The organism is Streptomyces chilikensis, assembly GCF_001642695.1.
In the GTDB taxonomy this organism is placed as follows: domain Bacteria; phylum Actinomycetota; class Actinomycetes; order Streptomycetales; family Streptomycetaceae; genus Streptomyces; species Streptomyces chilikensis.
On record NZ_LWCC02000122.1, the window covers coordinates 1 to 54,107 of the forward strand.

The following is a 54,107-nucleotide window of genomic DNA, read 5'->3' on the forward strand; positions in this document are numbered from 1 at the left end:
GTCCGCCGTCGGCGGAGATCAGGGTGGAGAGGATCTTGACCGTGGTGGTCTTGCCGGCGCCGTTCGGCCCGAGCAGCGCGAACACGGAACCGGCGGGGATGCGCAGGTCGACGCCGTCCAGGACGGTCCGGTCGCCGTAGGACTTGCGCAGTCCCACCGCGGACACGGCGACGGGGAACGGGTCGCCGCCCGCATTCTTGGATGTGGGCATGACAAATGAAGGCATGGAGCCCTCCGTTTCGCAGGGTCGGGATGGCGGAATGGGTGGCGGACGCGTGGAGGGGGAGGCGGCGCGGGACCTCAGGCGCGGGCGCGGCGGATGTCGATGTTGCCGTACCGGGTGCGGGCGCGGACGTCGACGGTGTCCTCCGCCTCCTCCGGCGCGTCGGACGAGGTGAGGGTGTTGCGGACCTGGCCGGAGGTGGAGCTGACGTCCAGCCAGGCGGCGGTGCCCTCGCGGACGCCGACCTCGATGGCGCCGAAGGAGGTCTCCAGCTGGACCGTCCCGCGGGCCACTTCACCCACGCGCAGGGTGCCGTGCGCGGTGACCGCGGTGACCGAGTCCTCGACGCGCCGGATGTCGATGTCGCCGTTGGCGCCGCGGACCCGCAGCTCGCCGGTCGCTGCCTCGACGGTCGTGCTGCCGTGCGAGTTCTTCAGGACCGCGGGTCCGTCGACGACGCCGACGCGCAGGCTGCCGGAGCTGGTGGTGATCTCCGCCGGGCCCTCGACGCGGTCCACGGTGATGGAACCGTGCGAGGCGGTCAGCTTCAGCGGGCCGGTGGTGTCGAACCGCGCGTCACCCGCGGAGGTCTTGGCCCGCACCTCGCCGAGCCGGCCCTCTCCGAGCACCTGGGTCCAGGAACCGGTGACGTCCAGGTGTGAGCCCGTGGGCAGTTCGACCGTCACGTCGACGACGCCGGTGCGGCCGAACAGGCGGCCGGACCTGGGCGTCCGGACCGTCAGCGCGCCGTTCGCGTAACGGACCTCGGTCTGGTCGGCGGCCCGCACGTCCAGGTCCCGTCCGGGGTCGCGGGGCCGCACCTCGACGACGGTGTCGGGGCGGTCGCTCGCGGTGACCTGGAGGGAACCGGCCTCCACGGTCGCCGTGACCGAGATGGGCGCGGGGGTGTCGAAAGAAGGCATGGCTGTCCCGTCCTCTTGGGTCTTCGTGGCGTCCCCGCTGGTGGGACGTGGTGTGGGTGGAATTGCTGAGGATGAGGTGGTGCGGGCTGGGGGCGGTCAGCGCACCCAGCCGGTGAAGCTCTGGCCGATGTTTCGGGTCCGCTCCGCGGTGCGCGGTCGGCCGCCGCCCTCGACCGCGGCCGAGACGGCCCGCACCAGCCAGGCGTTGACCGACAGGCCCTCCTGGCTCGCGGCCTCCTCGGCGCGCGCCTTCAGGTGTGCCGGCAGGCGCAGGTTGACGCGGGCGGTGCCTCCCTCGTCGCCCTCGACGGGCGCCGGGGCCCTGAGGGGTTCACCGGGCCCGGGCGTCTGCATGGGCGCCCCGCCGTCGGCGGGCGGCGGCGTCACCACGAAGTCGGGGTCCAGTCCCCGCAGCCGCACGTCGACCGAGCCCGGGGCGAGTTCACGGGTGACCTCGCTCATCGCGGCGGAGAGCACGTTGAGCATGGCCAGGCGGGTCGCCGACTCCAGGGGAGCGGTGAGCCTCTCGGCCAGTTCGCGGGCTTCCTCGCCGCCGGCTTCGGCGGCCACCGCGAGTTCGCGGCGCAGTGTGTCGACATACGGGGTGAGGTCCATGACGCCATCATGGCATCACTTTGGCGTCAACGGCAACCATCTGAGGGAACTCTTCGGCCGATCGCCTCACGAAAGACCTCTGACCTGCACGGATGTCGTGAGACTTTCGTGTGTCGTGATGGTGTCGAGTGGCATCGCATGGCGTCATGTGGCGCTGAATGGCACCGCATGGTGTCACGCGGCGCCATGCGTGTGCCGTGTCCGGCGCGCGCGAGCACGGACCGGCGGCTCCGGTCACCGCCCCTCCGGGCCGGCCGCCGGCGGGGCGAACGCCGCGCGGTAGGCGGTGGGCGATGTCCCGAGGGTGCGCCGGAAGTGCAGCCGCAGGTTCGACGGGCTGCCCAGTCCGCAGCGCTCGGCGATGTGGTCCACGGTGAGTCCGGTGGTCTCCAGCAGTTCCCGGGCGCGGTCGAGCCGGGCGGCGAGCAGCCACCGCAGGGGCGTCGTGCCCGTTTCGGCGACGAACCGGCGGGCGAACGTCCGCGGCGCCATGTACGCGTGCGCGGCGAGCAGGGGGACCGTCAGCGGCTCGTGCAGACGGGCCAGGGCCCACGCCCGGGTGGCCGCGAGGGTGACGCCGGGCGTCTCGGCGGGCAGCGGCCGTTCGATGTACTGCGCCTGCCCGCCGTCGCGGTGGGGCGCCGACACCAGGGTGCGCGCCACCTGGTTCGCCGTCCGCGCGCCCAGGTCCCGTCGCACCAGGTGCAGGCACAGGTCGATGCCGGCGGCGACGCCCGCGGAGGTCAGCACCCGCCCCTCGTCCACGTAGAGCACGCGCGGGTCCACCGTCACCCCCGGATACCGTCCGGCCAGGTCGCCGGCGTACTTCCAGTGGGTGGTCGCCGTGCGGCCGTCCAGGACGCCGGCCGCCGCCAGCGCGAAGGCCCCCGTGCAGATGGACACCAGCCGCCGGCCCCGGTCGTGGGCCCCGGCCAGTGCGGCGAGGACGTCCTGCGGCAGCTCGCGCAGGTGCGACACGTACCCCGGGACGACCACGGTGTCCGCCTCGCCCACGGCCTCCAGACCGGCCGTCACCGTCACGGCGAACCCCGCCGCGGTCCGGACCGGCCCCGCGGTCCGCCCGCACAGGGTCAGCTCGTAGGGGCCACCGGGCACGGTGATGAAGACCTGGGCCGGGATGCCCAGGTCCAGGGGCAGGACGTCGTCCATGACCAGAACCGCCACCCGGTGCGGTGCGGCCGGGGTGGCAGTTTCCTCACGCATGGAGGCAAGTCTGCCACTGTCACCGGCAGTTGGCGGCCCCGATCATCGACGTCATGAAGGAAGAGATCACCACCGGCGTCCCGCCGCTCCCCGACACCCCCCTCGCCCGCCGCGCGCTGGCCCTGGTGCGCGGGACGGAGTCCACCGCGACCGCCCACCACAGCGTCCGCAGCGCGCTGTTCGCCCGCCTCCGCGCCGACCACCAGGGCGCCGAGCCGGGACGCGACTACGATCCGGAACTGCTGTTCCTGGCCTGCGTCCTGCACGACATCGGCCTGACCGAGGCGGGCGACCGGCACCAGCGGTTCGAGGTGGACGGCGCGGACACGGCCGCGGAGTTCCTCACCGCGCAGGGAGTGCCCGCCGCCGACGTCGACACCGTCTGGGAGGCCATCGCCCTGCACACGACGCCGGGCGTCGCCGAACGGCGCGGCGCCCTGTGCGCGTTGACGCACCAGGGGATCGGCATGGACTTCGGCTGGGGCACGGAGTGCGTCGACGACGCCACCGGGGCCGCGATCCACGCCGCCTACCCGCGGCTGTCCATGGCCACCACCCTCACCGACGAGATCGTCGGGCAGGCGCGGCGCCGCCCGGAGAAGGCGCCGCCCTTCTCCCTCCCCGCCCAGCTGGTGCGGGAGAGGTCCGTGCCGCCGCACAGGACGCGGATGGAGGCCATGGCCGACGCCGCGCGCTGGGGGAACTGAGCATGACGACGTACGGCATCCTGCTGTTCGACTCGGCGCAGGAACTCGACGTCGTGGGTCCGTGGGAGGTGTTCACCACCTCCTCCGGCCTGCGCGACGGAGCGGACGACGTCCTGCTCCTCGCCGAGCGCTCCGCACCGGTCCGGTGCTCCCAGGGCATGCGGATCCTGCCGGACCGCACCCTCGGCGACCACCCGCCGCTGGACGTGGTCCTCGTCCCGGGCGGTCACGGCGCCCGGGAGTCCGAGACCCGCAACGAGCGGGTCGGCGGCTGGCTCACCGGCGCCGCCGCACGCGCGACGTGGGTGGTCGGCGTCTGCACCGGGACCTTCCTGCTGCACGCCGCCGGCCCGGCCCGGGGCCGCCGGGTCGCCACGCACCGGGAGTACGAGGACGCCCTCGAAGCACGCGGTGACGTCACCGTCGTACGGGACGCCCGCTACGTCGTCGACGGCCGTCTGCTCACCAGCCAGGGCGTCTCCGCCGGCATCGACAGCACCCTGTGGCTCGTCGGCCGCCTGCACGGGCGCGAGCACGCCCGCGCCGTGCGCCGCGCCCTCCAGTACGACCCGGCGCCTCCGTACCTGGCGGACGAGCCCCTGCCCGCACCCGCGACCGACCCGGAAACGGAGCACCGACCGCGATGAACCGCCGTACCCTCCTGCACGCCACCACCGCGCTCGGCGCCGCGACACTGACGGCCGGCGCCGCCGCCCGGGCCGCCGCGGCGCCCTCCGGGACCTCCGGGACCTTCGGACACGACCGGCCCCTACGCGTCCACGTGGTCATGTTCGACGGTGTGGAGGAGCTCGACTTCTCCGCCCCGTACGAGCTGTTCTCCGCCTCCGGTCACTTCGCGGAGCGCGAGGTGGAGACCCGCTGCGTGACGATCGACGGTCCGCGCACCGTCAGGGCCGCCTACGGCACCCGCCTGCGCGTCGACCACGGGTGGGCCCCCGGGGAGGCGGACCTCCTCGTCGTCCCCGGCGGCGGGTACGCGCGCCGCGAGGACCCCGGCGTGTGGGCCGAGATCCGGCGCGGCGCCCTGCCCCGGGCCCTGGCCGCCGCGACCCGTCCCGGCCTGACCGTCGCCGCGCTGTGCACGGGCGTGATGCTGCTCTCCGCGGCCGGACTGACCACGGGACGCCCCTGCACCACCCACCACCGGGCGCGCGCCGACCTGGAACGGCAGGGGGGCGTGCTGAAGAACGCCCGCGTGGTGGACGACGACGACCTGGTCACCGCCGGCGGGGTGACCTCCGGACTGGACCTCGCCCTGTGGCTGGTGCGCCGGGAACTCGGCGCGGACGCCGCGGTCGGGCTGGAGGAGATGCTCGAGTACGAGGCCCGCGGCACGGTGTGGACGGCGCGGAGCCGCCGGTGAGCGGCTCCCGGCGGCCCTCCGGGCCGACCCGCGGCGTCCTCGCGGCGGGTCGTGCCCGGGCGGCCGGCCGCGCTTGACCCTGACACGGTGACAAGGTCTTCACTGCTTCCCCAGGAGGTGGTCACGATGACCATGGCAGGGCAGGACACGGACGCGGCGCGAGCGCTCCAGGGGCTGGAGGACAGCCGTTCGTCCGTGCGGCTGCGGGCCGCTCTGGCGATCGGGACGGCGCCCGACCCGTGCTTCGTCGGCAAGCTCGTCGAACGGTGCGCGATCGAGCCCGAGTTCTTCGTCCGCGACATGCTGACCTGGGCGCTCACCCGCCACCCGGTGGCCCTGACGCTCCCCGAGCTGCTCCGCGAGCTCCGGTCGGAGCGTGCGCAGGCACGCAGCCAGGCACTGCACACGCTGTCCAAGATCGGGGACGGGCGGGCGTGGCCGGCGATCACCCGGGCGTTGCTGTGCGACGCCGACGACGAGGTGGCGAGGAGCGCCTGGCGGACCGCGGTCGTGCTCGTGCCGGAGGGCGAGGAGTCCGCGCTGGCCACGGTGCTGGCCACGCAGCTCGGGCGCGGTGGGCGCGAGACGCGGCTGAGCCTCAGCCAGGCGCTGGTCGCGCTGGGAGAGGTGATCGTGCCGGTGCTGGAAGCCGCGGCGGCGGCTCCCGCCGGGCACGTGCGCACGCACGCGCTCGCCACACGGGAGCTGCTGCGCGACCCGGACGCCGGATTCGAGTCGGCCGTCGAGGAGGCCCGGCGCATCACGGCCCTCACCGGGGCTCCCCTGACGGATGATGAGAACCGTGCTGATCGGTGAGGTGTCGAGACGGTCCGGGGTCAGTGCCCGCATGCTCCGGCACTACGAGTCGCTCGGCCTGGTGCGGCCCTCGGACCGCACGGGCTCCGGCTACCGGGAGTACTCCGCGGAGGACATCCGGCGGATCTTCCACATCGAGAGCCTGCGGTCGCTGGGGCTGTCGCTGCGCGAGATCGGGCGGGCGCTCGACGACCCCGGTTTCACGCCCGCGGCACTCGTCGGCGACCTCGTCCGTCAGACGCGCGAACGCATCGCGGCCGAGACCGAACTGCTGACGCGGCTGCGCCGGATCGACGCCGCGGACCCCGCCGACTGGCAGGACGTCCTCCAGGTCGTCGCGCTCCTGCAGGCACTGGGATCGCAGAGCGCCGCGGCCCGGCAGCGCGCGGCCCTCTCCTCGGTCGACGTGGTCCCGGCACCGGTGGAGGCCCTCGTCGAGGCCGCGCTGGGCGAGACGGACCCGCACGTCGCCGGCGCCCTCCGGTGGGCGCTGGCGCGATCGGGCGACAGCGGTCCGGCACTGCTGGCGGAGGGCCTGGCCTCACCGGTGGCCGCCGTGCGCGCACGTGCCGTGCAGTGCCTCGCCGTGATGCCCGGCGGTGAGGCGACCACCCACCTGCGGGAGGCGCTCACGGATCCCGACGCCGGGGTCCGCGGCCACGCGGCACTGGCGCTCGGGACACGCGGAGTGGCCGAAGCGGTCCCGGTGCTCGTCGACATGATCGTTGCGGGAAGGAACGACACCGACGCGGCCGACGCGCTGAGCACGCTGGCGAACGGCACCGCCACGGCCGACCGGATCGCGGCCGGGCTCGTCGACCGCCTCCCGCACACCACCGCCGACGCGCCCGCACGGGGACGGCTGACCCAGGCACTGGCGGGCATCCCGGGCACGACGGCGGCCCGTGCCCTCGTGGAGCTGTCGCACGACGAGGACCGTGCCGTCGCGCTGACCGCGGCGTACCTCCTCGAGCTGCGCGCCGGGCGGTGACGGCTCCTCCCGGCCCGCCCCGCACGAGGCCGGCGCCGAGTGAATCTTCATTTATCATTCAAGGCGCCGCAGGGCGGCGGCATGTCGTCGTGGGCGGCAACTGCGGAAACAGCCGGTCCGGCCGGCGGGCGGGCGCGAAGTGCGCCGGGGCCCGTCCGGCGGGGACGACAGGACGCTGATCACGGGGATCTCGGGGACTCGAGGGTCCGCCGGAACGTGTCTGAGTGGTGCGGGAGGCCCAACTCGCCCATCCGCGAACGGAACATCCCCGGGGAGAAGTGAGGTATGCCAGTGATCTGCGTCGGAGGCATGATCGGAACCGGCAAGACGAGCGTGGCCGAGGTGCTCGCCAAGGGCCTGGGAAGCCAGGTCTTCTACGAGAGCGTGGAGGACAACCCGATCCTTCCGCTCTTCTACACGGCGAGCCCGGAGGAGATCCTGGCGAAGCGCTACCCCTTCCTGCTCCAGCTCTACTTCCTGCAGACGCGGTTCGCCTCGATCAAGGAGGCGTACCGGCAGGACGACAACGTCCTCGACCGCTCCATCTACGAGGACTGGTACTTCGCCAAGGTCAATCACGACCTGGGCCGGATCAGCTCCCTCGAGATGCAGGTGTACGAGGGGCTGCTCGACGAGATGATGCGCGAGATCGACGGCCTGCCGTACCGCAAGGCGCCCGACCTCATGGTCTACCTCAAGGCGGACTTCGGGACGGTCCTGCACCGCATCGGGCTGCGGGGCCGTGACTTCGAGCAGGACGAGGGCCTCGTCGAGTACTACAGGACGCTGTGGTCCGGCTACGACGACTGGGTGCACAAGCACTACTCGGCCAGCGAGGTCCTCGTCGTCGACATGGACCGCACGGACGTGGTGAACAACCCCGAGGACGCGGCCCGCGTGCTCCGGGAGGTGGAGGAGGCCCTCGCGGCGGTCAGGGAGCGGGGCGAGAGCCGCACCGTGCTGGTGCCTTCGCAGACCGCCGCCGAGCGGGTCGCCCGGACGGTGTGACCCCCGCGCCGTTCCCCGGCCGGCTCAGGGGAGCAGGCGCCGCTCCTTGGCCGCGGCGACGGCGCCTGCCCGGTTGTCGACGCCGAGCTTGTCGTAGATGCGGCTGAGGTGGGTCTTCACGGTCGCCTCGCTGATGAACAGCGCGCGGGCGATCTCCCGGTTGGCCAGGCCCTGGGCGAGCTGGGCCAGGATGTCGAGCTCCCGGGCGGTGAGGGCCGGACGGGGAGCGCGCATCGCCGCGACCACGCGGCCGGCGATCGGCGCGGAGAGGGCGGTGCGGCCCTCCGCCGCGGCGCGGATCGCGGCGAACAGCTCCTCCGGCCGCTCCGCCTTCAGGAGATAGCCGGTGGCGCCGGCCTCCAGCGCACGGGTGACGTCGGCGTCCGTGTCGTAGGTGGTGAGGACCAGGACGCGCGGGGCGTCCGGCCGGGCGGTGATGCGGCGGGTGGCCTCGATGCCGTCCGTGCCGGGCCCGAGCTGGAGATCCATCAGCACGACGTGGGGCGCCAGCCGGCCCGCCAGGGCGACTGCCTCGTCACCGCCCGCGGCCTCGCCGACGACCTCGATGCCGGCGGCGCTGGAGAGCAGCGCGCGCAGCCCGGCCCGCACGACGGCGTGGTCGTCGCAGACCAGCACGCGTGCGAGGGGGCCGGCGGGGGAGGGGCCGGGGGAGTTCGTCCCGGGAGGGGTCATCGTGGCTCCGGAGCGGTGAGAGGGATCGAAGCGGTCAGCACGGTGCCCTCGCCGGGCGCGGACTCGACGGTGAGCGTGCCGCCGAACTGCGCGACGCGGGCGCGCATGGCGGGCAGCCCGTGCCCGCCCTCACGGCCGGGGGCCGGCAGGGCGCCCGGATCGAAGCCGCGGCCGTCGTCCGCGACGTCCAGGACCACCTGGTCGTCGAGGTAGCTGAGGGTGACGGCGGCACGTCCCGCCCCGGCGTGCCGCCGGACGTTCGCCAGCGCTCCCTGCGCGATGCGCAGCAGCGCGGCCTCGCCGCGGTCGGGCAGGGGGAGGGGAACGCCCTCCACGTGATGGCGCACGGTGAGGCCGTCCGCCGTCTCGCGCTCGGCGAGACGGCGCAGCGCGGCGGACAGCGAACCGCCGTCCGCCAGATCGGCCGGGGCCAGGTCGTGCACGAAACGGCGGGCCTCGGCCAGGTCGCGGCCGACGGCCCGGGCGGCCTCCCGGACGTGCTCGCGCGCCGCCGCGGGGTCGGTCGTCCACACCCGCTCGGCGGCCTGGAGCAGCATCTTCTGACTGGACAGTCCCTGCGCGAGGGTGTCGTGGATCTCCATCGACAACCGCTCGCGCTCGGCCAGCGCGCCCTCACGGCGTTCGGTGGCGGCGAGATCGCGCCGGGTGCGCACCAGGTCCTCGATCAGGGCCCGCCGCCGGTCCGCCTGCCGTTCCATGTGCAGGAAGACGCCGGTCATCAGGGCGGCCACGGCGGGCGGGGTGACCAGGACCGCGGGGTCGAGGCCGTCGCTCAGCCGTTGCAGCGACACCACGACGAGCACGGTGAGCAGGCACGCCAGCGGAACGGCCGCGGCGGCCGGAAGGGAGCGCAGCGCCAGGATGAGCAACGGCGCCGCGCACCAGGCGAAGCTGGGCGCCAGCAGCGTCAGGACCGACCAGGCCGCCACCACGGCCACCAGCCAGGTGAGCGGCCGGGAGGCGGACCGGTCGCGCCCGCGCGCCGGACCGGCCACCGGGCCGAGGGCGTACAGCAGGGCCAGCAGCGCCGCCGCCACGATCACCCCGGTCTCGCCGGGACCCAGGGGGTGGCGCATCAGGTAACGGGCGAGCGAGCCGCCCAGAAGGGCGTAGAAGGCGAGGTGCACCACCGGTCCGAGCCAGCGCGCGTCGGGATCCCCCGCCGGTTCCGGAGAGCCGGAGGGCCGGTGCCGTGTGTGCCGCATGGGTGTTCCTCGCGTCCGCCTCCGGCCTCGCGGCCCTCGGCCTTCCTCGGGCTCGCGCCCGTGCTGCTGCCGCGTCACGGCCGGCTCCCCGGCGGATGGCCGTGGCCGCCGACGGGACGCCGGCCGAGCGGTCCGGCCGGGCCGGCGACCGCCGCCCCCTCCAGGTAAACCCGTGCGCGCGGCCGGCGCATCAGCCGTTCGGATGACTTCTCCGTCGGCCGTCGGACCCGTCGTGACCAGCCGGAACGCCGACGCCCCCAGGCCCTCGGCGCTCCGAGGATGGAGACCGAGAGACCGGGGGCGAAGGCACCCCGGGCGACTGCCGAGGAGCTGTCCACCATGACGAAGACGACCCTGCGCACCCGTGTCCTGCTCGGCACGGTCGCCGCCGCGGCCCTGGGCGCCGGAACGTTCGGCGCCGTGACCGCGAACGCCGCCGGCCCGGCGGCCGTCGCCGCGGCCGACGCGACGCAGAGCCGGAACACCACGCAGTCCACCCACCTCACGGCCGACGCCGCCGTCCGGGCCGCGCAGGCCGCGCTGGACGCGGCACAGGACGCGAACCACAAGGTGACGGTCGCCGTCGTGGACCGCAACGGCAACACCGTCGTGACCCTGCGGGGCGACGGCGCCGGCCCCCAGTCCTACGAATCGGCGGTGCGCAAGGCGTACACGGCCGTCTCCTGGAACGCCCCCACGTCGGAGCTCGCCGGACGACTGGCCCAGGCTCCGCACCTGAAGGACATCCCGAACACCCTCTTCCTCGCGGGCGGCGTCCCCGTCACCGCCAAGGGCGCGCCGATCGCGGGCATCGGCGTCGCCGGCGCACCCTCCGGCGACCTGGACGAGAAGTTCGCGCAGGCGGGCGTGGCCGCCCTCGCCAGGTGAACCGCCGCGGCGGCGCACCGGCCCGCTCCGGTGCGCCACCGCCCCGTTCGGCACCCGTCCGGGCGGCCCGCCGGCCACCGCACCGGCGCGCCTCCCGGCGGACCGGGCGCACCGCCGATATGCGCTTGCGTGTCCGCGTCATTCGCGCCAACGTCGCCCGGAACCGGACGAAGGAAGAGAAGATGACCCCGCGGACCCACCCCGTCGACCACGAACTGATCCAGGCCGCGGCCGACGTCGCGCGCACCCGGTGCCGGGGCGACAACCACACCATGGCAGCCGCGGCCCGCGCCCGGGACGGCCGCGTCATCACCGCCGTGAACGCCTACCACTTCACCGGCGGACCCTGCGCGGAACTGGTCCTCATCGGGGCGGCGGCCGCCCAGGGCGCCTACGAGCTGCACACGATCGTCGCGGTGGGCGACCGCGACCGCGGGATCGTCCCCCCGTGCGGCCGGTGCCGCCAGGTCCTCCTCGACTACTTCCCGGCCCTCGGGGTCATCGTCGGCGACGGCGACCGCGTCCGGACCGTCCCCGTCGCCGACCTGCTGCCCGAGAGCTACGTCTGGGCCGACCACCAGCTCGACGCCGGATGAACCGCGCCCCTCGGGGCGGACCGGCGCCTCAGCGCCACGCGTCCACCGTCGCGGCCGCCCAGGCCTTGACGCGGTCCGTGAAATCCGGGGAGGGGAACGTCCCGTCCACGGCGACGTCGTGGACGGTGACGGAGAAACGGGATCGCGGCGCGTCCCGGTGCGGCAGGGCCGGGTCCCGGACGCCGGGCGAAGGCCTGCCCCTCACACGGTGGGAATTGCCGCGGCGAGCCCGGCCGACGAGCCGGTTCACCTCGTCGAGGCCGCCCTCGAGGTACGCGTGCAGGATCTCCCGGGCCGCCGCGCCGTCGTCGGGGAGCCGGCTGGGGTGCTGGAGCAGGAAGCAGGAGACCGAGACGCCGTGCAGCGGACCCCACGGCGCCCGGCGCGAATGGTCCAGCGCGAGCAGGACGTCGAACAGTTCGCCACAGGACCGCGGGCCCGCCGGGGCGCCGCACTCCGCGCAGGATTCCATGCCTTCCCTCTGTTCCCCGCACCGTGTTCCCCGCACCACCGCGCAGCCACCGCTCCGGCCGTGGCCCGGGTCGCCGGCGGACCCGCCGCGCACGTCCCGCGTTCCTCCGCGGGATGTCACCCTTCGCCCGCCTGCCGCCCCTGCGCCAGGTCCCGTACCGCCCGCTCCAGCCGCGTCCGCCGGGTCCTTGGCGTCGCGGCCCGGAGCAGCGGGAGCACCACGAGGTAGCGGGCGGTCCGGTCGAGCGCGTCGAACGCCGCACGCGCCGCCGGGTCCGCGGCGAGGGCCGCGGCGAGGTCGTCCGGGACGGCAGCCGTCGCCTGCGACGCGTACGCGCGGTCCCAGCGGCCGTCCTCCCGGGCCCGCCGGACCTCGGCGAGGCCGGGCTCCCGCATCCGGCCCGCCGCCGCCAGCGCCGCGACCTTCTCGACGTTCACCCGCGACCACAGGCTCCTCGGTCGCCGCGGCCCGTACTTCTGCAGGTAGTACCGCTCGTCCAGCCCCCGGCGCCGCCCGGAGATCCAGCCCCAGCACAGCCCGACGTCGACCAGCTCGTCACCCGTGACCGACGCGATTCCCGACGCCTTCCTCGCCACCCTGACCCACACGCCCTCGCGGCGGGTGTGGTGCTCGGCCAGCCAGTCGTCGAAGGCCGCCGCGTCCGGGAACGCGAGGACCTCCGCCCCGTCGAGTTCGTCCATGCCGGCCAGGCTAGCCCGGCCACCCCTGGCGGACCTCACCGTCAGCCGTCGTAGCGGGCACGGGCCCTCGCCGCCGGAATCGCCCGGCGGCTGTGTCCCACCCCGGGTGTGACGCGCGAAGTGCGGCACGTCGTGACGCGTGAACGACTCGCGTGAGACATTCATGTCTCATTCGGTTTACCCTTGACTCATGACTGTGGACCGCGATCATCTGCTGCGCGCCGCCGCCGACCTGCTGGCGCACCGCTCCACCGCGACCATGGGGGAGGTCGCCCGGAGCGCGGGGGTCAGTCGCGCCACGCTGAACCGGCACTTCGCCGGGCGCGACGCCCTGGTGCGGGCCTTGGAGGAACTGGGCATCGCCGAGTGCGAGGCCGCGCTGGACGCGGCGCGCCCCGAGGAGGGGCCGGCCGCCGACGCGCTGCGCCGCCTGGTCCGTGCGATCGAGCCCTGCGCGGGCCTGCTGTCCTTCCTCTACTCCGAGAACCAGCTCTTCGAGGGCGAGGAGCAGAACGCGGGCTGGTCCCGCATCGACGAGCGCCTGATGGCCTTGTTCCGCCGGGGGCAGGAGAGCGGGGAGTTCCGCGTCGAGCTGAGCGCGGTGTGGCTCACCGAGGCCCTCTACGGCCTGGTGGCCGCCGGCAGCTGGACCGTCGCGGGCGGCCGGGTGGCCCGCAACGACTTCACCCCCATGGTCACCGAGCTGCTGCTCGGCGGCGTGCTGCGCAAGGAGACGCCGTGACCGGCACCCTGCACACGACCGGGCGGGAGGACGTGCGCAAGGGCCCGGGCCGCTGGATGGCCCTGGGCGTGCTGGTCCTCGCCGTGCTGCTGGTGGCGGTGGACGCCACCGTCCTGGGGCTGGCCACGCCCTACCTCGGCGAGGACCTGCAGCCGTCGGGCACCCAGTTGCTGTGGATCGGCGACGCCTACTCGTTCGTCCTCGCGGGTCTGCTCGTCTCCATGGGCAGCCTCGGTGACCGGATCGGCCGCAAGCGTCTGCTGCTGACGGGCGCGACGGCCTTCGGCCTGATCTCGGTGCTCAACGCCTACGCGCAGACGCCCGGGACGATGATCGTGGCCCGCGCCCTGCTGGGGGTCGCCGGCGCGACACTGATGCCGTCGACGCTCGCCCTGATCCGCAACCTGTTCCACGACCCGCGGGAACGCAGTCTCGCCATCGGCATCTGGAGCGCCGCGGCCTCCGCGGGCATGGCGATCGGCCCGATCGCCGGCGGCGCGCTGCTGGAGCACTTCTGGTGGGGATCGGTGTTCCTGATCAACCTGCCGGTGATGGCCCTGCTGGTCGTGGTGGGTATGAAGACGCTGCCGGAGTCCCGCAACCCCTCGCCGGGGCCGTGGGACCTGCCGAGCGTCCTGCTGTCGATGGCGGGCATGATCGGTGTCGTCTACGCGGTCAAGGAGGCCGCCGCCGCGGGGTTCTCCTGGCCGGTGCCGGCGGCGGCCGTCGCGGGCGCGGCGGCGCTCCGGGCGTTCGTCCGCCGCCAGCGCAGCTTGCCGGTTCCGGTGGTGGACGTGCGGCTGTTCCGCAGCCGCGGTTTCAGCGGCGCCGTCCTGTCGGACCTGCTGACCGTCCTCGGCCTGTCCGGGCTGCTGTTCTTCCTGTCCCAGTACCTGCAGCTGGTGCAGGAGCGGCGGCCCATCGAGGCGGGCCTCGCCGAACTGCCGGCCGCGGTCGGCGCGGTGGCGGCCGGCCTGGTCGCCGGTGCCGCGGCACGGCGCTTCTCGGTGCGTGTGGTCGTCGCCGGCGGGCTGGCCATGATCGGCCTGGCGCTGGCCGTGCTGACCACGCTCGGCCGGACCACCGGCTACCCGTTGATCGGCGTCGTCCTGCTGGTCGTCGGATTCGGCGCGGGCGTGGCGTTCACCGTCACCTCGGACGTCATCCTCACCGCCGTCCCCAAGGAGCAGGCCGGGGCCGCCGCCGCCGTCTCGGAGACGGCGTACGAGCTGGGCACCGCACTGGGCATCGCCCTGCTGGGCTCCGTCGTCACCAACGTCTACCAGGGCTTCACCGGCCCGGCCGGAACCCCGGAGGCGGCGCACGATTCCCTCGCCGGCGCGGTCGTCGCCGCCGAGCACCTGCCCGGCGAGACGGCCGGCGAACTGCTCCACGCCGCCCGGGAGGCCTTCGTCGACGGCGTCGCCCTCGCCGCCGGGTTCGGCGCGGCTCTCCTGCTGCTCGCCTCGGCAGCCGCGTTCTTCCTCCTCCGCGGCCAGAAGCTGGCCGACGGCCCGGTGCGGCACTGAGGAACGGGACGACCGCGGCCGCTCGGGTCCGCCCGCCGGGGGGCCGCGTGCGGCGCGGCTCGTCCCGGCGCGCACCCGCACGCGGATAAATCGGTTCCCCCAGGTCACCGCCGGCACGACACTTGCCTGAACCGCGGCGCCCGCGCCGGGCGGGCCCCCCGGCCCTGCCCGCGCGCCCGCCGACGGACGTCCGTCCCGCGACCCGACCTGGAGCCACCCGCCGTGACCGCACCCGGCCTCGCCGCCCTCAACAGCGCGACGAAGTACCCGAGCATCCCCACCTACCACCGCCTCGACCCCGGGAACGGCAGCCTCCTCGAGGAGCACACCCCCTTCACGGGCGACGTCCTCCTCACCGAGAAGGTCGACGGCACCAACGGGCGGATCGTCCTGCTCCCCGACGGCGACTACCTCATCGGCTCGCGCGAGGAACTCCTCCACGCGAAGGGCGACCGCGTCCACAACCCCGCCCTCGGCATCGTCGACGAGCTGAGGCCGCTCGCCGACCGGCTCGGGCCCCGCGACGCGGACGGCCGCATCGCCGTGTTCTTCCTCGAGGTGTACGGCCGCAGGATCGGCGGCGCGGCCAAGCAGTACACCGGCGGGAACGGCGTCGGCCACCGGCTCTTCGACGTCGCGTTCGTCCGGCCCGACGTCCTCGACCGGAGTCCCGGACAGATAGCGTCCTGGCGTGACGACGGCGGCCAGGACTTCGGCGACGAGGCCGCCCTCCAGCGGATCGCCGCCACCGACGGCATCCCCCTCGTCCCACGCCTCGCGACGATCCCCGGCGGCCGGCTCCCCGCAACCGTCGACGGCATGGCGGCCCTCCTCGCCGAGCGCCTGCCCGCCACCCGGGTCGCCCTGGACGACGGCGCCGGCGGCACCCCGGAAGGCATCGTGCTGCGCACCCCCGACCGGTCCGTCATCGCCAAGGCCCGCTTCCAGGACTACGCCCGGACCGCGAAGCGCCGCGCACGCCGCTGAACCGCCGGGTGCGGAGCCCGCCGCGGCGCCGGCGGACCCGCGCCCGGTCCGGCACTCCGTCGCCCGGCGGCTGGGGGCGGCGCGGCCTTCGTGGGCCGAACGGACGTTTCTCGTGTCCATGCTCCACCGCCGTGGCACCCCTCAGAGGGTGAGCGCCGACGACTTCCCCGGAAACGCCTTCCGTCCGGACCCGGCGCGGACGCCTGCGTCCGACCTGCTCCGAGGCGTCGCCCGGCATGGCTGAGGGCCGCCCGCGACCACGACGCCGGAACCCGTGACCGAGCCGGCCCCCTGCCCGGCCGGCGCCGGTCAGCAGGGTTTCGCCGTCTGCCCGCTCCTGCTCGGCGCCGTCCTCAGCGCCCTCACGTCCGGACGGATCAGCGACCGCATCGGCCGCCGCCCCGCGGACAGCGGCGTGGGGCTCCGGTTTCGGGGCCGACCGGGGGGAAACCCCGGCAGGGAAGTGAGGCGGAACGGACGGCGCCGCCGTCGAGGCCGCACCGCGGGGTCGGCGGCGGGGCGCCGGCACGCACGGACGGAGGGACCGCATGAAGGCTGTCGTGTGGCACGGGCTGGGTGACATCCGCCTGGACGACGTGCCGGAGCCGAAGATCAAGGATCCCCACGACGCGATCGTACGGATCACGACCTCCGCGATCTGCGGGACGGACCTGCACTTCGTCCGCGGCACCATGCCCGGCATGCGGGAGGGCCGGATCCTCGGTCACGAGGCCGTCGGCGTCGTGGAGGAGACGGGCTCCGGCGTGCGCAACCTCAGGCGCGGTGACCGGGTGGTGGTGCCGTCCACGGTGGCCTGCGGGACGTGCGCCTACTGCCGGGCCGGCTACCACGCGCAGTGCGACAACGCCAATCCGGGCGGTCCGCGGGCGGGCACGGTCTTCTTCGGCGGCCCACAGGCCGCCGGCGGCCTGGACGGGCTGCAGGCGGAGTACGCCCGGATCCCCTACGCCCACGTCGGGCTGGTCCCGCTGCCGGACACCGTCGACGACGCGCAGGCCGTCCTGCTCTCCGACATCTATCCCACGGCCTGGTTCGGAGCGCGGCTGGCCGAGATCGGTGACGGCGACACGGTGGCGATCGTGGGGGCCGGACCGGTCGGGCAGGCTGCCGTCGCCTGCGCCCGGCTGCGGGGAGCCGGACGGATCATCGTCGTCGACGGTGTGGCCGACCGGCTGGGGCTGGCGCGCGACCAGCACGCCGAGACGGTCGACTTCAACGCCGAGGACCCGGTCGAAGCCGTCCTGGAGCTGACCGGCGGGATCGGCGCGGACCGGGTGATCGACGCCGTGGGCGTGGACGCCCAGCGCCCCTCCCACGGGCCGGCGGCCGACGCGCTCCGGGACCTGGATGAGCAGTTCGACCACGAACGGGACGAGGCGGCCCCCGAACGGAACCCGGACGGGAGGACGTGGGTGCCCGGGGACGCGCCGTCACTGGCGGCACGCTGGGCGGTGCGGATGACGGCGAAGGCGGGCACGATCGGCACGGTGGGGGTGTATCCGCCGCAGGTGGGGCACTACCCGTTCGGCGAGGCGTTCATGAAGAACCTCACCCTCAGGATGGGCAACTGCCACCACCGCCGCTACCTGCCCGAGCTGGTGTCGATGGTGGCCGCGGGCCGGCTCGACCCGACCCCGCTGATCACCCGCTGGGTCGGGACCGAGGACGCGATCGACGCCTACCGCACCTTCGACCGGCGCGAGGCGGGCTGGACGAAGGTGGTGCTCGGCGTGGCCGGCGACGGCTCGGTCGCATCCGGCCTCGGCGAGGCGGCCGGGACCGGAGCCGCCACCACCGCGGGCACGCGAGGGCCGGTGGCGACGGGCCGGGGGAGCGGGGGCGGTCGGCCGTGACCGCCGACCCGGCCCCGCCGCTGCCGCCGGAACCGTTCACCGCGCAGCCGACGGCCGGCGCTCCGGCCCCGGCCGGCCCACGGCCCGCCGTCCGGCACGACCATGCCGTGCCGGACGGCGGGCCGTCGGCGGCGCCCGGAACCCCGGCCGCGCGAGACGTGCGTGTCCCGCGCAGAGGGAGGGGGCGGTCAGCGGCCGAGGGCCTTGGCGAGCTGGTCCTTGTTCATCGAGGACCGGCCGTCGATGCCCTTCTTCTTCGCCTCCTCGTAGAGCTGCTCCCGGGTGGGGCCCGAACCTCCGCTGCCGGACCTGCCCGACCTCTCCCCGCCGCGCTGCGACGGTGACTTGCCCTTCGTCGAGCTGCTGCTCGACGACCTGGCCTCGCCGGACCGGGCACGCTGCTTGTTCACCGTACGCGCGGCCATCTCCTTGGCCCGCCCCTCGGACGCGCCGCGTTCCTCGGCGCTGTCCTTGATGTGCTCGTACTGGCGCTCCCTCTTGGAGCTGGAACCTGCGGGCATGATCGGTCTCCTTCGGGTGTCGGCGTGCTGATTCGTGCGGGAAGCCCGCCGGCCTGACGGGTGCGGAAAGGGTTTCCTTCCGCGACCGGCTGAAACGGCCGCCGAGGGCGACCGCGCGGGCCCCCGGCCCGGCACGGGCGGTGAGCCGGAGGCATGACCGTGCTTCCGTCGGACCGGTGGTCCCTCCCTCCCCGCGGGTTGCCGTGACCGGCGGACGGGTACCTGTGGGCCGCCGTGGAAACCCGCCGATTGGAAGAGGGCGCCCGTGAAGGACCGGATCGCGGACATCTGGGGCACCCGTACCCCGCACGCGAGGGACACCCCCTGGCCGGTGCGCGTCGACACCCACCTCGACTCCTCGGTGTCCGAGGAGGACGTGGACCGGTGGGTGCAGTCGGCGTGCGTGCTGTGCAGCAACGGATGCGGCTGCGACATCGCGGTGAAGGACGGCCGCATGGTGGGCGTCCGGGGCCGTGCGACCGACACCGTCAACCACGGCCGGCTGGGACCCAAGGGGCTGTACGGATCGTGGCAGTGGAGCCGCACCGACCGGCTCACCCGGCCGCTGGTCCGCGACGGGAGCGGCGAGCTGGTCGAGAGCGACTGGGACACGGCGATGGACCGCATCGTCGAACGCTCGCGGCGGTTGCTGGCGACCGACGCCGGAGCGCTCAGCCACGGCTTCTACACCTCCGGGCAGCTCTTCCTGGAGGAGTACTACACCCTGGGCGTGATCGGGAAGGCCGGGCTGGGGACGCCGCACATGGACGGCAACACCCGGCTGTGCACGGCGACCGCGGCCGCTGCGCTGAAGGAGAGCTTCGGCTCGGACGGGCAGCCGGGCAGCTACAGCGACATCGAGGCCACCGACGCCGTGTTCCTGTTCGGGCACAACATGGCCGAGACCCAGACCGTGCTGTGGGCGCGTGTCCTGGACCGGATCCACGGCCCCAACCCGCCGAAGATCGTGGCCGTCGACCCCCGGACGACCAAGGTCGCCGAAGCCGCGCGGGCCACCGGCGGGGTGCACCTGGCACCGCTGCCGGGCACCAACCAGGCGCTGATGAACGCGCTGATCCATGAGGTCGTCCACAACGGCTGGGTGGACGAGCGGTACATCGAGGCGAACACCCTGGGCTTCGACGAGCTGAAGGCCACCGTCGAGCCCTACACCCCTGAGCACGCGGCCGGCATCTGCCGGGTCCCGGCCGACGACATCCGCCGCGCGGCGCGGATCTTCGGAACCTCCGAGCGGGTGCTGTCCACGGTCCTGCAGGGCTTCTTCCAGTCCCACCAGGCGACCGCCGCCTCCTGCGCGGTGAACAACCTGCACCTGCTGCGCGGGATGCTGGGACGACCCGGATGCGGGATCCTGCAGATGAACGGCCAGCCCACCGCCCAGAACACCCGCGAGTGCGGCGCGGACGGGGACCTGCCGGGATTCCGGAACTGGGAGAACCCCGAGCACGTCCGGCAACTGGCGGAGCTGTGGAACGTCGACCCCATGACCATCCCGCACTGGGCGCCGCCGACCCACGCCATGCAGATCTGGCGCTACTGCGAACAGGGGTCGATCGGCCTGCTGTGGATCTCCGGCACCAACCCCGCGGTCTCCCTGCCCGAGCTGCCCCGGATCCGCAGGATCCTCCAGCAGGACTCCCTCTTTACCGTCGTGCAGGACGGCTTCCTGACCGAGACCGCCCGCTACGCCGACGTGGTCCTGCCGGCCGCCCTCTGGGGCGAGAAGCAGGGCACGTTCACCAACGTCAACCGCACCGTGCACCTGTCCGAGAAGGCGGTCGAGCCGCCCGGCGAGGCGCGCAGCGACCTGGACATCTGGCTGGACTACGCCCGCCGCATGGACTTCCGCGACAAGGACGGCGCCCCGTTGATCAAGTGGTCCGGCCCGGAAGAGGTGTTCGAGGCGTGGAAGGAGTGCACCCGTGGCCGCCTGGTGGACTACACCGGTCTGACGTACGACAGGCTGCGCGGCGGCAGCGGCGTCCCCTGGCCCGTGAACGACGATGCCCCCGAGGGCACCGACCGCCTGTACGCGGACGCGAACTTCCCCACCCACCCGGACGTCTGCGAGACCTACGGCCACGACCTGCTCACCGGCGGGGTGCTCAGCGAGCAGGAGTACCGGGCCAAGAACCCCGACGGCCGCGCGTTCCTCAAGGCCGCCCCCTACGTGCCACCGCCGGAGAGCCCGGGGGAGGAGTACCCGTTCGTCCTCACCACCGGCCGCACCGCCTACCACTTCCACACCCGCACCAAGACCGGACGCTCCCGTCAACTGCGCCGCGCCGCGCCCGGGGTGTGGGTGGAGCTGTCCGCCGGCGACGCGGCACGGCTCGGCGTGCGCGAGGGCGACCTGGTGCGGCTGGAGTCACCCCGGGGAGCCATGCAGGGCCCGGCGCGGATCGGTCGCGGCCGGGACGGAGTGGTGTTCACACCGTTCCACTACGGCTACTGGGACCAGCCGGGAACGGACGGGGCCGCCCCCGGCGGCAGCCCGAGCGCGGCGAACGAACTCACGATCACAGAATGGGACCCCGTCTCCAAGCAGCCGCTGTTCAAGATCGGGGCCGTCAGGGTCATGAAGATCGCGGAAGCCACCGGTCCCTCGCCCGCCCCCACCACGACCGCGTCCGCACCGGCCGACCCGGACGGCGTCCCGGCCACCGTCGGCGGCCCCGGCGCCGAGGTGCGCGAGCACCCGGACGCCACCGAACCGCCACGGCCCCCGCGGCCGCCGGAAGCCTCTCCGGAGCAGCCCGGCTCCGGAGGCACGACCACGTCCACCACCGGCACGAAGGGCTGACCCGTGCATCTCGCCACCTACATCGGCCTGCAGCACACGGCGTCCAGGACGCTGGCCGCCTCCTTCCGCCAGGTCGCCGAGGGCCACGCCGGTGAACCGGACGTGCACTCCCTCTGCCACACTCTCGCTGCGGCGAGCGACGGGCACGTCGACCGGCTCGCACCCGTCGCCGAGCGCTACGGCGAACAGCGCGAGGACGAGCCCGAACGGCTGCACGCCGAAGGACTGTCCCGCACCCGCTCCGGCGGCGTCGGCCTCCTGCGCGACCTGCAGGACCTCTACGTCCTGGCCTCCTTCGTCGACATCACCTGGACCGTCCTGGGCCAGGCGGCGCAGGGGACGCGGGACCGCGAACTGCTGGACGTCGTGGAGAAGTGCACGTCCGACACCCAGCGCCAGCTGAAGTGGCTGAACACCCGCATCAAGCAGGCCGCCCCCCAGGCACTGATCGCCTCGGCGGCCGCCACCTGACCCGGCCGCCGGAAGCCTGCGCGGGATCCGGAGTGCCGCGAACGGCGAACAGCCGGCGCCCGGCGGCCCACGCCCCGCATCGTCCCGGACGCGAGGACTCCCGTCCCGCCCAGCGGTACCGCTGGGCGGCACTACCCGGACATCTCCCGAAGGAGAGCTGAATGGCAGACAGCCGGTCACCGGATCAGGTGCCGCCGGTCGTGGTGCACCTGCGCCCACTGGCCAGTCCCCTTCCCATGGGCTTCCTGGGACTGGCCGGCGGCACGTTCGTCGTCGCCGCGTCGCAGCTGGAGTGGCTGCCGCCGGCCCAGGGCAAGGCCGTGGCGATCGTCCTGCTGGCCTTCGTCCTCCCCTTGCAGTCCGCGGCCTCCGTACTCGGTTTCCTGTGCCGGGACGACGTCGCGGCGACCGGCATGGCCGTGCTGTCCGGAACCTGGCTGTCCCTGGGCCTCATCATGCTCAGCTCTCCGCCCGGGAGCACGAGCAAGGCCGCGGGGCTGTTGCTGCTGCTCGCCGCCCTGGCGCTGTGGGCTCCGATCGCCGCCGCCGGCACGGCGAAGCTCGTCGCCTCCCTCGTCCTCGTCGTGGCCTCGCTGCGATTCGCGGCCACCGGCGTCCATGAGCTGTCCGCGGCGGAGGCATGGAAGCACGTCGCGGGCGTCATCGGACTGGTCCTCACCGCTGTCGCCCTCTACGCCGCTTTCGCCCTGGTCCTCGAGGACCAGCGTCAGCGCACCGTGCTGCCGACGTGGCGGCGCGGAAAGGGCGCCGAGGCGCTGACGGGGGACCGGCAGTCCCGGACAGGGCAGGTGACCGGTGAGGCGGGGGTCCGCCGCCAACTGTGACCGGCCGCGGTGGCCTCGACGAGGGCGAGGGCGGCGGCTTCACGGGCGGGGAAGGCGTCCAGCGCCCGGGAGCCTGGTGGGACGCGGTGCGGGGGGACGGCGAAGTGGTCCGCGACGGTCCGGCGACGGGTCCGGCGTGGACCACCTGGGCCGACGGTGCCGGACGGCGTCACTCGTCCTCCCCGGCGCCGTCGTGCGGTCCGGCGCCGGGCCGGTCGCCGCGGTGCCGGCCGCCGGGCAGCACCTCCTGCACCTTGGCCTTGATGCCCTGCCTCAGCACGGAGCCGCGGTCGCTGTCCCCCTTGAGGACCGCGGTGGCCGCGGCCTCGATCTGGTCCAGCGAGGCGTGCGGCGGGATCGGCGGGACGGCCGGGTCGGTGCGGAAATCGATGACGAAGGGCCGGTCGGCGGCGAGGGCCTCGTCCCAGGCCGCCTCGACGTGCTCGGGCTTCTCCACCCGGACGCCGCCGAGACCGAAGGACCGCGCGATGTCGGCGTAGGGCAGGTCCGGGAGGTGCTGGGACTCCTCGAACTGCGGGGCGCCGGTCATGGCCCGCATCTCCCAGGTGACCTGGTTGAGGTCGCGGTTGTTGAGCACGGCCACGACCAGCCGCGGGTCGGACCACTCCCGGTGGTACTTCGCGGCGGTCACCATCTCCATCATGCCGTTCATCTGCATCGCGCCGTCGCCGACCAGCGCGATGGCCGGCCGGCCGGGGTGCGCGAACTTCGCCCCGATGGCGTACGGCACGCCAGGCCCCATGGTGGCCAGGGTGCCGGACAGGGAGCCGCGCATGTCCGCGCGCAGCCGCAGGTGCCGGGCGTACCAGTTGGCGGCCGAGCCGGAGTCGGCGGTGACGATGGCGTCGTGGGGCAACCTGCCGTCCAGGGCGTGGACGACGTACTCCGGGTTGACGGGATCGGCGTCCACGGCTGCGCGGCGCTGCATGACCTCCCACCAGCGGGCGACGTTGTCCTCGACCCGCTCCCGCCAGGTCCGGTCCTCCTTGCGGCGCAGCCGCGGCAGCAGCCGCCGGAGCGTCTCGCGGGCGTCGCCGACGAGGTTGACCTCGTTCGGGTAGCGCAGGCCGATCATGTGCGGGTCGATGTCGATCTGCACCGCCCGAGCCTGGTCCAGCTCCGGCAGGAACTGCGTGTACGGGAAGCTGGAACCGATCATCAGCAGGGTGTCGCAGTCCCGCATCAGCTCGTAGGAGGGGCGGGTGCCGAGCAGCCCGACGGAGCCGGTCACGTAGGGCAGGTCGTCGGGCAGGACGTCCTTGCCGAGCAGGGCCTTGGCCACCCCGGCGCCGAGCACGTCCGCGAGGCTTTCTACCTCCGCGCGCGCTCCGCGGGCGCCCTGCCCGATCAGGACGGCGACCTTCTCGCCGGCGTTCAGCACCTCGGCGGCCCGCCGCAGGTCCTCGTCGCACGGGACCGGTGCGTACCGGCCCGTCCCCAGGCTGGACGGCACCATCTTGAAGGCGTGGGTGGGCGGGCTGTAGTCCAGCTCCTGCACGTCGGCGGGGAGGATGACCGCGGTGACGGTCCGCCTGGCGTACGCCGTGCGGACGGCCCGGTCGATCAGGTTCGGCAGCTGCTCGGGCACCGTCGCCGTCTGGCAGAAGTCCGAGGCGACGTCCTTGAACAGGCTCGCCAGGTCCACCTCCTGCTGGTAGGAGCCGCCCATGGCGCTGCGGTCGGTCTGTCCGACCAGTGCCACGACCGGGACGTGGTCGAGCTTGGCGTCGTACAGCCCGTTCAGCAGGTGGATCGCGCCCGGACCGGAGGTGGCCGCGCACACCCCGACCCTGCCGGAGAACTTGGCGTACCCGACAGCCTGGAAGGCGGCCATCTCCTCGTGCCGGGCCTGCACGAACTTCGGTTCGTTGTCCGCGCGCCCCCAGGCCGCCAGCAGGCCGTTGATGCCGTCGCCGGCGTAGGCGAAGACGTGCTCGACGCCCCAGTCGCGCAGCCGCCGCAGGACGTGGTCGGACACCTTCGTACTGGCCATGCGCGCTCCGTTCCCGGTGGTGAGGGGCCGTCCCTCCGGCGTCCCGGACCGTGCACGGCAACGCGGGGGTACGGCCCCTCATGGGTAACCGTGCCGGTGCACGGGAAACGTTCCCCCGGCCCAGGCGTCGGCCCGGAACGCATGGACGCCATGCTGTCCGAGACCGACGACGACGGCCGCCCCGTACGCGGCGGGCCGTACGGGGCGGGTCGTACGGGGCGGGCCCGTCACATGCCGGGTTTCACCTCGTACCGCGGGCCCTGGTCGGGCCGGTCCGAACCGCCGCCCAGCTGCGACACCAGGCCCTGCCGTCGGGACAGGTCGTGCAGCAGGCCACGGGTCTCGTCCTGGGGGAGGTGCGCCCTGCGGGCGATGTCGTCCAGGTGGGCGGCCTCGCCGCCGTGCGTCTCCTGGGCCTCGGTGACCGCGCGGAACACCCGCTCGTGGCGGTCGGTGTACTCGGACCGGTCGCGTCCGGCGAACGTCCTCTCCTGTCCCCGGTCCGAGGGGGCGGAGCCGCCCCGGCCGCCGGAGCGGGACCCCTGCTTGCCCCGGTGCACGCCGGCCATCCGCTCCTCGTGCGAGATGGAGTTCCGGCCGGTGGTGTGCGCGCGCTGCTTGGAGGCACCGGTGGTCACCGAGTGCTCGCTGGGCGCGTCACCGGCCCGGTGCGCCTCGCGGGCCGCCTCCCGCTTCTGGGCCTCGTCGCCCTCCATGTGCTTGCGTACCACGGCACCGCTCCTTCCTCCGCCGACCGTGGCCGGTCAGCGGTCCAGTTCTTCCTGGATGGGTGTCTTCGGGACCTCCCGAAGGTGCTGGGACTGACCCGGCCTGCCGCCCGCCCGGGCCTGCTGGGCGCGCTGGGACGCGTTGACGCCCAGGTCGGAGGCGGGGTCGGTGCGGACCGACCGGGCCACGTCGTCCCGGTTGGTGTACTCCTCCGGCGGAATGCCGCGGAGCGCCGCCACGACGCCCTCCGAAGCCCCGGACGTGCGGGCCGCGTCGATCAGCTGGTTCTTGTCGGCGGGGAAGTCGACGTCCTTGATGGCGTCCACCACTTCCCGCGCGCTCGTCGCGTGGGCCATCACTGCCTCCTGCCGAGATCGTGTGTCGCTCCCCGGGTAACCACGCGCGCCCCGGTACTCACACCCGCCCCGCACATCCGTCGGCCCCCGGCCGAATCGGCCGCCCCGTACCGGACACCCGGACCCCGTACACGGACCGGAACGAGCAGGACGGACCGGAACGAGCAGGAAGGGAGACGAAGCCCCATGGACCACGCGACCTTCATCGGACAGGTACAGGCGAGGGCGCGCCTGGACAGCCGGGGTGCCGCCGAGGGCGCCACCCGCGCCACGCTGGAGACGCTCGCCGAACGCGTTCCCGCGACGGTGGCGAACGACGTCGCCGGCCAGCTGCCCCGGGAGATCGGCGAGCACCTGCGTCGGGTCGCGGCCGCCCCGGACCAGCCGGCCACCGGCGTACGGCTGAGGTACCCGGAGTTCCTCGACCGGGTCGCCCGGCGCGCCCATGAGGATCCGGCCAGGGCCGCGGACGAGGCGCGCTGCGTGATGGAAGTCGTCGGCGAGGCGACCCAGGGCGGGGTGATGGAGAAGATCCGTCACTCCGTGGACAGGGAACTGGGCGACTTCCTCCTCTCCGGCAGCACCGGCAGGAGGGCCTGACCCGGCGGCCCCGCCTCCGGCGGCACCGGCCGGGGCCGCCGGAGGACCTCCAAGGCGGCGACCCGGTGTCACGAAGGCCCTCCCCGCCGGATGCCGCGGACCCGCCGACGACCTGCGACCGCTGTGCCGGGCCGGTCGGGTCCGGCGAGGCGCGCGACCCGTTCGCCACCGGGCGCGGCCCTCACCCCCGTACGGCGCCGCGAGCCGTGCGCGGCTCCCGCCACGCCCGGCCGGCCCGGCCCCTCAGGCCCTCTCCGCGTGCTCCCGCAGGCGGGCGGAGACCAGGGATTCGAGCGCGTCGGCAGCCAGCTCGGCGTACCGGGTGAAGTCGGTGTCGTCGCCGGCGGCCGCGGCCACCCGGAAGCCGTCGGTCAGGGCCCGCCCCATGACGGCGATGTCGTGCGCCAGCTCCGCCGCGACGTCCTCCGTCACCCCCGCGTACGAGGCGCGCAGCCGGGACGCGATGAACTCGAACATCTCCTCGCGGATGGCGAGGTACCGCTGCCGGGCGAGGTTGTCCTCCAACCGCCGTTCGAACGCGAAGACGAGGCCGATGCTCCAGAACGCGGCGGCCGGGTCGGCGAGGCTTCCGGACGCCGCCGCCGAATCGGCGATGCTCCGCCGCAGCAGCTCGCGCATGTCCGCGGCGGACGCGTGGGTCCGCCGCCAGACCTCGAAGCAGTGGTCGAGCAGCGCGACGAAGAGCTGCTCCTTGTTCTGGAAGTGCCAGTACACGGATCCGATCGGCAGGCCGGACGCGCGTGCGACATCGGCCATGGTCGTCCCCTCGTACCCGGCCTCGACCGCACGCGAGAGCACGGCCTCGAGTATCGCCTGCTTCGACACCTCGGACCCCTGATGGGTCTTCCGCCTCGTGGCCATCGGCCCCCCTCACCGTTCTTCGGACTGCAGTTCTACCAAATTCGCGCCAACCCTTGACACCGCCGATGGACGCTGGTCATCGTAATGCCGATTCTAGAACGTTGCTTCTAGGTTTCGTCTACGGAACGCGACCCGGTGCGCGGTCCACCTCATTCCGGCGGGCCACTGCGATGGCGCGGGTCCGCTCTGTCCCGAGACAGGGAGACCTCCATGAGGATCACCGACCACATCCCTCAAGAGAAGATGAGCGGTCTGCAGATCCGCGCCGTCGTCATCGCGATCGCCCTGGTCGTGCTCGACGGCTACGACGTCTCGCTCACGTCGTTCGCCGCCCCGTACATCGAGGAGGGCTTCGGGGTCTCCAAGGCCGAGCTCGGACTCGTGATGTCCGGCGCCCTGATCGGCATGCTCGTGGGCTCGATCGTCGTCGCGCCGCTCGCCGACCGCATCGGCAGGCGCAGGATGGGCGTCATCTCCACCGTGACGATCGCGGTGGGCATGTTCATCGGCCCCTTCGCGACGCCGGAGACGGGGACGTGGCCCCTCGTCGTGAGCCGCATCGTCACCGGTGTCGGCGTCGGCTCCCTGGTGGCCGTGGTGGGCGTCATCCTCGCCGAGTACACGGGCAAGCGCGTGTACGCGCTGGTGATGGCCGTCTACGCCGCCGCGATCAACATCGGCGGGCTGCTCGGCTCCATGATCGTGGGCCCGATGCTCGACGCGCGCGGCTGGCAGTTCGGCTGGTGGATCGGGTTCGCCCTGAGCGCGGTCGCCGCGGTCGCCACGTACGCCCTCCTCCCCGAGTCGCTCGCCTGGCTCTCCGAGGGCCGTCGCCCGGACTCCCTGCAGCGGCTCAACGCGCTCCTGGCGAAGATGCGCCGCCCCGCGCTCGAAGCGCTCCCGGAGTCCGACTCGACGGGCGTCAGGGCGAAGGGCTCGCTGCGCACCGTCTTCACCGGCCGGACCGGCTTCTACACGCTGCTGATGATCGTCGGATACGTCGCGTACATGCTCAGCTTCTACTTCATGACGAACTGGGCGCCGAGCGCCGTCGCGTCGGCCAACCAGAACCCGGCGCTCGCCCCGCAGCTCGTCTCCGCCTTCAGCATCGGCGGCATCCTCGGCAACGTGCTCTTCGGGTTCCTCGGCAACAAGCTCGGCGTCCGCCTCCTCGCCCCGGTCTTCCTGATCCTGGCCACCGCTGCCCTGGCGCTGTTCGGCATCGCCGGCCCGGGGATGCCGACCGCCTGGTGGACCCTGTTCCTCGCCTCGTTCTTCGTCTGCTCGGGCACCGCCGCCTTCTACGCGATCGTCCCGACCCTGTACCCGACGCTGGCCCGTTCGACCGGCTTCGGTGTCGTCATCGGCGTCGGCCGCTTCGGCGGCATCGTGGCGCCGGTCGCCGGCGGCGCGGCCTTCGACGCGGGCATGGAGATGGGGACCGCCTTCACCGTCTTCGCGTTGCCCATGCTCGTCGCCGGCCTCTGCGTCCTGATCCTGCACCTGAGCCAGCGCCGCTCCGACGCGCCGAGTGCTCAGCCCGTGCTCACCGGTACGTCCGCGTAGCGGCCGTCCACCACCTTCGAGAAAGGAACCACGCGATGCCGCTGGCCGTCGCAGCGCTCTCCCACGCGCCGTCCTTCGGCAACGTCGACCCGGGCGGGGAGACGTTCGCCGAGATCAACACCGCCATCGACGAGGTCAGGGGGTTCGTCGCCGAGTACGCCCCCGACCTGGTCGTGGTGTTCGGGCCCGATCACTTCAACGGCCAGCTCTACTCGCTGATCACACCGTGGGTGATCGGTGCGGTCGCCGAGGGCATCGGTGACTACGGCACCACCGCGGGGCCGCTCCCCGTCGACGGCGACGCCGCCCGGGCCTTCCACGCCGCAGTGCTGGCCGAAGGCGTCGACATCGGCCGCAGCGAGCGGATGAAGGTCGACCACGGCGTGGTCCAGCCGCTCGACTTCGTGTTCGGGAAGGGCTTCACGCAGCCGATCGTGCCGGTGTTCGTGAACGCGATCGGCCTGCCGCTCCCGCCCATGCGGCGGGTGCGCCTGATGGGTGAGGCGTTCGGCCGGGCCGCCCGGGCGATGGACGCGAGGGTGCTGTTCCTCGCCTCGGGCGGCATCTCCCACAACCCGCCGATCCCGCGCTGGGACGGCGCCCCCGGCACCGTGCGCGAGCGCCTGGTCTCGTACGCGCCCTCGGCCGGGGAGCGGCAGGAGCGTGAGCAGCTGATCGTCAAGGGCATCCAGGCGATCGCCGACGGCACGGCGCCGAGCGACCCCCTGAACGAGGAGTGGGACACGCTCGTGCTCGACGTGTTCCGCTCCGGCGACCTCGCCCCGGTCGACGACTGGGAGAACGGCTGGTTCATGGCGGAGGGCGGATCGGCCGCGCACGAGATGCGCAGCTGGATCGCCGCCTACGCGGCGCTGTCCACCGCGGGCCCCTACCGCTTCGCGGTCGACCGCTACTGGGCGGTCGAGAAGTGGGGCGCCGGCTTCGCGATCCAGGCGGCGGTGACCGCATGAGCCGGTCCGCGGGGACGCACTTCGCGACCCTCTGGGAGGAGATCGCGGACCTGGGGCACACGCTGCGGTACGTGGACGCGGGCGGCTACCGCACCCGGGTCCTCGACCTCGCCGGAACGGCCCCCGACGCGCAGACGGTCGTGCTCGCCAGCGGCACCAGCGGCCACATCGAGGCGTGGACGCAGAACGTCCGCGCGTTCGTGGAGGCCGGTTTCCGGGTGGTCGGCTACGACTACCCGGGCCACGGGTACACATCGCCGGCCGGCCATCCGCTGGAGATCCGCGACTACGAGGAGCACCTGCTCGCGCTGCTCGACGCACTGGAGCTCGAGCGCGTGCACCTCGCGGGCGAGTCGCTCGGCGGCTGGCTCGCGCTGAAGTTCGCACCGAAGCACCCCGACCGTCTGCACACGGTGATCCTGTCCGCGCCGGGCGGGCGGGTGGTGGGGGAGCCGCAGCTGGACAGGACGCAGTCGGTGAGCGTCCGGGCGGCGAGCGAGCCGACGTTCGAGAACGTGAAGAAGCGCTTGCAGGTCGTGATCCACGACCCGCGGAACATCACCGACGAGCTCGTCCGCGTCCGCCAGGCGATCTACGCCCGTGACGGGTTCAGCATGGCGAACGTGTCCGCCCTGCGGGAACCGGAGCGGCGCTGGCGCAACCGCGTGACGGACGACGACTTCGCGGCGGTCCCGGTACCGGCGCTGATGGTGTGGACCGACAACGAGCCGACCGGTGACGAGGCCGAGGGTGAACGCCTGTGCCGGCTGATCCCGGACGGCGAGTACCTGCTGATCCGCGGCGCCGCGCACTGGCCGCAGTGGGAGGGCGCCGCCGAGTTCAACGCCGCGGCGGTCGCCTTCCTGAAGAAGCACGCCGGGCGGAGGAACCATGCCTGACGCGAGAACCCTGCCCGACGAAAGGACCGGAGTGGGCGTCGCCCCGGAGACCATCACCCAGATCGCGCGCGAGTTGTTCGAGGCGAAGCGCGGCGTGTACACGGTGCCGTACGTGAGCCCCCGGCTCCCCGAGCGGGACCTCGACGCGGCCTACGCGATCTCCGCCGAGTTCGCCGCCCTCCGCGAGCGCGAGCTGGGGGTGAAGCGGGTGGGCCGCAAGGTCGGGCTGACCAACGCCCTCGTGCAGCAGCGCGTGGGCATCGACGAACCCGACTACGGCGTCATCCACGACGACATGGTGCACCCCTCGGGAACGCACCTCCCGATGTCCGCGTACAACCGGCTGCTCATCGAGGCCGAGGTCGCGTTCGTCCTGAAGAGCGACATCCTGGACCCCTCCCGCGAGAGCGTCGAGGCCGCGATCGACCACGTGACCCCCGCGTTCGAGGTCGTCGACTTCCGCTACGGCGGTTCGGTCGGGCAGATCGTCGACACCATCGCGGACAACGCCGGCTGCAGCGGCGTCGTCCTCGGCGAGGAGCGCCACGCGTACGGCGAGGTGGACCTGACGAAGGCGGAGATGGTCATCACGGGCGGCGGTACCGAGATCACCCGCGGCGTCGGCAGCAACGTGCTGGGCGACCCGGTCAACGCGGTCGTCTGGCTGGCCGGGACCGCGATCCGCACGGGCGAACCGCTGCGTGCCGGCGAGGTGCTGCTGTCCGGGTCCATCGGCTACATCGAGCCGTGGCCCGCCGACGTCGAGTGCGTCGCCACCATCACCGGACTGGGTCGCGTCGTCGCGACCGCGGATGCGAAAGGCCGAACATGAGTGACCACCGTCCCGTCGACGCGATCACCCGCGTCGAGATCGAGCAGCTCATCGCGGAGATGCTCTACCGCCTGGACCACAACCAGGCGGACACCACCTGGGAGCTGTACACCGAGGACGGCGTCTCGGTCGGCCCGATGGGCGACATGGACCGCGAGGCCATGAAGGCCTGGGGCGCCGCGCGGGCCCGGCGGACGGACGTCGTCGGCCGCCACTTCATCGGCGGGATCCGCCTGGTGCGGGACGGCGAGGAGGTCGAGGGAACGGTGCAGTACCTCACCTTCCGCGACACGAACGAGCCGCAGACGCAGCCCGCGTCGGTCGGCGAGTTCCGCGAGCGCTACCGCAGGGTCGACGGCCGGTGGCTGTTCGCCCGCCGGGAGATCGTGCCCGTCTTCGGCGGCCGGGCGGCCGCGGCCCACGCCGCGCGCCTGGCCGGGCGAGAAGGGCCGGCACAGTGAAGCGGGCGGCTCTCGGTGACGGGAACCCCGTCCTCTTCCACCAGACGGTCCCCGCGTTCTCGATCCCGGAGTGGGCGGCCGCCGCCGGTTACGACGGCGTGATCCTCGACCTCCAGCACGGCGAACTGGGGCTGGAGGCGGCCTGCGGGATCCTGCGCTCGATCCCGCGGGAGAACGCGTACGCGTACGCGCGGGTGGGCTCACCGGATCCCGCCCCGATCCTGCGGCTCCTCGACAGCGGGGCCCGCGGGATCGTCGCACCCACCGTCGAGTCCCGGTCCCAGGCCGAGGCCCTGGTCGCCGCGGCCAAGTACCCGCCCACCGGCAGCCGCAGCCTGGGACCCTCGCGGCCCGCGCTGTACCCGGGCGACTCGTACACCGAGGCGGGCGACCGGGCGGTGTCCGCCATCGCCCAGATCGAGACGAGGACCGGAGTCGACCGCGCCGAGGAGATCGTCTCGACCCCCGGCCTGGACTCGGTCTACATCGGGCCCGCAGACCTGGCCGTCTCCTACGGCCTGCCCGGGCGCGGCGACTGGGACGACGGCCCCGTGCGCGAGGCGATCGCGTACCTCCGGGAGGTGACGAGCGCGCACGGCGTCACCCTCGGCATCTACTGCGGCCGGCCGGAGTACGCGGCCGGCCTGTTCGCCGCCGGCCTCGTCGACTACACGGGCCTCGGCATCGATCTCGTCCTGCTGAACCGCGCGTTCGGCGACACCATCGCCGGGCTGGACTCGGCACGATCCGCACGGAGCACCTCATGAACAAGGCCTGCGACGTCCTCGTCGTCGGGGCGGGTCCCGTCGGCCTGACCCTGGCCAACCTGCTCGGCCGGCAGGGCGTCGACGTCCTCGTCGTCGAACGGGAGCACGAACTCATCGACTACCCGCGGGCCGTGGGCATCGACGACGAGGCGCTCCGCGCGATGCAGACCGCCGGCCTGGTCGACGAGGTGCTCCCGCACACCATCCCCGACCAGAAGATCTACATGATCAACGGCGACGGGACGATCCTCTCCGAAGTGAACCCGACGACGCGCGAGTTCGGCTGGCCGCGCCGCAACGGCTTCGTGCAGCCGCTGGTCGACCGGGTGCTGCTCGCCGGCCTCGACCGCTTCCCCAACGCCGCCGTACGCTTCGGCGCCGAGGTCGTGGACCTGGCCGAGGACGCCGACGCGGTGGTCGCCACCCTCGCGGACGGTGACACGGTGCGCGCGCGGTACGCCGTCGCCGCCGAGGGCGGGGCGTCCCCCACCCGCAAGCGCCTGGGCATCTCCTTCGAGGGCGAGACCCGGCCGACCGACGGCATCGTGATCGACGTCGCCAACGACCCGATCGGTACGCCCCACGCCGTCTTCGGCGGGGACCCGGCCCGCAGCTACGCCTCCATCGCGTTGCCGCACGGCATCCGGCGCTGGGAGTTCACGCTCTTCGAGCACGAGGGCGAGGCCGACGTCGAGGACGACGCGTTCGTCTTCGGCCTGTTGGCGCCGCACGTGCCGGACCCGTCCGCACTGGACATCATCCGCCGCCGCGTCTACCGGCACCACGCCCGCGTCGCGGGGCGCTTCCGCCACGGACGGATCTTCCTCGCCGGTGACGCCGCCCATGTCATGCCGGTCGTCGGCGGGCAGGGCTGGAACTCGGGGATCCGCGACGCCTTCAACCTCGGCTGGAAGCTGGCCGCCGTCGTCAAGGGCCTCTCGACCGACGGTCTGCTGGACACCTACGAGACCGAACGGCTGGGCCACGTCACGCAGATGGTCGCCGTCTCCCTCCGGATGGCGAAGGAGATGACCGACCACGATCCGCAGAAGGCCGCCGAACGCGACCGGATCGCCGCCTCCCGCACCCCCGAGGAACGGGAGGCCCAGAAGCGGCAGGCGTTCAAGCCCCAGCCGAAGTTCGACCGGGGCGTGGTGGTGCACACTCCGCTGCCGGTGTCCAAGTCGCTGCCCGTCCGCGACGTGCCCCGGCTGGCGGGGTCCATCTTCCCCCAGCCGGCGGCCACCGACGCCGACGGCGCCGAGATGCTGCTCGACGACGCGACCGGCCAGGGCTGGCGGATCCTCACCTGGAACAACGACCCGGCGGCGTTCCTGTCGGCGCCTCGGCGCGCCGCGCTGGACCGGTTGGGCGCCCGCCTCGTGCAGGTGGTGCCGAGGGCGCAGCTGCCGTGGGCGCGCAAGCAGGCCACGCCCGGCGTCACCGTCGTCGGCGACCTCGGCGGCGAGGCGGGCCTGCAGGCATGGTTCGACGCGCGGCCGGTGGGCGCGGTCGTCGTCCGCCCGGACCACGTGATCGCCGCCGAGTGCCTGGCCCAGGAGCTCGACGACGTCGTGGCCCGGGTCCTGGAGGCCGCCTGCGCCGTGTGAGGGAGTACGGAGCGCCGGCCCTCGCGGGACGGCGCTCCGTCATGTCCGGGACCGAAGCGATGGCGGGTGCCGGGACCGCTTCGGCACCGTCCTCGCCGGTGGCCGGGTTCTAGAATGGGCGTTTGGCGGTGCGGGGCACGGACGGCAGGCGGCGACAGGGTGACGGCATGAAGCAGGGCACACGGCGGAGCGGCGGCACGAAGGGCGTCCGGCAGGCGCGTTCGGACCGGAGCCGGGAACAGATCCTGCGGGCGGCGCTGGACCTGGCGCTGGAACACGGTTACCAGGGCACGACCATGGCGGCCGTCAGCACGCGGTCCGGTCTGCCCGTCGGCTCGGTCTACTGGCACTTCAAGGGCAAGGAGCAGCTCTTCGTCGCCCTGCTCGAGCACTGCTACGAGGTGTGGCTGGAGATCCACTCCGGGCCCGAGGGGGTGCGCCGCAAACTCTCGCGCGGCATCACCGGCCTGTCCGGTGCCGACCCGGAGCACCACACGAAGGAGGAGGCCCTGCTCAAGGCCGCGGCTGTCTGGGCGTTGAGCAGGCGGCTCGGCGGTCTGGACGAGGACAGCGAGGTCCGTGCGGCGTACCTGCGGATGCGGGCGGAGATGTTCAAGGTGGACGTCGAGCGGATCACCGAGTCCGTCCCCGCCGACGTCACCGAGCGTTTCCCCGACATGCCCACCAAACTCACGGTGCTGAGCCTGGCGTTCACCGACGGCTTCTACGTCCACGCGAACTCCGAGGTGCACCTGGACCTGGACTTCGGGGAGTACGCCGATCTGGCCGCGCGGGCGCTGGAGGGGCTGGTGGACGACTTCGCCCGCCGGGCGGCCGAGGAGCGGTAGCGCTCCCGCACCGCCCGGCGGGGCGGGAGGTCAGACGCCGCGGGTGAGTCCGCCGTCGACGCGCAGGTTCTGACCGGTGGTGTACGTGGCGTCGCAGGCCACGAAGGCGACCGTCCGGGCGACCTCCCGGTGGGCGGCGGCCCTGCCCAGCGGAATCGCGGAGGTCCAGGCGGCCGGCACCGCCTCCGGGTCGGCGACGGTGTAGCCCGGGAGCACGTTGTTGACCCGGATGCCGTCGGCGGCGACCTCGTCCGCCCAGAGTTTCGTCCAGGTCGTCATCGCGGCCCGGGCCACCATCGAGGTGGGGAAGCGGGGCGAGGGCTCGCTGGGGCTGGCCGAGGAGATGTTGACGATGCTGCCCCCGCCCTGTGCGCGCATCGGCGCCAGGGCGGCGCGGCAGGCGCGCACCACGTTGTAGAAGTACAGGTCGAACCCGGCGGCCAGGTCCTCGTCGGTCAGCTCCTCCAGCTTCCCCCTGGGTCCGTGGCCCGCGCTGTTGACCAGCACGTCCAGCCGGCCCCAGACGGACACCACCCGCGCGACCGCACCCTCGATGACCCCGGCCCCGGTGTAGTCGCCGCGGAGGGCGAGGCCGCCGAGCTCCCCGGCCAGTTCGTCCGCCCCTTCGCCGCGCGCCAGCACCGCCACCCGGTGGCCGCGCGCGGCCAGTTCGCGGGCCGAGGCAGCGCCGATGCCGCTGCTGCCGGCGATCACGAGGGCGGTCGGGGGTGCTTCGGTCATGCTGCACTGCTCCTGGTCGTGGGAGGCCGGATCCGGTCAGGCTGTCCGCGCGGTCCGCTTCCGTACGGCTGCGACGGCGGGGTCGTCCCGCTCGGACGCGATCCCGGCGGTCACGGGGACGGTTCCTGTCTGGAGCAACCCTTCTAGAATCATCGTTCCACGTGAACGTAACCGGCCTCGCGGCGGACGTCAACAGCCGGGGCCCCGCCTGCGGGCGGGGCGGTGGCGGGCGGCCGTGCGGGCGCGGGCTCAGCCGTCGGGGCGCAGCAGGCCGCGCTCGTAGGCCTTGGCGAGGCGTTGCGGCACCAGGTGGGGGACGCCGTCGACGGTGACGGGGACCAGCTGGGGGGTGGTCGCCTTCCACTGCGCGCGGCGGTGGCGGGTGTTGGAGCGGGACATCTTGCGTTTGGGGACGGCCATGATTCTCCTTCTGGCGGATGACGCCGTGGACGCTACATGAAAATGGATGTCATGACGAGGAGGGTGGGGCGTCGAGCGTGCGACGCCCCGGCCGGGGATGCGTGCCCCCGGCAGGGGGCGCGTGTCCGCGGCCGGGGCGGGGCCGCGGACGCACACCCCCGGCCGGTTCGCGGTGCCGGTGGTCACCAGGAGGACTTGGTGACCCCGGGGAGGAAGCCCGCGTGGGCCTGCTCGCGCAGCCTCACGCGGGAGAGGCCGAACTTCCGGAGGTGGCCGCGGGGCCGGCCGTCCACGCTGTCGCGGTTGCGGACCCGGGTCGCACTGGCGTCGCGCGGCTGGCGGCGCAACTCCGCCAGCGCGGCGGCGCGTTCGGCGGCCGGAGTGCCCGGACGGCGGACGGTCTCCTTCAGCTCGGCGCGTCGGGCGGCGTACCGCTCGACCGTCGCCCTGCGCTTCTCGTTCTGCGCGATCTTGCTCTTCTTCGCCATCAGACCTTCCCTCCCCGGGCGCGGATGCGGGCCACCGCGGCTTCGACGCCGATGCTGTCGACGGTCTTGATCGCCCTGGTGCTCAGCGTCAGCCGGACGTACCGGCCCTCGCTCGCCAGCCAGTAGCGCCTGCGCTGGATGTTGGGGTCGAAACGGCGGGAGGTGCGCCGGTGCGAGTGGGAGATCTTGTTGCCGAAGCCCGGCTTCGCGCCGGTCAGTTGGCAGTGGGCGGACAAGGGGTCACCTGCCTCTTCGTGCTCGAGGTTACGGATCGGGGCGGTTTTCGAAATGAAAACCGTTGTCATATAGTACCGGGCATGGCACGCGACGAACTCCGCCCGGTGGTCAAGCTCCGCTCCACCGCCGGCACCGGCTTCACCTACGTCACCCGCAAGAACCGCCGCAACGACCCGGAACGGATGGTCCTGCGCAAGTACGACCCGATCGCCCGCAAGCACGTCGACTTCCGCGAGGAACGCTGACCCGTCCGGCCCTCCGACCCGAAGGACACCTCATGAAGCCCGGAATCCACCCCGCCTACGGCCCCGTCGTCTTCCGCGACCGGGCGGCGAACCACGCCTTCCTCACCCGCTCCACCATGACCAGCGACAAGACGATCGAATGGGAGGACGGCAACACCTACCCGGTCGTCGACGTCGAGATCTCGAACGTGAGCCACCCCTTCTACACGGGGACCGCGCGCGTCCTGGACACCGCGGGACGGGTCGAGCGGTTCGAGCGCCGTTACGGCCGGATCGGGGAGAAGTGATGGAGGGGCAGGCCCGGCTGCCCGTCGTGATCGTCGGCGGGCTGCACTCCGCGGCGCGCAAGGAGGTCGTGGACGGTCTGCTGCGCACCGTGCCCGGCAGCGTCGCGCTCCACCACGACCTGTCCACCGCGGCCGAGGGCACCGTGCTGCGCCTGGTGCGGGACGCCTCCGGTGAGCTGTCCCGCGGCGACACCCCGCTCGTCAACGACTGCGCCTGCTGCGCCCTCCGCGAGGACCTGGTGCCCGAGTTGCGGCGGCTGGCCGGCGGTGGTCCGGTCCGGCTCGCGATCGTCGAGCTGTGGGACTCCGTCGAACCCAGGGCGATGGCCGAGGTCGTCGCCGCGCACGGAGCCGGCGTGCTCGACCTGACCAATGTCGTCACGGCGGTCGACCCCGCGCTCGTCCTGCCCTGCCTCGGCAACGGCGACGACCTGGCCGAGGCAGGCCTCGCCGCCGCCGCGAGCGACCGGCGCACGGTCGGCGACACCTGGGCCCGGCAGCTGGAGTACGCCCCCGTCCTCGCCGTCGTCGACGGCGGGGAGGCCGACGACGAGGACCGCGCGCTGCTCGCCCAGCTCCACCCGACCGCCCGCCAGGTGCCGGCCGGGTCCGGCGAACTCGCCCGGCTGGTCTTCGCGGGCTTCGACGTCGAAGCGGCGGCGGCCGCGCAGCACCCCGCCTGCGCCCTCCTCCCGCAGGAGGCCGACGAGGCCGGGGTCACCACCTTCGTCTGGCACCGTGACCGGCCCTTCCACCCCGAGCGTCTGTATCAGGCGCTGGAGGACCTGTGCTGCGCCGCCGCCCGCAGCCGCGGCCGGTTCTGGCTCGCCGACCGCCCCGACACCCTGCTCGCCTGGGACTGCGCGGGCGGCGCCCTGTGCGTGGAGAGCGCCGGCCCGTGGCTCGCCGCGCTGCCGGACGCCGCCTGGGAGATGGTCCCGCCCGTGCGCAGGGCGGCCGCCGCGCTGGACTGGCACGACGAACACGGCGACCGCTGCCAGCACCTCGTCTTCACCTCGCCCGGCCTCGACCGCGACAACCTCGAGCGACTCCTCGACTCCTGCCTGCTCACCGACGCCGAGTACGCCGCCGGCCGCGAGGGGTGGAAGCACCTGCCGCGCGCCTTCGACACCCTCCTCGACGCCGCCTGACCGCTCCGCCCCGGGCAGGCACCCGCGAAGAACCGACCCGCACGTACGTAAGGAACCCGATGGCACGCCGTCACGACCACCGCAAGCCGCTCACGTCCCGCCCCAACCCCCTCGACGCGGCCGGGATCACCTACATCGACTACAAGGACACCGACCTGCTGCGGAAGTTCGTCTCCGACCGCGGCAAGATCCGCAGCCGCCGCGTCACCCGCGTCACCGCCCAGCAGCAGCGGCAGATCGCCACGGCGGTCAAGAACGCCCGCGAGATGGCGCTGCTGCCCTGCTCCAGCAGGTAGCGGCCGGGTGACCGGAGCCCGGTCGTGGCTCCGGCGCCGACGGCGAACAGCCCCCGGGGAAGGCCCCCGGGGGCTTCGCGTGCTTCACGCGCCGCGCGTGGAGGCGGTGCGGGCCCGCGTGCCGTCGCCCGGTGACGAATTCCGGCCGGCACTCACGACGGGTTCCTCACGTCCCGGACCGCTTGCCGGGGACGGACTCCGGGGAGGCGCGTCGAAGAGGCGCCGGTCCGCCAGGGGTGCCCGCGGGCAGCGCGCGGGTTGCCCGGAACCTCCACCACGGGCGTGCGAGAAGTGGCGGCGGGCGGGCGTGCCGCGTGTGTCCACGCGCCCGACGGGCGTGCGGGCGCGGTGAGTTCCGCGCCGACGGAGAGGGCCGGACACCGCAGGCCGGTGGCCTGGGCGGTCACGGACCGGCCCCACCGGCGGGGGAGCGGACGAGGGCGGGACCTCCGGCACCTCCCGAAGCCCCGCAACTCCGCGGCTCAGCCGATCCGCCGCCGCGGCGTCCCGCCCTCCGGGCCGGCCGGATTCGACCAGGACGGCGGGGATGGCCGGCCGGCCGCCCTCTCGCCGGCGGAGGCCGGGTGCGGCCCGGTGGAGTACAGCTCGCGCGCGGGAAGGGTGCTCACGATCCTGCCGTCGCGCAAGGTGGCCACCCGGTGGGCGAAGTGCCGGACGACGGCGAGGTCGTGGCAGATGAACAGGTACCCCAGCTTCAGGCGTTCCTGCAGGCCGGTGAGGAGGTTGAGGATGCCGGCGCGGACCGAGGGATCCAGGCCGGAGACGGGCTCGTCGAGGACCAGCAGGCGCGGCTCGCTCGCCAGCGCCCGGGCGATGCCGACGCGCTGGCACTGACCGCCGGAGAGTTCGTGGGGTCTGCGCCCGCCGAGACGGGGGTCGAGGCCCACCGTCTCGAGGAGTTCACCGACCCGGGCCGGCCCGGTGTCCGGATTCCACCGGCCCTGCACCCGCAGGGGCTCGGCGATCGCGTCCCGGACGCGCAGGCGTGGGCTGAGGGAGCCGTAAGGGTCCTGGAAGACGGGCTGGAGGGCCGGACGCGTGGCCCGCAGGGCCGACCCGTCCAGGGCGGCCAGGTCACGGCCTTCGAACAGCACCTGCCCGCCGTCGGGCCGGCGCAGCATGAGAACGGCGTCCGCCGTGGTCGACTTGCCGGCGCCGGAAGGGCCGATCAGGGCCAGGGTCTCGCCCGCCGCGATGTCGAAGGAGACCCGGTCGACCACCGGCCGGGGTGGGCGCCGGCGGTCGCGGGAGGGGTGGTGGACCGTCAGGTGACGCACGCGGAGCAGCGGGTTCACGCGGGGCTCCCCTCCTGGAACAACTCCCGCGCGGTGGCGGGCAGGTCGTCGTGGTGGTGGCAGGTCACCCGGTGGCCGCCGGGGCCCGCGACGACGGGCTCCGGGGTGTGGGTGTGGCAGCGGGCGTCCGCCAGGGGGCAGCGGGGGGCGAACGCGCAGCCCGTGAGGGTGACGAGCTCCTCGGGGGAGGGCGGCGCCCCGCCGATGGTGGGCAGTCTCCTGTCGGTCACCGGCTCGTCGGAGGGCAGCGAGGCGAGCAGCCCGGCGGTGTAGGGGGCGCGCGGCCGGGACAGCACGGTGCCGACGGGGCCGGACTCCACGGTCCGGCCCGCGTACAGGACCAGCACCCGGTCGGCGTGGCGGCGGATCGCGGGCAGGTCGTGGCTGATGAGGATCAGCGCGGTGCCGGTGTTCTCGCACAGGGAACCGAGGAGGTCCAGGACCCGGTCCTGGGTCTCGGGGTCGAGGGCGGTGGTCGGCTCGTCGGCGACCACCAGGTCCGGCGCGTTGATCGTGGCCATGGCGATGACGGCGCGCTGCCGCATGCCGCCGGAGAACTCGTGCGGGTACGCGCGCGCCCGTCGTGCGGCGTCCGCGATGCCGACCCGGCCGAGGGCGGCCACCGCGGCGGCGTGCGCCTCACGGCGTCCGAGGCGGCGCACCGAGCGTGCGGCGGCGGCCAGTTGGTCGCCGACCGGGTGCACCGGGCTGAGCACGGACAGGGCGTCCTGCGGAATCAGCGAGATCCTCCGCCCCCACAGCCGCGCGTACGCCTTCCGCCCGGCGGTGAGGAGCTCCTCGCCGTGGAACCGGACGCTGCCGGTGACCCGGGCACCGGGCGGGGCCATGCCGACCAGGGCGCGGGCGGTCAGTGACTTGCCCGCTCCCGACTCGCCGGCCAGCGCCAGCGTCCGGCCCCCGTGGAGGTCGAAGGACAGGCCGCCGACCGGCTTCGACGCCGGCCTTCGGCGACCGCCGGGGAAGGCGACCGACAGGTCGCGCACGGAGAGCAGCGAAGAGCGGCCGGTCATGCGGTCGTCTCCTTCCTGGAGGGCGGGACCGAGGCCCGGCGGGAGACGGTGAGGGCGGACAGGGAGACGGCGAGGCCCGCCAGCAGGGCCAGGGCCGCCGCCGGAGCCAGTGCCGCCCAGGGGGCCCGCTCGACGTACGCCCGGGACTCGTCGAGGAGCAGCCCCCACTCCGGGGTGGGCGGCTGGGCGCCCAGACCGAGGAAGCCGAGGGAGGCCAGCGCCAGGGCGATGCCCGGCAGCCGCAGCACCGCGTGCCGTGCCACCGGGCCGGCCACCGACGGCAGGACGTGCCGGGTCAGGACCCAGAACTCCGTCGCGCCGATCGCCCGCTGGGCGGACAGGAATCCGGCCGAACGGGTCTCCTGCACCAGCGCGGAGGCATGCGCCGCGAGCGGTGGCCAGGAGATCGACGCCACCGCGATCGAGGCCCCCGTCGTACCGGGACCGAGCACGGCGGCCACCAGGATGCCGGCGATCACCGGCGGCAGGGCGTTGGCGACATCCGCCACACCCGCCGAGAAACGGGGCAGGAAGCCGATGAGCAGGGCGAAGACGTAGCTGATCAGGCAGACCAGGGCGGCCACCCCGACGGTGGCCCGGGCGCCGTGCCCGAGCCGGGCCAGCACGTCCCGGCCCAGGCCGTCCGTCCCCAGCGGACGTTCCCACGACGGAGGCACCAGCCGGGCCGCCGTGTCGACCGCGAAGGGGTCCCGCAGCATGCCCCACACGGTGACCACCGCCAGGACCGCCGCGAGCACCGCGGGCACCGCGCGCCCCACCCGGCCGGTCGGCTCCCGCCGCGGAGCGGGAAGGGCGAGGGCGGCGTCCCGGAGGCCGGGACCGAGCAGCCGCGTGCGGAGCGACTGCGCGACGGCACCGGCCGCGAGACCCAGCACCAGCAGGGCCAGCACCGCACCCTGCAGCAGCGGCAGATCCTGGGCCTTGGCCGCGCCCAACGCCGTCCGGCCGATGCCGGGCACCGCGAAGACCGTCTCCACCGCGACCGCACCGCCCGCCAGGCCCACCGCGACCAGCCCGAACTGTGGCGCCACCGCCGGGACCGCACGCCGCAGCACCGCCCCGGCGATCCGCCGGGAGGAGACCCCTGACGCGCGCCACAGGCCGGTCCACCGCTCGCCGGACACGGAGGGCACGGCGTCGTCGACGAGCCGGCCCAGCAGGCCGCCCGCCGGCAGTCCCATGGCCAGGGCCGGCAGCACCGTCGACCGGGGCCCCGTCCAGCCCGAGGTCGGCAGCAGCCCGAGCCACACGCCCAGCACCAGCAGACCGGTGGTGGCCAGCAGGAACTCCGGAACGGAGGCGAGCACGGCGGCCGGCGCCCCGGTGCCGGTGCGGCGCAGGGTTCCGCGCGCCGCGCGGACCACCGTGCCGGCGCACAGGGCGGTCGCGACCAGCAGGGCCACCACCAGGGAGGCGCCCATCAGGGACAGGGACACCCCCATGGCGCCGAGCACCGACGGCAGCACCTCGGCGCCGGACACCCAGGACTCGCCGAGGTCCCCGCGCAGCAGCCCGGCCGCCCAGCGGCCCAGCAGCGCAGGCGGCCCGGCGTCCAGGCCGAGGTCCTCCCTGACCGCCCGGAGCGCCTCCCCGGTCGCGGTCTGCTCGGCGGACCGGGCACGCAGCACGCTCAGCGCGGCGTCGCGCCCGGACAGCCAGGGCAGCAGCCCGATCACGCCGATCACGGTCACCAGCGCGGCGGCGCGCGCGGCGGCGGTTCTCATCCTGTGCCCCACTCGATCCTGTGTGCCCTGCCGATGTGCGTGCCGGTGTCTACCCGAGGTGGGTGTCGGCGGTGACCAGCAGGCGCTCGCGCGGGTCCTTCGCGGAGCCGACGACGTCGGGGGCGTCACCCTGGATCACCCGTTCGTGCAGCATCGGGATCGCCGCGTCGCTGTTCAGGACGGCGGTCTCCGCCTCGAGGACCGCCGTGCGGCGGTCCTCACCGGGCGCCGCGGTGTTCGCCTCGTGCAGGGCCTCGTCGACGACGGGGTCGGAGAGCTGGGAGAGGTTGAACGTGCCCTCGCTCGCGAAGTCGCTGTAGAGGTAGGCGGCCGGGTCCCCGGAGTCCAGCACGGTCGCGCGGGACAGGACGAACGCGTCGAACTTCCCGGCGAGCGCGTCGGACTCGATGGTGGCGTACTCGCGGATCTCCAGTTCGACCGTGAAGCCGGCCTTCTCGAGCTGCTGCTGGAGTGCGGCGGCGACCTCGGGAAGTTCCGCGCGGTCGGTGAAGGTGCCGATGGTGATCCTCCTGCCGTCCGGGTCGCCGGCCTCTGCGGCGTCCGTGCGGCCCCGGCGCCGCTCGGCCCAGGGGAGGGCGGGGCCGAGCAGGCCCTCGGCGACGTCGGCGCGTCCTTCGTAGACGCCCTCCACGAGGGCTTCGGCGTCGATCGCCTCGCGGGCCGCGGCGCGCAGCGCGGGGTCGGCGAAGGCGCCCCGCCCGGTGTTGAGGTAGAGCGTGTTGGTGCGCGGCATCGGCACCTCGGTGATCTGTTCCTCGTCCAGGAGCGACGCCTGGGACACCGGGACGGACTCCACGATGTCGGCCTCGCCGCTGCGCAGGGCGGCGGCCCGGGCGGTGCCGTCCGGCACGAACCTGACGTCGATGCCGGGCGCCTTCGCCCGGCCGCCCCAGTAGTCCTCGTTCCGGTCGAGGGTGGCCGAGCTGGTGCCGTTCACCTTCTCCAGGACGAACGCGCCGGTGCCGGTGCCGACCGGGTTCACGGACCGGCCCTCGTACGCCCGGGCGGCGAGGACCGACAGCTGGGGGGAGGAGAGGCGGTGCGGGAGCAGGGGATCGCCCTCGCCGGTGGTGACGGTGAGGGTGTCGCCGTCGGCCTTCGCGGTGAGCTCGACACCGTCGAGGATGCGGGGCTTGGGGGCGGCCTCGGCCGCCGCGGTGAGGGAGCGGGCCGCGGCCTTCGCGGTGAACTCGGTGCCGTCGTGGAACTTCACGCCCTTGCGGACGGTGAAGGACCAGGTCCGCTCCCCGGTCCGCTCCCACCTCTCGGCCAGCACCGGCCGCGGGTCGCCGTCGGCGTCCAGGTCGACCAGTGTCTCGGCGGTGCTCCACCGGGACAGCTTGAAGGCGTCGTCGCTCAGCGGGGAAAGCCCCGAGCGCGGCGGCTGCATCATGACCACCCGCAGCCGGCCGCCGTCACCGGCGGTGCCGTCGGAGGCGGTTCCGGCGGAGAAGCAGCCGGTGAGCAGCAACGCGGAGGCCGCCGTCACGGCGACGGCGGGGAAGGACTCAGGGATACGCACGGGTGTCTCTGCCTACGTTCGGGGCGGGCGCCGGGGCACGCCTTCGGGAAGCCGGTGGAGCGGAGACCCGCACGAAGGGGGAGCCGCCACCGGTATGCCGCCTCGCGGTGCCGGAACCTGGTCCGCGGGCCGACCCGAACTATACATAAATGGTTATCGTTTCCAATAAGCGGGTGCGGGGGGCCCGTGGGTCCCTCGGGGCGGTTCTTCGCCGTGGGCGGCCGGCCTTCGCTCCGTCGTCCGCCGCGGCGGACGCGCCGCCGCGGGGTTCAGCGGTTCCCGGCCGCCTCGGCCCCGGGGCCGGCCGGTGCGTCGCGCAGGCCCAGGCGCAGGTGCTCCACGTGGTGGAGCGCCTGCTCCAGCAGTTCGGCGACGTGGTTGTCGTGGAGGGCGTAGATGACCGAACGGCCCCGGCGCTCGGCGGTGACCAGGTCGAGGTTGCGCAGCAGCCGGAGCTGGTGGGAGCAGGCGGACTGCTCCATGCCGACGGCGTCCGCGAGCTCCGTCGCGGCGCACGGGCCTTCCTGGAGGCGGGCCAGGATCCGCAGCCGGGACGGGGTGGCCAGGGCCTGGAGGGCGGCGGCCACGTCGGCCGCGCCCACGGCTTCGAGCCGCTCGCGCGCGGTGGCGGTGATCCTGACGTCAGCTCCGTGGCCCATGGCCCCATCCTAGGGGCATTATCCATGAATGCATGAACAGATGTTCATGTGATCCTGTATGGTGGGAGGAGCGGCACCCCTCCGGGCGGACCGCTGTCCCGTCCTGCCTTCGTGAAGGGTCCCCACTCCGATGACCGCCACCCTCACCCCCGTCCCGGCGGACCGGGCCGTGCCGTCGCGCGGCGGCGGCGCGCCCCGGCGGCGCACCCGTGTCCTCGCCCTGCCCGAGGCGCGCTGGGCCGCAGTGGCCACGGCCTGCTTCCTGCTCGCGCTGCCGCTGCAGCTGACCGGCGCCCCGGCGTGGACGTGGGGTCCGCTCTACGCCCTGACGTACGCGGCCGGCGGCTGGGAGCCGGGCCGGGAGGGCCTGCGGGCGCTGCGCGGGAAGACCCTCGACGTCGATCTGCTGATGGTCGTCGCCGCACTCGGAGCGGCGGCGATCGGCCAGTTCATGGACGGGGCGCTGCTGATCGTCATCTTCGCCACCTCGGGAGCCCTGGAAGCCCTGGCCACGGCCAGGACCGCCGACTCCGTGCGCGGGTTGCTGGACCTCGCGCCCGCGACGGCGACGCGCGTCACCGCCGACGGCGGCGAGGTGACCGTCGCCGCCGGGGAGCTGTCGGTCGGCGACACCGTTCTCGTCCGGCCCGGAGAGCGCGTCGGCGCCGACGGCCGTGTCCTCGACGGAGCGAGCGAGGTCGACCAGGCCACCATCACCGGTGAGCCCCTGCCCGTCGGCAAGGCGAAGGGGGACGAGGTCTTCGCCGGCACGCTCAACGGGACCGGCGTCCTGCGCGTCCGCGTCGAGCGGGACCCCTCCGACACGGTGATCGCCCGGATCGTGCGCATGGTGGAGGAGGCGTCCGGGACCAAGGCGCCCACCCAGCTCTTCATCGAGAAGGTCGAACAGCGTTACTCGCTGGGCATGGTGGTGGCGACCCTGGCGGTGTTCGGGGTGCCGCTGGCCTTCGGCGCGGACCTCGGGGAGTCGCTGCTGCGGGCCATGACCTTCATGATCGTGGCCTCGCCCTGCGCGGTGGTCCTCGCCACCATGCCGCCCCTGCTGTCGGCCATCGCCAACGCCGGACGTCACGGTGTGCTGGTGAAGTCGGCCGTGGTCATGGAGCGGTTGGGGCAGGTGGACGCGGTGGCGCTCGACAAGACCGGCACGCTCACCGAGGGCGCCCCGCGCGTCACCGACGTCCGGCCGCTGACCGGGGCCGGCGTCGACGGGAGCGAACTGCTGGTGCTGGCCGCCGCCGCGGAGCACCCGAGCGAGCACCCGCTGGCGCGGGCCGTGGTGGAGGCGGCACGCGAGCGCGGGCTCGGCCTGCCGGCGGCCCAGGACTTCGACTCGACGCCCGGTGTCGGCGTGACCGCGACCGTCGGGGGGCGCGTGGTCGCGGTCGGCGCGCCGGCCCGGCTGCTGGACGGCGTGGCGGACACCGGGTCCGCCCGGGCGGCGGCGGCCCTGGCCGGAGAGCTGGAGGACGACGGGCGGACCGCCGTGCTGGTCACCGTGGACGGCGTGCCCGCGGGGGTGCTCGGCGTCGCGGACCGGCTGCGCCCCGACGCCGCCGCCACCGTCGCCGCGCTCACCTCCCTCACCGGCGGGACGCCCCTGCTGCTGACCGGTGACAACCCCCGTGCCGCCGCCCGCCTCGCCGCCGAGGCCGGCATCGGGGAGCTGAGGGCCGGACTGCTCCCGCAGCACAAGGTGGAAGCCGTCCGGGAACTGGAGGACGCCGGCCGCAAGGTCCTGGTCGTCGGCGACGGCGTCAACGACGCCCCGGCGCTCGCGGCCGCGCACGTCGGCATCGCGATGGGCAGGGCGGGCTCCGACCTCGCCCTGGAGACCGCCGACGCGGTGATCGTCCGGGACGAACTCGCCACCGTCCCCGCCGTGATCTCCCTCTCCCGCAGGGCCCGCAGGCTCGTCGTGCAGAACCTGGTCATCGCCGGCGTCTTCATCACCGGTCTGGTGATCTGGGACCTCGTGGGTCACCTGCCGCTGCCGCTCGGCGTCGCCGGCCACGAGGGCTCCACCGTCATCGTCGGCCTCAACGGGCTGCGGCTGCTGCGCGAGGCGGCCTGGAAGCGGGCCGTCGGATGAGCCGCCGCAAGGCTCCGGCCCCGGCCGCCCCGGCCCGGTGCACGGTCACCGTGTGCCGGGGCTGCTGCTGCGGGACGGCCAAGGTCCCCGGCGTCGACCACGCCGCCCAGCTCGCCACCCTGAAGGCCGAGTTGGGGCCGGTCGCCCAGGTGAGGGCGGTGAACTGCCTCGACGCCTGCGAGCACGCGAACGTCATCGTCGTGCAGCCCTCTTCGGCCGGCCGGGAGGCCGGCGGCCGGCCCGTCTGGCTCGGGCTGGTCAACGACTCCGACGCGACGGCCGACATCGCCGCCTGGGTCAGGGATGGCGGCCCCGGACTCGCCGAGCCGCCGGTGATCCTCGAGCTGTACGAGTTCGGCCCGTCCCGGAGGGTGAGGCGCGCGGTGGAGGACTGAGCGCCCGTCGGGCAGGGGCGTGCCCGAGGAGACCGCAGGGCGCGCGGGAGCCGGGCGCCTCGGGCGGATCATGGCCGCCCCGCTCCTGGAGCGGGGCGGCACCGCGCGCCCGCCACGAGGCCGGGGAGCCGCCCGCGGGGGCCGGGGCAGGCCCGCGGAACCGGTGGAGGGCTCCCGGGAAGGGTTCTCGAGGACCACGAGTCCCCGGGGCGCCGGCGCCGGAGGGTTCCGGCGCCCCCGTACCCTCACCGGATTCCCGGGCGGAGCGGCCGGGCGGCCGTCACCGGCCCACGGGGTCGCCCTCGGCGCCGTCGGTGAGGGTGCGCAGCGTGGCGTGTCCGCCGTGACGCAACGGCGTGCTCAGCTCCACACGGGTCACCTCCCGGCCCGACGCCGCGTCGACGACGTGCACCTCGCCGTGGCCGCCCCGGGTGACGGCGACCCAGTCGGCCCCGGGTGAGGCGGCCACCGCCCGCCGCTCGACGCCCTCCCAGGGGGTGGAGCCGGGGCCGGGGGCGCCGTCCATGGCGGGGAGGGGCACGCGGCGGACGGCCCCGTCGAGGTCCAGGAGGACCAGTTCGTCGCCGTCGGGATGGATGCGCGCGAACGCGGTGTGGCAGCGGGCGAAGGCCAGCCGGAAGACCAGGCCGGGGCCGAGGGCGGTGAGCGACGTGCGGTCCGTGGTCAGGTCGTGGCGCCAGGCGTGGTTGGTCCACTCCGGCCAGCGCAGCGGGTCCGGGGGACCGCCGCGCAGGGTGCTCCACAGGGCGCGCCCGCGGGTGTCCAGCCGCAGGTACCAGCCGCGGGCGGCGTGGCCCCAGGGCGTCACCGGCCCGGGGACCAGGGTGTCGCCCTCCCTGCGCGCCCGGTGCACTCCCGGCCCGGTGGCCGCGAAGACCTGGTCCGAGCCGGGATCGTAGGCGTCGCCGTGCCCGTCGTCCGGCAGGGGCAGCAGCGTGGAGGGCGGGAGCGGCGGGCAACCGGGAGGCGCCCCCAGGAGGTCCGCGAAGCGGTGGACGGCCAGCGCGCCCGGTTCCCGGTGCCGCAGCACGACCAGCGGGTCCCCGCCGCCCGGCAGGGTCACGCCGGGCTCACCGGCGCGTGTGCGCACCCGGGCCGCGTCACCGGTGGTGAGGTCCACGACCGTCAGGAGGTCCGACCACGGCTCGGTGTTCCTGCCCAGGCCGGTCGTGACGGCCAGCCGGAGCCCGGCCGGGTCGCCGGCGAGGTGCTCGGCCGGCACGGCGACCGGGACCGCGGTTTCCACGAGCCGGTCACCGAACGGGTCCAGCACGAGCAGTTCCCCCCGGCGGTCGTCGACACAGGCCGTCCGGCCTCCCGGCAGTGCCAGGAACCCGGCGTGCTCCGACAGGTGGCGGCCCGTCAGGCGGGCGACGACCTCACCGTCCGGCACGGTCACCACGTGGACGCATCCGTCGACATGGTCGGAGACGAGCAGCACGGCAGGGGGTGCGGTCATGGAGTCCTCCACTAAACGACAATGGAAACGATTATCATGTATGTTCGGCGTGTTCGAGACCCTGGAGAAGAAAGCGAGGGCATCGATGCTCCGTGCACCGTCGACATCCGTCCGTACGTGGCTCGCCTGGACGGTGGCGGCCTCCGTACTGGCCGGCTGCGGTTCGCCGTCCGGCGAATCCGCGGAGGACAAGGACGAACCCGCCGCCAGGACCGAGGTGACCGTCGAACCCATCGAGGCGACGACGCGGTTGACCGACGTGAACGGCGAGAAGGTCTCGCTGGAGAAGCGGCCGGAGCGGATCGTCTGCCTGTTCGCGCTCTGCGACGACATCCTGACCGAACTGGGCATCGTGCCGGTCGCCACCAACAGCGCGCTGCTGGCCCACCCCGGCTTCCTCGGCGAGGACAAGGCCGAGGAGGTCGACGTCATACCCGGCGGGTTCATCGCCCCTGAGGTGGAGGCGATCCTGTCCCACAAGCCGGATCTCGTGATCGGCCTGGGGGACACCCACGGCAAGCTGGCCCCCGCCCTGAAGGGCGCCACCGCCTTCTGGGCGATGCAGCCCGAGACCTGGCAGGACAGCGTGGGGTACCTGCGCGATGCCGCCGCGCTCACCGGCCGTACCGCCGAGGGCGAGAAGGCCGAGCGGGCCTTCCGGGCCAAGCTCGCCGAGGCCGAGAAGACGCCGAGCGACAGGACGGCCCTGATCGTCTACGGCAGCGACGAGAACTTCGGCGTCGCCACCCCGGAGGGCGACGTGGCCGCCAGCCTGCTTCCCAAGATGGCCCGGTATCCGTGGAAGTCCCGTGGTGTGGAAGGGAGTTACAGCCTCGAGGAGATCCTCGCGCAGGATGTCGACGTGCTGTTCGTCGAGACGATGAGCTTCGGCGGGGAGGACGGCAAGCTCTCGGAGAAGCTGGCCGGGAACCCCCTCTGGAGCAAGATCCCCGCTGTCGAGAACGGTGACGTCCACGAGGTGGACCCGGAGGTGTGGGCGAAGGGGCGCGGCACGCGCTCGCTGGGGATCGTCCTCGACGAGGCCGCGGCCGCGCTGCGGTGAGTGCGGCCCGGCCCACATCGGCAGGCGCGGAGCGCACGGCGCTGCTCCCGCGGTCCCGGTGGCGGACGCGTCGTCCCCAACTCGCCCTGCTGACATGTCTCCTTGTCGCCGCGTCGGTGGGCTCCCTGAGCCTGGGCACCCCGTACGTCCCGCCGCACCGGCTCGTCGGCGCGGCCCTGGACGGGGAAGCCACGCTCGCCGGAATCGTCCTCACCGAACTCCGCCTGCCGCGCCTGGCGCTGGCGCTCGCCGCCGGCGCCTGCCTGGGCGCGGCGGGGCTGGTGCTCCAGGAGGCGCTGCGCAATCCCCTGGCGGTGCCGGAGATGCTCGGTGTCTCCTCCGGGGCCGCCCTGGGGGTGGCCGCGCCCCTGGTGCTGACCCTGTCCGTCCCGCTCGCGGTCCAGCCCCTGCTGGCCATCGGCGGAGCCGCGCTCGGTGGCGGGCTGACCCTGCTCGCCGCCGGGCTGGGCCGCAGCCCGTCCGCCGTGCTGCTCACGGGCGCCGCGGTGGCGGCGGCCCTGCAGGCCGCGCTGCTGGTGCTGATGGTGATGGCGGACCAGCTCGACCTGCAGCTGATCTACCGTTACCTGCTCGGCTCCCTCTCCGCCCGGACCTGGGACGACGTCGCGGGCCTGTGGCCGTGGCTGCTGGCCGCGGTCCCCGCGCTGGTCCTGTGCGCCCCGGTGCTCTCCGTGATGCGGCTGGGCGACGAGGACGCGGAGGCCCTCGGGGTGCGCGCCCGGCGCGCGCGACTCGTGGCGCTGGCCGTCGCCGTCGTCCTCATCGCGCCCGTGACCGCCGCCTGCGGGCCGGTGGCGTGGGTGGGGTTCCTCGCCCCGCACCTGGCCCGCCGGTTCCTGCCCGGGGCGGGCGCGGTGCGGTGGCTGTCCTGGTCCGCCGCGTGGGGCGCGGTCGTGGTGACCGTCGCCGACGTCCCGGCCCGGCTCGCGCTGGCGCCGGTGGAGACACCGGCCGGGGCGTGGACCGCCCTGCTGGGCGTGCCGGCCGGGGTCGCCCTCATGCGGTCGGGCGACGGCCGGACCCGGCGCGGCAGGAGCGGCGGAGCCGCCTCGGGCGCCGCGTCCGTGGGGCCGCCGGGCGACGCGCAGGACGCGCTGCCCGCACGGCCGCCGGCCGGCGGCCGGAACGGGTCCGGGGCCGGAGCGCCCGGTGACGGCTCCGTCGTCGCCGGTGGCGCGGCCGACGGGGAGGAGGCCCGATGAGCCGCCGTTTCACGGCGCTCGCGGCGCTGGCCGTCGTGCTCGCCGGCGTGGAACTGGTCGCCGGCCGCGGGATGTCCCCCGGTGCGGTGTGGGACGTCCTGGGCGGGGGCGGCGACGCGACGGAGCGGCACATCCTCCTCCAGCTCCGTCTGCCCAGGCTCCTGGTGGCGCTCGGCGCGGGCGCCTGCCTGGCGGTGGCCGGACTGGTGCTCCAGTCCGCGCTGCGCAATCCGCTCGCGGGCCCGGAGGTGACGGGGGTGACGCCCGGCGCCGTGCTCGGGGCCGTCGTCGCGACGGCCCTCGGGGTGGCCGGCTGGGAATCGCCCCTGGCCGTCGTGGCCGCCTCGTGCGCGGGCGGCTGCTGCGGGGCGGCCCTGCTGTGGCTGCTCGCGGGCCGCGGCGGCGGCGACCCCGCGAGGACGGCCGTGCACGGAGTGCTGGTGTCGGCGGTGCTCGGCGGGCTCACCGCCATGGTGCTGCTCGTGAGGCCGGGTGAACTCGGCAGCGTGGTGCAGTGGCTGGTCGGCACCACCGAGGGCCGGGTGTGGGAGCACTGGCACCTGCTGTGGCCCTGGGCGCTGGCCTGGGGGATCGCGGCCTGGCTGCTGGCCGGGCCGCTGACCCTGCTGCGCTGCGGCGACGAGACCGCCCTGGCCGCCGGCCTTCCGGTCCGCCGGGCCCGCACCCTGGCGCTGCTGTGCGCGGTGGCGCTGACCGCGGGCGCCGTCGCCGCCGTGGGCGCGCTGGGGTTCGTGGGACTGCTGGTCCCGCACCTGGCCGTGGCCGTCTTCGGCGCCGACCTGCGCGTTGCTCTGCCGGGGGCCGCCCTGGCGGGCGCGGTGGTGATGTGCGGCGCCGACGCGGCGGCCCAGCTGTCCTCGCGGCTGCTGGCGGCCGCGCTGGACTCCGGGCGGTTCACCCTGCCGGTCGGGGCGCTCACCGCGTGCCTCGGCGCCGCCCTGCTGCTGGCCGTCGTGCGCCGCGCGCCGAGCCGTACGTTCTGATGCCGACGGAGGACAGAGAATGACCGAGCCCCTGGGGATCCGCGTCGAGGGGGTCCACTTCGGCTATCCGGCACGCCCCGTGCTGCGGGGCGTCGACCTGACCGTCGCTCCGGGACAGCTGACCGCCCTGGTCGGTCTCAACGGCTGCGGGAAGTCCACCCTGTTGCGGCTGGCGGCCGGTCTGCTGCGGCCCGAACGCGGACGCGTGCTGCTCGGCGGGGACGACCTCGCCCGGCTCTCCCGCCGCGCCGCCGCCCGCAGGGTCGCCCTGCTGCACCAGTCCTCGCCCGCCGTTCCCGGCATGACCGTGCGTCACCTGGTGCGGCAGGGACGGTACGCGGCGCGCGGCCCGCTGGGCATGCTCCGCGAGGGCGACGACCCCGTCGTGCGCCGGGCGCTGCGGGACGTCGGGGTGGAGGACTGGGCCGAACGGGACGTCGACGCCCTCTCCGGAGGAGAGAGGCAGCGGGTCCGGCTCGCCATGGCACTCGCCCAGGACACCCGCGTCCTGCTGCTCGACGAGCCGACCACCTACCTGGACCTGCACCACCAGCTCGACGTGCTGCAGACGGTGGTCCGCCTGCGCGAGGAGCGCGGCCTCACCGTGGTGATGGTCCTGCACGACCTCGCCCACGCGGCCCGGTTCGCGGAGCGGATCGTCGCCCTGCGCGACGGCCGGGTGGTCGCGGACGGGGCTCCCCGACGGGTCGTCACCCCGGGCCTGCTGGCGGACGTGTTGAGGGTGGCCGGCCGGGTCGGCCGCGATCCGGAGGGGGGTTGGCCGGTGTGTTACCCAGATCACCCTCTGCCCACTAGAATATGAAAATCATATTCAACTAGAGTTCGTGACGCGGCGCTCGACCGAATGCCGCGTCTCCACCGAGAAGAAGGAGAGCTCATGGACAACGAGTCGGTCTTCACCCCGATCGCGGACCCGGGCCAGCTGGCCCACGACTCCGCCTCCCACTCCAACGCGCTCGTCGAGAACCCCTTCGACGACACCGAGGAGTAAGCGAGGGGTCACCCCTCGACCGTGGGTCCGCCCGGCACCGCCCGGGCGGGCCCACGCCCCGTCCCCGTCCCCGAAGCCGAACCCGAACCCGTTCAGGAGGTCACCATGGTCCGCAGCCGGCTCGCACCCGGTGTCGAGGTCGTCCCCGTGCCCGGGCGGGGACTCGCCGTACGAACCGAGGGAGGGGAGTTCCTCGGCGTCAAGGCCGGGGCGGTGGACCACGACGCCCTCCTGTCCCTGCTCTCCGGCAGGACCGGAACTCCGGCGGACGCCGGACTGGACCGGCTCCTGAGGGCGTTCGAGGAAGCCGGCTACCTGACCGGGCCCTCCCAGGACCAGGCGGCCCCGCAGTGGCCCGCCGCCCGCCGCGCCGTCCGGCTGCTGGGCGACCCGGTCCTCACGGAACCGCTCGCCGCCTGCCTGGCCGGCCTGGGCGCCGAGCCCAGGACCGACCCGGCGCCCGCCGCCTCCGCGGCTTCCCCGCCGACCCTCGGCGACCTGCTGCGTGACGACCCCGCCGCCGTCGTGTGGTGCCTCGACGGGCCCGTGCCCGACGGGTTGTGGGACGCGGCGGACCGGTTGCCCGAGCACGGTGTCGCCTGGCTCCGCTGCCATCGCGAGGGCCAACAGGCGTACGTCGAGCCGCTCGCGGCCGCCCCGGGGGACGTCACGTCCGCCCACGTACGCCTCCGGCGGCTCGCCGCCACCCCCGCCCACCGGGAACTGGCGGCCTACTGGAGCGGACCCCGCACGTCCGGCGCTCCGGCCCGGCTCACCGCACCCGCCGCCGGGCTGCTCGCCTCACTGCTCGCCGACGACCTCGACCGGTGGGCCACCGGCGCGCCCCGCACGGCCGGTCTCCC

General features: G+C 74.2%; 59 protein-coding genes (1 of these 59 running past the window's edge). 36 read left to right on the top strand and 23 right to left on the bottom strand.

Going from position 1 to position 54,107, the window contains the following annotated elements; all coding sequences use genetic code 11:
• The 4 genes from A2U95_RS25895 to A2U95_RS25910 form a co-directional block, all read right to left on the bottom strand.
• Positions 1-226: ATP-binding cassette domain-containing protein (locus tag A2U95_RS25895; protein WP_166027349.1), on the bottom strand; the 226-nt coding region annotated here is incomplete at its 3' end.
• Positions 227-300: 74 nt separating this feature from the next.
• On the bottom strand, positions 301-1,146 hold the full coding sequence (locus tag A2U95_RS25900) for a DUF4097 family beta strand repeat-containing protein (RefSeq protein ID WP_166027351.1): 846 nt from the start codon (positions 1,144-1,146) through the stop codon (positions 301-303).
• 96 nt (positions 1,147-1,242) lie between these two features.
• Positions 1,243-1,761: a toxin-antitoxin system HicB family antitoxin gene (locus tag A2U95_RS25905; protein ID WP_166027353.1), complete on the bottom strand. Its 519-nt coding sequence runs from the start codon at positions 1,759-1,761 to the stop codon at positions 1,243-1,245.
• Positions 1,762-1,995: 234 nt separating this feature from the next.
• Positions 1,996-2,985 carry a GlxA family transcriptional regulator gene (locus A2U95_RS25910; protein WP_166027355.1) on the bottom strand — a complete coding sequence of 330 codons (990 nt, stop codon included), beginning with the start codon at positions 2,983-2,985 and terminating at the stop codon, positions 1,996-1,998.
• A 53-nt stretch (positions 2,986-3,038) separates the two neighbouring features.
• Here A2U95_RS25910 and A2U95_RS25915 point away from each other — a divergent pair, with 53 nt between their 5' ends.
• The 6 genes from A2U95_RS25915 (at position 3,039) to A2U95_RS25940 (ending at position 7,891) form a co-directional block, all read left to right on the top strand.
• On the top strand, positions 3,039-3,692 hold the full coding sequence (locus tag A2U95_RS25915) for an HD domain-containing protein (protein WP_166027357.1): 654 nt from the start codon (positions 3,039-3,041) through the stop codon (positions 3,690-3,692).
• 2 nt (positions 3,693-3,694) lie between these two features.
• Entirely contained in the window at positions 3,695-4,339 is a 645-nt protein-coding gene (locus tag A2U95_RS25920; RefSeq protein WP_166027359.1) for a DJ-1/PfpI family protein, read from the top strand.
• Positions 4,336-5,076, top strand: a complete 741-nt coding sequence (locus tag A2U95_RS25925) for a DJ-1/PfpI family protein (RefSeq protein WP_166027361.1) — start codon at positions 4,336-4,338, stop codon at positions 5,074-5,076. Before A2U95_RS25920 ends, A2U95_RS25925 begins: the two co-directional genes overlap by 4 nt.
• Before the next feature lie 126 nt (positions 5,077-5,202).
• A complete protein-coding gene (locus tag A2U95_RS25930) occupies positions 5,203-5,892 on the top strand; it encodes a HEAT repeat domain-containing protein (RefSeq protein WP_166027363.1) in 690 nt (229 codons plus the stop codon).
• Entirely contained in the window at positions 5,879-6,883 is a 1,005-nt protein-coding gene (locus A2U95_RS25935; RefSeq protein WP_166027365.1) for a MerR family transcriptional regulator, read from the top strand. Before A2U95_RS25930 ends, A2U95_RS25935 begins: the two co-directional genes overlap by 14 nt.
• Positions 6,884-7,168: 285 nt before the next feature.
• Positions 7,169-7,891: a deoxynucleoside kinase gene (locus A2U95_RS25940; RefSeq protein ID WP_240958122.1), complete on the top strand. Its 723-nt coding sequence runs from the start codon at positions 7,169-7,171 to the stop codon at positions 7,889-7,891.
• Between the two features lie 24 nt (positions 7,892-7,915).
• Here A2U95_RS25940 and A2U95_RS25945 read toward each other — a convergent pair whose 3' ends face one another.
• Complete coding sequence (locus A2U95_RS25945; protein ID WP_166027367.1) at positions 7,916-8,584, bottom strand: response regulator; 669 nt, start codon at positions 8,582-8,584, stop codon at positions 7,916-7,918.
• Positions 8,581-9,810 (bottom strand): sensor histidine kinase, encoded by a 1,230-nt coding sequence (locus A2U95_RS25950; protein ID WP_166027369.1) that lies wholly within the window; start codon positions 9,808-9,810, stop codon positions 8,581-8,583. The genes A2U95_RS25945 and A2U95_RS25950 overlap by 4 nt, the downstream gene beginning before the upstream one ends.
• Before the next feature lie 339 nt (positions 9,811-10,149).
• On the opposite strand from A2U95_RS25950, the gene A2U95_RS25955 reads away from it, so the two are divergent.
• Together A2U95_RS25955 and A2U95_RS25960 are read left to right on the top strand one after the other, a co-directional pair.
• Positions 10,150-10,698 carry a GlcG/HbpS family heme-binding protein gene (locus A2U95_RS25955; protein WP_166027371.1) on the top strand — a complete coding sequence of 183 codons (549 nt, stop codon included), beginning with the start codon at positions 10,150-10,152 and terminating at the stop codon, positions 10,696-10,698.
• 182 nt (positions 10,699-10,880) lie between these two features.
• Positions 10,881-11,294, top strand: coding sequence for a cytidine/deoxycytidylate deaminase family protein (locus tag A2U95_RS25960; RefSeq protein ID WP_166027373.1), 414 nt, complete (start codon positions 10,881-10,883; stop codon positions 11,292-11,294).
• 28 nt (positions 11,295-11,322) lie between these two features.
• Here A2U95_RS25960 and A2U95_RS25965 read toward each other — a convergent pair whose 3' ends face one another.
• Positions 11,323-11,766 carry a DUF5946 family protein gene (locus tag A2U95_RS25965; RefSeq protein ID WP_166027375.1) on the bottom strand — a complete coding sequence of 148 codons (444 nt, stop codon included), beginning with the start codon at positions 11,764-11,766 and terminating at the stop codon, positions 11,323-11,325.
• Positions 11,767-11,882: 116 nt separating this feature from the next.
• Complete coding sequence (locus A2U95_RS25970) at positions 11,883-12,467, bottom strand: YdeI/OmpD-associated family protein (protein ID WP_166027377.1); 585 nt, start codon at positions 12,465-12,467, stop codon at positions 11,883-11,885.
• A gap of 190 nt (positions 12,468-12,657) precedes the next feature.
• On the opposite strand from A2U95_RS25970, the gene A2U95_RS25975 reads away from it, so the two are divergent.
• From A2U95_RS25975 to A2U95_RS25990, 4 genes are all read left to right on the top strand, one after another.
• Complete coding sequence (locus A2U95_RS25975; protein WP_166027379.1) at positions 12,658-13,209, top strand: TetR/AcrR family transcriptional regulator; 552 nt, start codon at positions 12,658-12,660, stop codon at positions 13,207-13,209.
• A 56-nt stretch (positions 13,210-13,265) separates the two neighbouring features.
• Complete coding sequence (locus tag A2U95_RS25980) at positions 13,266-14,738, top strand: MFS transporter (RefSeq protein WP_166027461.1); 1,473 nt, start codon at positions 13,266-13,268, stop codon at positions 14,736-14,738.
• A gap of 222 nt (positions 14,739-14,960) precedes the next feature.
• Entirely contained in the window at positions 14,961-15,725 is a 765-nt protein-coding gene (locus A2U95_RS25985; protein WP_166027381.1) for an RNA ligase family protein, read from the top strand.
• A gap of 548 nt (positions 15,726-16,273) precedes the next feature.
• Positions 16,274-17,599, top strand: a complete 1,326-nt coding sequence (locus A2U95_RS25990) for a zinc-dependent alcohol dehydrogenase (RefSeq protein ID WP_166027383.1) — start codon at positions 16,274-16,276, stop codon at positions 17,597-17,599.
• Positions 17,600-17,787: 188 nt separating this feature from the next.
• Here A2U95_RS25990 and A2U95_RS25995 read toward each other — a convergent pair whose 3' ends face one another.
• Positions 17,788-18,120, bottom strand: coding sequence for a plasmid stabilization protein (locus A2U95_RS25995; RefSeq protein WP_166027385.1), 333 nt, complete (start codon positions 18,118-18,120; stop codon positions 17,788-17,790).
• Between the two features lie 265 nt (positions 18,121-18,385).
• On the opposite strand from A2U95_RS25995, the gene A2U95_RS26000 reads away from it, so the two are divergent.
• The 3 genes from A2U95_RS26000 (at position 18,386) to A2U95_RS26010 (ending at position 22,260) form a co-directional block, all read left to right on the top strand.
• Positions 18,386-20,944 carry a molybdopterin oxidoreductase family protein gene (locus tag A2U95_RS26000; protein WP_166027387.1) on the top strand — a complete coding sequence of 853 codons (2,559 nt, stop codon included), beginning with the start codon at positions 18,386-18,388 and terminating at the stop codon, positions 20,942-20,944.
• A 3-nt stretch (positions 20,945-20,947) separates the two neighbouring features.
• Positions 20,948-21,415 carry a hypothetical protein gene (locus A2U95_RS26005; RefSeq protein ID WP_166027389.1) on the top strand — a complete coding sequence of 156 codons (468 nt, stop codon included), beginning with the start codon at positions 20,948-20,950 and terminating at the stop codon, positions 21,413-21,415.
• 161 nt (positions 21,416-21,576) lie between these two features.
• Positions 21,577-22,260: a GPR1/FUN34/YaaH family transporter gene (locus A2U95_RS26010; RefSeq protein ID WP_166027391.1), complete on the top strand. Its 684-nt coding sequence runs from the start codon at positions 21,577-21,579 to the stop codon at positions 22,258-22,260.
• A gap of 169 nt (positions 22,261-22,429) precedes the next feature.
• Here A2U95_RS26010 and A2U95_RS26015 read toward each other — a convergent pair whose 3' ends face one another.
• The 3 genes from A2U95_RS26015 to A2U95_RS26025 form a co-directional block, all read right to left on the bottom strand.
• Positions 22,430-24,274 (bottom strand): thiamine pyrophosphate-requiring protein, encoded by a 1,845-nt coding sequence (locus A2U95_RS26015; RefSeq protein WP_166027393.1) that lies wholly within the window; start codon positions 24,272-24,274, stop codon positions 22,430-22,432.
• 227 nt (positions 24,275-24,501) lie between these two features.
• Positions 24,502-25,005 carry a hypothetical protein gene (locus A2U95_RS26020; protein WP_166027395.1) on the bottom strand — a complete coding sequence of 168 codons (504 nt, stop codon included), beginning with the start codon at positions 25,003-25,005 and terminating at the stop codon, positions 24,502-24,504.
• Positions 25,006-25,038: 33 nt separating this feature from the next.
• Entirely contained in the window at positions 25,039-25,359 is a 321-nt protein-coding gene (locus tag A2U95_RS26025) for a DUF2795 domain-containing protein (protein ID WP_166027397.1), read from the bottom strand.
• Positions 25,360-25,545: 186 nt separating this feature from the next.
• Between A2U95_RS26025 and A2U95_RS26030 the strand changes: the two genes are divergently transcribed.
• Positions 25,546-25,959 carry a DUF2267 domain-containing protein gene (locus A2U95_RS26030; RefSeq protein ID WP_166027399.1) on the top strand — a complete coding sequence of 138 codons (414 nt, stop codon included), beginning with the start codon at positions 25,546-25,548 and terminating at the stop codon, positions 25,957-25,959.
• A 243-nt stretch (positions 25,960-26,202) separates the two neighbouring features.
• Here the strand turns inward: A2U95_RS26030 and A2U95_RS26035 are convergent, their stop codons facing one another.
• On the bottom strand, positions 26,203-26,841 hold the full coding sequence (locus A2U95_RS26035) for a TetR family transcriptional regulator (RefSeq protein WP_166027401.1): 639 nt from the start codon (positions 26,839-26,841) through the stop codon (positions 26,203-26,205).
• A gap of 210 nt (positions 26,842-27,051) precedes the next feature.
• On the opposite strand from A2U95_RS26035, the gene A2U95_RS26040 reads away from it, so the two are divergent.
• The 8 genes from A2U95_RS26040 to A2U95_RS26075 all read left to right on the top strand — a co-directional run bounded on the left by A2U95_RS26040 (position 27,052) and on the right by A2U95_RS26075 (position 34,795).
• Positions 27,052-28,407, top strand: a complete 1,356-nt coding sequence (locus A2U95_RS26040; protein ID WP_166027403.1) for an MFS transporter — start codon at positions 27,052-27,054, stop codon at positions 28,405-28,407.
• Positions 28,408-28,442: 35 nt separating this feature from the next.
• Positions 28,443-29,378, top strand: a complete 936-nt coding sequence (locus tag A2U95_RS26045) for a 3-carboxyethylcatechol 2,3-dioxygenase (RefSeq protein WP_166027405.1) — start codon at positions 28,443-28,445, stop codon at positions 29,376-29,378.
• A complete protein-coding gene (locus A2U95_RS26050; RefSeq protein WP_166027407.1) occupies positions 29,375-30,277 on the top strand; it encodes an alpha/beta fold hydrolase in 903 nt (300 codons plus the stop codon). Before A2U95_RS26045 ends, A2U95_RS26050 begins: the two co-directional genes overlap by 4 nt.
• Positions 30,270-31,109, top strand: a complete 840-nt coding sequence (locus A2U95_RS26055) for a 2-keto-4-pentenoate hydratase (RefSeq protein ID WP_240958128.1) — start codon at positions 30,270-30,272, stop codon at positions 31,107-31,109. The genes A2U95_RS26050 and A2U95_RS26055 overlap by 8 nt, the downstream gene beginning before the upstream one ends.
• A complete protein-coding gene (locus A2U95_RS26060; protein WP_166027409.1) occupies positions 31,106-31,570 on the top strand; it encodes a nuclear transport factor 2 family protein in 465 nt (154 codons plus the stop codon). The genes A2U95_RS26055 and A2U95_RS26060 overlap by 4 nt, the downstream gene beginning before the upstream one ends.
• Entirely contained in the window at positions 31,567-32,337 is a 771-nt protein-coding gene (locus tag A2U95_RS26065) for an HpcH/HpaI aldolase family protein (protein WP_166027411.1), read from the top strand. Before A2U95_RS26060 ends, A2U95_RS26065 begins: the two co-directional genes overlap by 4 nt.
• Complete coding sequence (gene mhpA, locus A2U95_RS26070; protein WP_166027413.1) at positions 32,334-33,947, top strand: bifunctional 3-(3-hydroxy-phenyl)propionate/3-hydroxycinnamic acid hydroxylase MhpA; 1,614 nt, start codon at positions 32,334-32,336, stop codon at positions 33,945-33,947. The genes A2U95_RS26065 and mhpA overlap by 4 nt, the downstream gene beginning before the upstream one ends.
• A gap of 167 nt (positions 33,948-34,114) precedes the next feature.
• A complete protein-coding gene (locus A2U95_RS26075) occupies positions 34,115-34,795 on the top strand; it encodes a TetR/AcrR family transcriptional regulator (RefSeq protein ID WP_166027415.1) in 681 nt (226 codons plus the stop codon).
• Between the two features lie 30 nt (positions 34,796-34,825).
• Here A2U95_RS26075 and A2U95_RS26080 read toward each other — a convergent pair whose 3' ends face one another.
• From A2U95_RS26080 to rpmB, 4 genes are all read right to left on the bottom strand, one after another.
• On the bottom strand, positions 34,826-35,536 hold the full coding sequence (locus A2U95_RS26080; protein WP_166027417.1) for an SDR family oxidoreductase: 711 nt from the start codon (positions 35,534-35,536) through the stop codon (positions 34,826-34,828).
• Positions 35,537-35,785: 249 nt separating this feature from the next.
• A complete protein-coding gene (gene rpmF, locus A2U95_RS26085) occupies positions 35,786-35,956 on the bottom strand; it encodes a 50S ribosomal protein L32 (protein ID WP_166027419.1) in 171 nt (56 codons plus the stop codon).
• A 182-nt stretch (positions 35,957-36,138) separates the two neighbouring features.
• On the bottom strand, positions 36,139-36,444 hold the full coding sequence (rpsN, locus tag A2U95_RS26090) for a 30S ribosomal protein S14 (protein WP_166027421.1): 306 nt from the start codon (positions 36,442-36,444) through the stop codon (positions 36,139-36,141).
• Positions 36,444-36,680, bottom strand: coding sequence for a 50S ribosomal protein L28 (gene rpmB / locus A2U95_RS26095; RefSeq protein ID WP_166027423.1), 237 nt, complete (start codon positions 36,678-36,680; stop codon positions 36,444-36,446). Before rpmB ends, rpsN begins: the two co-directional genes overlap by 1 nt.
• A gap of 81 nt (positions 36,681-36,761) precedes the next feature.
• Between rpmB and rpmG the strand changes: the two genes are divergently transcribed.
• The 4 genes from rpmG to rpsR are packed head-to-tail and all read left to right on the top strand — an operon-like array spanning position 36,762 to position 38,660.
• Positions 36,762-36,926, top strand: coding sequence for a 50S ribosomal protein L33 (gene rpmG / locus A2U95_RS26100; protein ID WP_166027425.1), 165 nt, complete (start codon positions 36,762-36,764; stop codon positions 36,924-36,926).
• 32 nt (positions 36,927-36,958) lie between these two features.
• Complete coding sequence (locus A2U95_RS26105; RefSeq protein WP_166027427.1) at positions 36,959-37,213, top strand: type B 50S ribosomal protein L31; 255 nt, start codon at positions 36,959-36,961, stop codon at positions 37,211-37,213.
• Positions 37,213-38,364 (top strand): CobW family GTP-binding protein, encoded by a 1,152-nt coding sequence (locus A2U95_RS26110; RefSeq protein ID WP_166027429.1) that lies wholly within the window; start codon positions 37,213-37,215, stop codon positions 38,362-38,364. The genes A2U95_RS26105 and A2U95_RS26110 overlap by 1 nt, the downstream gene beginning before the upstream one ends.
• A gap of 59 nt (positions 38,365-38,423) precedes the next feature.
• Positions 38,424-38,660 carry a 30S ribosomal protein S18 gene (gene rpsR / locus A2U95_RS26115; protein WP_166027431.1) on the top strand — a complete coding sequence of 79 codons (237 nt, stop codon included), beginning with the start codon at positions 38,424-38,426 and terminating at the stop codon, positions 38,658-38,660.
• A gap of 482 nt (positions 38,661-39,142) precedes the next feature.
• Here the strand turns inward: rpsR and A2U95_RS26120 are convergent, their stop codons facing one another.
• The 5 genes from A2U95_RS26120 to A2U95_RS26140 form a co-directional block, all read right to left on the bottom strand.
• The gene (locus A2U95_RS26120) at positions 39,143-39,958 is read right to left on the bottom strand and encodes an ATP-binding cassette domain-containing protein (protein ID WP_206283065.1); all 816 of its coding nucleotides are present in this window, start codon (positions 39,956-39,958) and stop codon (positions 39,143-39,145) included.
• A 14-nt stretch (positions 39,959-39,972) separates the two neighbouring features.
• Positions 39,973-41,007 (bottom strand): ABC transporter ATP-binding protein, encoded by a 1,035-nt coding sequence (locus tag A2U95_RS26125; RefSeq protein ID WP_166027435.1) that lies wholly within the window; start codon positions 41,005-41,007, stop codon positions 39,973-39,975.
• Complete coding sequence (locus A2U95_RS26130; protein ID WP_166027437.1) at positions 41,004-42,752, bottom strand: ABC transporter permease subunit; 1,749 nt, start codon at positions 42,750-42,752, stop codon at positions 41,004-41,006. The genes A2U95_RS26125 and A2U95_RS26130 overlap by 4 nt, the downstream gene beginning before the upstream one ends.
• A 49-nt stretch (positions 42,753-42,801) precedes the next feature.
• Positions 42,802-44,295, bottom strand: coding sequence for an ABC transporter substrate-binding protein (locus tag A2U95_RS26135; RefSeq protein WP_166027439.1), 1,494 nt, complete (start codon positions 44,293-44,295; stop codon positions 42,802-42,804).
• A gap of 269 nt (positions 44,296-44,564) precedes the next feature.
• Entirely contained in the window at positions 44,565-44,954 is a 390-nt protein-coding gene (locus tag A2U95_RS26140; protein WP_166027441.1) for an ArsR/SmtB family transcription factor, read from the bottom strand.
• A 130-nt stretch (positions 44,955-45,084) separates the two neighbouring features.
• On the opposite strand from A2U95_RS26140, the gene A2U95_RS26145 reads away from it, so the two are divergent.
• Both A2U95_RS26145 and A2U95_RS26150 read left to right on the top strand, forming a co-directional pair.
• Positions 45,085-47,067, top strand: coding sequence for a heavy metal translocating P-type ATPase (locus A2U95_RS26145; protein ID WP_166027443.1), 1,983 nt, complete (start codon positions 45,085-45,087; stop codon positions 47,065-47,067).
• Positions 47,064-47,462, top strand: a complete 399-nt coding sequence (locus tag A2U95_RS26150; RefSeq protein WP_166027446.1) for a (2Fe-2S) ferredoxin domain-containing protein — start codon at positions 47,064-47,066, stop codon at positions 47,460-47,462. The genes A2U95_RS26145 and A2U95_RS26150 overlap by 4 nt, the downstream gene beginning before the upstream one ends.
• Before the next feature lie 280 nt (positions 47,463-47,742).
• On the opposite strand, the gene A2U95_RS26155 is transcribed toward A2U95_RS26150, so the two are convergent.
• Positions 47,743-48,942, bottom strand: coding sequence for a hypothetical protein (locus A2U95_RS26155; protein WP_166027448.1), 1,200 nt, complete (start codon positions 48,940-48,942; stop codon positions 47,743-47,745).
• Positions 48,943-49,027: 85 nt separating this feature from the next.
• On the opposite strand from A2U95_RS26155, the gene A2U95_RS26160 reads away from it, so the two are divergent.
• The 6 genes from A2U95_RS26160 to A2U95_RS26180 form a co-directional block, all read left to right on the top strand.
• The gene (locus A2U95_RS26160) at positions 49,028-50,005 is read left to right on the top strand and encodes an ABC transporter substrate-binding protein (RefSeq protein ID WP_206283066.1); all 978 of its coding nucleotides are present in this window, start codon (positions 49,028-49,030) and stop codon (positions 50,003-50,005) included.
• Between the two features lie 116 nt (positions 50,006-50,121).
• Positions 50,122-51,228, top strand: coding sequence for a FecCD family ABC transporter permease (locus tag A2U95_RS26165; protein ID WP_240958130.1), 1,107 nt, complete (start codon positions 50,122-50,124; stop codon positions 51,226-51,228).
• The gene (locus A2U95_RS26170; protein ID WP_166027450.1) at positions 51,225-52,232 is read left to right on the top strand and encodes a FecCD family ABC transporter permease; all 1,008 of its coding nucleotides are present in this window, start codon (positions 51,225-51,227) and stop codon (positions 52,230-52,232) included. The genes A2U95_RS26165 and A2U95_RS26170 overlap by 4 nt, the downstream gene beginning before the upstream one ends.
• 19 nt (positions 52,233-52,251) lie before the next feature.
• Positions 52,252-53,055: an ABC transporter ATP-binding protein gene (locus tag A2U95_RS26175; RefSeq protein ID WP_166027452.1), complete on the top strand. Its 804-nt coding sequence runs from the start codon at positions 52,252-52,254 to the stop codon at positions 53,053-53,055.
• A gap of 75 nt (positions 53,056-53,130) precedes the next feature.
• Positions 53,131-53,244, top strand: coding sequence for a streptamidine family RiPP (gene amiA, locus A2U95_RS32990; RefSeq protein WP_240958132.1), 114 nt, complete (start codon positions 53,131-53,133; stop codon positions 53,242-53,244).
• Positions 53,245-53,349: 105 nt separating this feature from the next.
• Positions 53,350-54,107: the 5' portion of a hypothetical protein gene (locus tag A2U95_RS26180; RefSeq protein WP_166027454.1), read on the top strand. The gene runs 106 nt beyond the window's last position; 758 of the gene's 864 nt are visible here — the first part of the coding sequence; its start codon is at positions 53,350-53,352; the stop codon falls past the right edge of the window.

Coding starts and splice junctions, on each gene's coding strand:
- A2U95_RS25900 (WP_166027351.1), bottom strand. CDS start 1,146: ATGCCTTCTTTCGACACCCCCGCGCCCATCTCGGTCACGGCGACCGTG.
- A2U95_RS25905 (WP_166027353.1), bottom strand. CDS start 1,761: ATGGACCTCACCCCGTATGTCGACACACTGCGCCGCGAACTCGCGGTG.
- A2U95_RS25910 (WP_166027355.1), bottom strand. CDS start 2,985: ATGCGTGAGGAAACTGCCACCCCGGCCGCACCGCACCGGGTGGCGGTT.
- A2U95_RS25915 (WP_166027357.1), top strand. CDS start 3,039: ATGAAGGAAGAGATCACCACCGGCGTCCCGCCGCTCCCCGACACCCCC.
- A2U95_RS25920 (WP_166027359.1), top strand. CDS start 3,695: ATGACGACGTACGGCATCCTGCTGTTCGACTCGGCGCAGGAACTCGAC.
- A2U95_RS25925 (WP_166027361.1), top strand. CDS start 4,336: ATGAACCGCCGTACCCTCCTGCACGCCACCACCGCGCTCGGCGCCGCG.
- A2U95_RS25930 (WP_166027363.1), top strand. CDS start 5,203: ATGACCATGGCAGGGCAGGACACGGACGCGGCGCGAGCGCTCCAGGGG.
- A2U95_RS25940 (WP_240958122.1), top strand. CDS start 7,169: ATGCCAGTGATCTGCGTCGGAGGCATGATCGGAACCGGCAAGACGAGC.
- A2U95_RS25945 (WP_166027367.1), bottom strand. CDS start 8,584: ATGACCCCTCCCGGGACGAACTCCCCCGGCCCCTCCCCCGCCGGCCCC.
- A2U95_RS25950 (WP_166027369.1), bottom strand. CDS start 9,810: ATGCGGCACACACGGCACCGGCCCTCCGGCTCTCCGGAACCGGCGGGG.
- A2U95_RS25955 (WP_166027371.1), top strand. CDS start 10,150: ATGACGAAGACGACCCTGCGCACCCGTGTCCTGCTCGGCACGGTCGCC.
- A2U95_RS25960 (WP_166027373.1), top strand. CDS start 10,881: ATGACCCCGCGGACCCACCCCGTCGACCACGAACTGATCCAGGCCGCG.
- A2U95_RS25965 (WP_166027375.1), bottom strand. CDS start 11,766: ATGGAATCCTGCGCGGAGTGCGGCGCCCCGGCGGGCCCGCGGTCCTGT.
- A2U95_RS25970 (WP_166027377.1), bottom strand. CDS start 12,467: ATGGACGAACTCGACGGGGCGGAGGTCCTCGCGTTCCCGGACGCGGCG.
- A2U95_RS25975 (WP_166027379.1), top strand. CDS start 12,658: ATGACTGTGGACCGCGATCATCTGCTGCGCGCCGCCGCCGACCTGCTG.
- A2U95_RS25980 (WP_166027461.1), top strand. CDS start 13,266: ATGGCCCTGGGCGTGCTGGTCCTCGCCGTGCTGCTGGTGGCGGTGGAC.
- A2U95_RS25990 (WP_166027383.1), top strand. CDS start 16,274: ATGAAGGCTGTCGTGTGGCACGGGCTGGGTGACATCCGCCTGGACGAC.
- A2U95_RS25995 (WP_166027385.1), bottom strand. CDS start 18,120: ATGCCCGCAGGTTCCAGCTCCAAGAGGGAGCGCCAGTACGAGCACATC.
- A2U95_RS26010 (WP_166027391.1), top strand. CDS start 21,577: ATGGCAGACAGCCGGTCACCGGATCAGGTGCCGCCGGTCGTGGTGCAC.
- A2U95_RS26015 (WP_166027393.1), bottom strand. CDS start 24,274: ATGGCCAGTACGAAGGTGTCCGACCACGTCCTGCGGCGGCTGCGCGAC.
- A2U95_RS26025 (WP_166027397.1), bottom strand. CDS start 25,359: ATGGCCCACGCGACGAGCGCGCGGGAAGTGGTGGACGCCATCAAGGAC.
- A2U95_RS26030 (WP_166027399.1), top strand. CDS start 25,546: ATGGACCACGCGACCTTCATCGGACAGGTACAGGCGAGGGCGCGCCTG.
- A2U95_RS26035 (WP_166027401.1), bottom strand. CDS start 26,841: ATGGCCACGAGGCGGAAGACCCATCAGGGGTCCGAGGTGTCGAAGCAG.
- A2U95_RS26040 (WP_166027403.1), top strand. CDS start 27,052: ATGAGGATCACCGACCACATCCCTCAAGAGAAGATGAGCGGTCTGCAG.
- A2U95_RS26045 (WP_166027405.1), top strand. CDS start 28,443: ATGCCGCTGGCCGTCGCAGCGCTCTCCCACGCGCCGTCCTTCGGCAAC.
- A2U95_RS26050 (WP_166027407.1), top strand. CDS start 29,375: ATGAGCCGGTCCGCGGGGACGCACTTCGCGACCCTCTGGGAGGAGATC.
- A2U95_RS26055 (WP_240958128.1), top strand. CDS start 30,270: ATGCCTGACGCGAGAACCCTGCCCGACGAAAGGACCGGAGTGGGCGTC.
- A2U95_RS26060 (WP_166027409.1), top strand. CDS start 31,106: ATGAGTGACCACCGTCCCGTCGACGCGATCACCCGCGTCGAGATCGAG.
- mhpA (WP_166027413.1), top strand. CDS start 32,334: ATGAACAAGGCCTGCGACGTCCTCGTCGTCGGGGCGGGTCCCGTCGGC.
- A2U95_RS26075 (WP_166027415.1), top strand. CDS start 34,115: ATGAAGCAGGGCACACGGCGGAGCGGCGGCACGAAGGGCGTCCGGCAG.
- A2U95_RS26080 (WP_166027417.1), bottom strand. CDS start 35,536: ATGACCGAAGCACCCCCGACCGCCCTCGTGATCGCCGGCAGCAGCGGC.
- rpmF (WP_166027419.1), bottom strand. CDS start 35,956: ATGGCCGTCCCCAAACGCAAGATGTCCCGCTCCAACACCCGCCACCGC.
- rpsN (WP_166027421.1), bottom strand. CDS start 36,444: ATGGCGAAGAAGAGCAAGATCGCGCAGAACGAGAAGCGCAGGGCGACG.
- rpmG (WP_166027425.1), top strand. CDS start 36,762: ATGGCACGCGACGAACTCCGCCCGGTGGTCAAGCTCCGCTCCACCGCC.
- A2U95_RS26105 (WP_166027427.1), top strand. CDS start 36,959: ATGAAGCCCGGAATCCACCCCGCCTACGGCCCCGTCGTCTTCCGCGAC.
- A2U95_RS26110 (WP_166027429.1), top strand. CDS start 37,213: ATGGAGGGGCAGGCCCGGCTGCCCGTCGTGATCGTCGGCGGGCTGCAC.
- rpsR (WP_166027431.1), top strand. CDS start 38,424: ATGGCACGCCGTCACGACCACCGCAAGCCGCTCACGTCCCGCCCCAAC.
- A2U95_RS26125 (WP_166027435.1), bottom strand. CDS start 41,007: ATGACCGGCCGCTCTTCGCTGCTCTCCGTGCGCGACCTGTCGGTCGCC.
- A2U95_RS26130 (WP_166027437.1), bottom strand. CDS start 42,752: ATGAGAACCGCCGCCGCGCGCGCCGCCGCGCTGGTGACCGTGATCGGC.
- A2U95_RS26140 (WP_166027441.1), bottom strand. CDS start 44,954: ATGGGCCACGGAGCTGACGTCAGGATCACCGCCACCGCGCGCGAGCGG.
- A2U95_RS26145 (WP_166027443.1), top strand. CDS start 45,085: ATGACCGCCACCCTCACCCCCGTCCCGGCGGACCGGGCCGTGCCGTCG.
- A2U95_RS26150 (WP_166027446.1), top strand. CDS start 47,064: ATGAGCCGCCGCAAGGCTCCGGCCCCGGCCGCCCCGGCCCGGTGCACG.
- A2U95_RS26155 (WP_166027448.1), bottom strand. CDS start 48,942: ATGACCGCACCCCCTGCCGTGCTGCTCGTCTCCGACCATGTCGACGGA.
- A2U95_RS26160 (WP_206283066.1), top strand. CDS start 49,028: ATGCTCCGTGCACCGTCGACATCCGTCCGTACGTGGCTCGCCTGGACG.
- A2U95_RS26170 (WP_166027450.1), top strand. CDS start 51,225: ATGAGCCGCCGTTTCACGGCGCTCGCGGCGCTGGCCGTCGTGCTCGCC.
- A2U95_RS26175 (WP_166027452.1), top strand. CDS start 52,252: ATGACCGAGCCCCTGGGGATCCGCGTCGAGGGGGTCCACTTCGGCTAT.
- amiA (WP_240958132.1), top strand. CDS start 53,131: ATGGACAACGAGTCGGTCTTCACCCCGATCGCGGACCCGGGCCAGCTG.